The 54,171-nt window shown below is 61.6% G+C and carries 62 protein-coding genes, 1 tRNA gene and 2 pseudogenes (1 of these 65 only partly in view); 22 read left to right on the top strand and 43 right to left on the bottom strand.

The genetic code is table 11. From position 1 onward, the window contains the following. From HRUBRA_RS06545 to HRUBRA_RS06585, 9 genes are all read right to left on the bottom strand, one after another. Window positions 1-1,087, bottom strand: a 1,087-nt coding sequence (locus HRUBRA_RS06545; RefSeq protein ID WP_052094472.1) for a DUF2235 domain-containing protein, incomplete at its 3' end; no start/stop codon positions are given. 240 nt (window positions 1,088-1,327) lie between these two features. Next, the gene (locus tag HRUBRA_RS06550; protein WP_407681009.1) at window positions 1,328-1,795 is read right to left on the bottom strand and encodes an MBL fold metallo-hydrolase RNA specificity domain-containing protein; all 468 of its coding nucleotides are present in this window, start codon (window positions 1,793-1,795) and stop codon (window positions 1,328-1,330) included. Between the two features lie 301 nt (window positions 1,796-2,096). After that, window positions 2,097-2,408 carry a hypothetical protein gene (locus HRUBRA_RS06555; protein ID WP_035515651.1) on the bottom strand — a complete coding sequence of 104 codons (312 nt, stop codon included), beginning with the start codon at window positions 2,406-2,408 and terminating at the stop codon, window positions 2,097-2,099. Between the two features lie 296 nt (window positions 2,409-2,704). Further along, a complete protein-coding gene (locus HRUBRA_RS14665) occupies window positions 2,705-3,070 on the bottom strand; it encodes a hypothetical protein (RefSeq protein WP_052094474.1) in 366 nt (121 codons plus the stop codon). Window positions 3,071-3,197: 127 nt separating this feature from the next. After that, window positions 3,198-4,157: a GDP-L-fucose synthase gene (gene fcl / locus HRUBRA_RS06565; RefSeq protein ID WP_035515653.1), complete on the bottom strand. Its 960-nt coding sequence runs from the start codon at window positions 4,155-4,157 to the stop codon at window positions 3,198-3,200. Window positions 4,158-4,159: 2 nt separating this feature from the next. Then, the gene (gene gmd / locus HRUBRA_RS06570; RefSeq protein ID WP_035515655.1) at window positions 4,160-5,278 is read right to left on the bottom strand and encodes a GDP-mannose 4,6-dehydratase; all 1,119 of its coding nucleotides are present in this window, start codon (window positions 5,276-5,278) and stop codon (window positions 4,160-4,162) included. A 27-nt stretch (window positions 5,279-5,305) separates the two neighbouring features. Next, window positions 5,306-6,055, bottom strand: a complete 750-nt coding sequence (locus HRUBRA_RS06575; protein ID WP_035515656.1) for a glycosyltransferase family 2 protein — start codon at window positions 6,053-6,055, stop codon at window positions 5,306-5,308. A gap of 142 nt (window positions 6,056-6,197) precedes the next feature. After that, window positions 6,198-7,505, bottom strand: coding sequence for a type II toxin-antitoxin system HipA family toxin (locus HRUBRA_RS06580; protein WP_236629804.1), 1,308 nt, complete (start codon window positions 7,503-7,505; stop codon window positions 6,198-6,200). Further along, a complete protein-coding gene (locus HRUBRA_RS06585; protein ID WP_035515660.1) occupies window positions 7,492-7,824 on the bottom strand; it encodes a helix-turn-helix transcriptional regulator in 333 nt (110 codons plus the stop codon). The genes HRUBRA_RS06580 and HRUBRA_RS06585 overlap by 14 nt, the downstream gene beginning before the upstream one ends. A gap of 391 nt (window positions 7,825-8,215) precedes the next feature. Between HRUBRA_RS06585 and HRUBRA_RS06590 the strand changes: the two genes are divergently transcribed. The 5 genes from HRUBRA_RS06590 to HRUBRA_RS06610 all read left to right on the top strand — a co-directional run bounded on the left by HRUBRA_RS06590 (window position 8,216) and on the right by HRUBRA_RS06610 (window position 11,861). After that, on the top strand, window positions 8,216-9,079 hold the full coding sequence (locus tag HRUBRA_RS06590; RefSeq protein WP_035515663.1) for a tyrosine-type recombinase/integrase: 864 nt from the start codon (window positions 8,216-8,218) through the stop codon (window positions 9,077-9,079). Between the two features lie 114 nt (window positions 9,080-9,193). Next, window positions 9,194-9,553, top strand: a complete 360-nt coding sequence (locus HRUBRA_RS06595) for an MbcA/ParS/Xre antitoxin family protein (RefSeq protein WP_035515664.1) — start codon at window positions 9,194-9,196, stop codon at window positions 9,551-9,553. Window positions 9,554-9,556: 3 nt separating this feature from the next. Then, the gene (locus HRUBRA_RS06600) at window positions 9,557-10,315 is read left to right on the top strand and encodes an RES family NAD+ phosphorylase (protein ID WP_052094475.1); all 759 of its coding nucleotides are present in this window, start codon (window positions 9,557-9,559) and stop codon (window positions 10,313-10,315) included. A gap of 99 nt (window positions 10,316-10,414) precedes the next feature. Beyond that, the gene (locus HRUBRA_RS06605) at window positions 10,415-10,681 is read left to right on the top strand and encodes a helix-turn-helix transcriptional regulator (RefSeq protein ID WP_035515665.1); all 267 of its coding nucleotides are present in this window, start codon (window positions 10,415-10,417) and stop codon (window positions 10,679-10,681) included. Beyond that, window positions 10,674-11,861 carry a type II toxin-antitoxin system HipA family toxin gene (locus HRUBRA_RS06610; RefSeq protein WP_052094476.1) on the top strand — a complete coding sequence of 396 codons (1,188 nt, stop codon included), beginning with the start codon at window positions 10,674-10,676 and terminating at the stop codon, window positions 11,859-11,861. Before HRUBRA_RS06605 ends, HRUBRA_RS06610 begins: the two co-directional genes overlap by 8 nt. Before the next feature lie 84 nt (window positions 11,862-11,945). On the opposite strand, the gene HRUBRA_RS06615 is transcribed toward HRUBRA_RS06610, so the two are convergent. Continuing rightward, window positions 11,946-12,509, bottom strand: a complete 564-nt coding sequence (locus HRUBRA_RS06615; protein ID WP_035515671.1) for a hypothetical protein — start codon at window positions 12,507-12,509, stop codon at window positions 11,946-11,948. A gap of 317 nt (window positions 12,510-12,826) precedes the next feature. Continuing rightward, a complete protein-coding gene (galE, locus tag HRUBRA_RS06620) occupies window positions 12,827-13,828 on the bottom strand; it encodes a UDP-glucose 4-epimerase GalE (RefSeq protein ID WP_035515672.1) in 1,002 nt (333 codons plus the stop codon). Window positions 13,829-14,227: 399 nt separating this feature from the next. Between galE and HRUBRA_RS15785 the strand changes: the two are divergent. Continuing rightward, window positions 14,228-14,407 (top strand): annotated as a pseudogene (locus HRUBRA_RS15785) (tyrosine-type recombinase/integrase); the annotation flags it as partial. Here the strand turns inward: HRUBRA_RS15785 and HRUBRA_RS06625 are convergent. From HRUBRA_RS06625 to HRUBRA_RS15620, 6 genes and pseudogenes are all read right to left on the bottom strand, one after another. Beyond that, window positions 14,383-15,543, bottom strand: coding sequence for an IS4 family transposase (locus HRUBRA_RS06625; protein ID WP_035515674.1), 1,161 nt, complete (start codon window positions 15,541-15,543; stop codon window positions 14,383-14,385). The pseudogene HRUBRA_RS15785 and the gene HRUBRA_RS06625 sit on opposite strands and share 25 nt — an antisense overlap. 121 nt (window positions 15,544-15,664) lie before the next feature. Further along, a complete protein-coding gene (locus tag HRUBRA_RS06630; RefSeq protein ID WP_035515766.1) occupies window positions 15,665-16,615 on the bottom strand; it encodes a glycosyltransferase family 2 protein in 951 nt (316 codons plus the stop codon). Between the two features lie 95 nt (window positions 16,616-16,710). Continuing rightward, window positions 16,711-17,916 (bottom strand): hypothetical protein, encoded by a 1,206-nt coding sequence (locus HRUBRA_RS06635; protein WP_144244412.1) that lies wholly within the window; start codon window positions 17,914-17,916, stop codon window positions 16,711-16,713. A gap of 42 nt (window positions 17,917-17,958) precedes the next feature. Further along, on the bottom strand, window positions 17,959-18,792 hold the full coding sequence (locus HRUBRA_RS06640; protein ID WP_035515679.1) for a hypothetical protein: 834 nt from the start codon (window positions 18,790-18,792) through the stop codon (window positions 17,959-17,961). After that, window positions 18,792-19,586: a glycosyltransferase gene (locus tag HRUBRA_RS06645; RefSeq protein ID WP_052094477.1), complete on the bottom strand. Its 795-nt coding sequence runs from the start codon at window positions 19,584-19,586 to the stop codon at window positions 18,792-18,794. Before HRUBRA_RS06645 ends, HRUBRA_RS06640 begins: the two co-directional genes overlap by 1 nt. Window positions 19,587-19,988: 402 nt before the next feature. Next, window positions 19,989-20,870, bottom strand: a pseudogene (locus HRUBRA_RS15620) (integrase core domain-containing protein); the annotation flags it as partial. A 258-nt stretch (window positions 20,871-21,128) separates the two neighbouring features. Between HRUBRA_RS15620 and HRUBRA_RS06670 the strand changes: the two are divergent. After that, a complete protein-coding gene (locus HRUBRA_RS06670) occupies window positions 21,129-22,382 on the top strand; it encodes an IS110 family RNA-guided transposase (RefSeq protein ID WP_035515689.1) in 1,254 nt (417 codons plus the stop codon). A gap of 157 nt (window positions 22,383-22,539) precedes the next feature. On the opposite strand, the gene HRUBRA_RS06675 is transcribed toward HRUBRA_RS06670, so the two are convergent. The 17 genes from HRUBRA_RS06675 to HRUBRA_RS06750 form a co-directional block, all read right to left on the bottom strand. Beyond that, window positions 22,540-23,775 carry a glycosyltransferase family 4 protein gene (locus HRUBRA_RS06675; RefSeq protein ID WP_035515692.1) on the bottom strand — a complete coding sequence of 412 codons (1,236 nt, stop codon included), beginning with the start codon at window positions 23,773-23,775 and terminating at the stop codon, window positions 22,540-22,542. After that, window positions 23,775-24,695, bottom strand: a complete 921-nt coding sequence (locus tag HRUBRA_RS14940; protein WP_144244414.1) for a class I SAM-dependent methyltransferase — start codon at window positions 24,693-24,695, stop codon at window positions 23,775-23,777. Before HRUBRA_RS14940 ends, HRUBRA_RS06675 begins: the two co-directional genes overlap by 1 nt. Before the next feature lie 22 nt (window positions 24,696-24,717). After that, window positions 24,718-25,545, bottom strand: coding sequence for a class I SAM-dependent methyltransferase (locus HRUBRA_RS06680; RefSeq protein WP_052094479.1), 828 nt, complete (start codon window positions 25,543-25,545; stop codon window positions 24,718-24,720). Continuing rightward, on the bottom strand, window positions 25,542-26,435 hold the full coding sequence (locus tag HRUBRA_RS14945) for a class I SAM-dependent methyltransferase (RefSeq protein WP_084592508.1): 894 nt from the start codon (window positions 26,433-26,435) through the stop codon (window positions 25,542-25,544). The genes HRUBRA_RS06680 and HRUBRA_RS14945 overlap by 4 nt, the downstream gene beginning before the upstream one ends. Next, on the bottom strand, window positions 26,435-27,379 hold the full coding sequence (locus HRUBRA_RS06695) for a glycosyltransferase family 2 protein (protein ID WP_035515694.1): 945 nt from the start codon (window positions 27,377-27,379) through the stop codon (window positions 26,435-26,437). Before HRUBRA_RS06695 ends, HRUBRA_RS14945 begins: the two co-directional genes overlap by 1 nt. Window positions 27,380-27,387: 8 nt before the next feature. Continuing rightward, window positions 27,388-27,882 carry a hypothetical protein gene (locus HRUBRA_RS06700; protein ID WP_035515696.1) on the bottom strand — a complete coding sequence of 165 codons (495 nt, stop codon included), beginning with the start codon at window positions 27,880-27,882 and terminating at the stop codon, window positions 27,388-27,390. 35 nt (window positions 27,883-27,917) lie between these two features. Further along, window positions 27,918-28,631, bottom strand: a complete 714-nt coding sequence (locus HRUBRA_RS06705; protein WP_035515699.1) for an FkbM family methyltransferase — start codon at window positions 28,629-28,631, stop codon at window positions 27,918-27,920. Between the two features lie 2 nt (window positions 28,632-28,633). Further along, window positions 28,634-29,341 (bottom strand): SAM-dependent methyltransferase, encoded by a 708-nt coding sequence (locus tag HRUBRA_RS15155; protein ID WP_144244415.1) that lies wholly within the window; start codon window positions 29,339-29,341, stop codon window positions 28,634-28,636. Further along, entirely contained in the window at window positions 29,338-30,669 is a 1,332-nt protein-coding gene (locus tag HRUBRA_RS06710) for a flippase (RefSeq protein WP_035515700.1), read from the bottom strand. The genes HRUBRA_RS15155 and HRUBRA_RS06710 overlap by 4 nt, the downstream gene beginning before the upstream one ends. A gap of 161 nt (window positions 30,670-30,830) precedes the next feature. Beyond that, window positions 30,831-31,175 carry a MarR family EPS-associated transcriptional regulator gene (locus HRUBRA_RS06715; protein WP_268870534.1) on the bottom strand — a complete coding sequence of 115 codons (345 nt, stop codon included), beginning with the start codon at window positions 31,173-31,175 and terminating at the stop codon, window positions 30,831-30,833. Between the two features lie 254 nt (window positions 31,176-31,429). Further along, window positions 31,430-31,804 (bottom strand): helix-turn-helix domain-containing protein, encoded by a 375-nt coding sequence (locus HRUBRA_RS06720; RefSeq protein WP_035515704.1) that lies wholly within the window; start codon window positions 31,802-31,804, stop codon window positions 31,430-31,432. Window positions 31,805-31,952: 148 nt separating this feature from the next. Beyond that, on the bottom strand, window positions 31,953-32,228 hold the full coding sequence (locus tag HRUBRA_RS06725) for an antitoxin (RefSeq protein WP_035515707.1): 276 nt from the start codon (window positions 32,226-32,228) through the stop codon (window positions 31,953-31,955). A gap of 2 nt (window positions 32,229-32,230) precedes the next feature. Then, window positions 32,231-32,503, bottom strand: a complete 273-nt coding sequence (locus tag HRUBRA_RS06730) for a BrnT family toxin (protein WP_035515709.1) — start codon at window positions 32,501-32,503, stop codon at window positions 32,231-32,233. A gap of 88 nt (window positions 32,504-32,591) precedes the next feature. Then, entirely contained in the window at window positions 32,592-33,575 is a 984-nt protein-coding gene (locus HRUBRA_RS06735; protein WP_052094482.1) for a tyrosine-type recombinase/integrase, read from the bottom strand. Between the two features lie 230 nt (window positions 33,576-33,805). Then, on the bottom strand, window positions 33,806-34,183 hold the full coding sequence (locus HRUBRA_RS06740; protein ID WP_035515712.1) for a type II toxin-antitoxin system death-on-curing family toxin: 378 nt from the start codon (window positions 34,181-34,183) through the stop codon (window positions 33,806-33,808). Then, window positions 34,180-34,413: a hypothetical protein gene (locus HRUBRA_RS06745; RefSeq protein WP_035515713.1), complete on the bottom strand. Its 234-nt coding sequence runs from the start codon at window positions 34,411-34,413 to the stop codon at window positions 34,180-34,182. The genes HRUBRA_RS06740 and HRUBRA_RS06745 overlap by 4 nt, the downstream gene beginning before the upstream one ends. Before the next feature lie 127 nt (window positions 34,414-34,540). Next, window positions 34,541-34,708, bottom strand: a complete 168-nt coding sequence (locus tag HRUBRA_RS06750) for a hypothetical protein (RefSeq protein WP_456107045.1) — start codon at window positions 34,706-34,708, stop codon at window positions 34,541-34,543. A gap of 222 nt (window positions 34,709-34,930) precedes the next feature. Between HRUBRA_RS06750 and brnA the strand changes: the two genes are divergently transcribed. Then, the gene (gene brnA / locus HRUBRA_RS06755) at window positions 34,931-35,164 is read left to right on the top strand and encodes a type II toxin-antitoxin system BrnA family antitoxin (RefSeq protein WP_035515714.1); all 234 of its coding nucleotides are present in this window, start codon (window positions 34,931-34,933) and stop codon (window positions 35,162-35,164) included. An 82-nt stretch (window positions 35,165-35,246) separates the two neighbouring features. Here brnA and HRUBRA_RS06760 read toward each other — a convergent pair whose 3' ends face one another. The 3 genes from HRUBRA_RS06760 to HRUBRA_RS06770 all read right to left on the bottom strand — a co-directional run bounded on the left by HRUBRA_RS06760 (window position 35,247) and on the right by HRUBRA_RS06770 (window position 36,233). Further along, on the bottom strand, window positions 35,247-35,540 hold the full coding sequence (locus HRUBRA_RS06760) for a MarR family EPS-associated transcriptional regulator (protein ID WP_236629805.1): 294 nt from the start codon (window positions 35,538-35,540) through the stop codon (window positions 35,247-35,249). 166 nt (window positions 35,541-35,706) lie between these two features. Continuing rightward, window positions 35,707-35,991 carry a type II toxin-antitoxin system RelE/ParE family toxin gene (locus HRUBRA_RS15790; protein WP_035515716.1) on the bottom strand — a complete coding sequence of 95 codons (285 nt, stop codon included), beginning with the start codon at window positions 35,989-35,991 and terminating at the stop codon, window positions 35,707-35,709. Beyond that, window positions 35,988-36,233, bottom strand: coding sequence for a type II toxin-antitoxin system ParD family antitoxin (locus HRUBRA_RS06770; RefSeq protein WP_035515717.1), 246 nt, complete (start codon window positions 36,231-36,233; stop codon window positions 35,988-35,990). Before HRUBRA_RS06770 ends, HRUBRA_RS15790 begins: the two co-directional genes overlap by 4 nt. A gap of 276 nt (window positions 36,234-36,509) precedes the next feature. On the opposite strand from HRUBRA_RS06770, the gene HRUBRA_RS06775 reads away from it, so the two are divergent. Continuing rightward, window positions 36,510-37,574, top strand: a complete 1,065-nt coding sequence (locus HRUBRA_RS06775) for an undecaprenyl-phosphate alpha-N-acetylglucosaminyl 1-phosphate transferase (protein WP_035515720.1) — start codon at window positions 36,510-36,512, stop codon at window positions 37,572-37,574. A 6-nt stretch (window positions 37,575-37,580) separates the two neighbouring features. Next, a complete protein-coding gene (locus tag HRUBRA_RS06780) occupies window positions 37,581-38,741 on the top strand; it encodes a Wzz/FepE/Etk N-terminal domain-containing protein (RefSeq protein WP_035515722.1) in 1,161 nt (386 codons plus the stop codon). Window positions 38,742-38,744: 3 nt separating this feature from the next. Here the strand turns inward: HRUBRA_RS06780 and HRUBRA_RS06785 are convergent, their stop codons facing one another. Both HRUBRA_RS06785 and HRUBRA_RS06790 read right to left on the bottom strand, forming a co-directional pair. Continuing rightward, complete coding sequence (locus HRUBRA_RS06785; RefSeq protein ID WP_052094483.1) at window positions 38,745-39,470, bottom strand: ABC transporter ATP-binding protein; 726 nt, start codon at window positions 39,468-39,470, stop codon at window positions 38,745-38,747. Then, window positions 39,467-40,243: an ABC transporter permease gene (locus tag HRUBRA_RS06790; RefSeq protein WP_035515723.1), complete on the bottom strand. Its 777-nt coding sequence runs from the start codon at window positions 40,241-40,243 to the stop codon at window positions 39,467-39,469. The genes HRUBRA_RS06785 and HRUBRA_RS06790 overlap by 4 nt, the downstream gene beginning before the upstream one ends. Window positions 40,244-40,306: 63 nt before the next feature. On the opposite strand from HRUBRA_RS06790, the gene rsmA reads away from it, so the two are divergent. The 4 genes from rsmA to HRUBRA_RS06810 are packed head-to-tail and all read left to right on the top strand — an operon-like array spanning window position 40,307 to window position 43,559. Continuing rightward, window positions 40,307-41,140 (top strand): 16S rRNA (adenine(1518)-N(6)/adenine(1519)-N(6))-dimethyltransferase RsmA, encoded by an 834-nt coding sequence (rsmA, locus tag HRUBRA_RS06795; protein WP_035515725.1) that lies wholly within the window; start codon window positions 40,307-40,309, stop codon window positions 41,138-41,140. 4 nt (window positions 41,141-41,144) lie between these two features. After that, entirely contained in the window at window positions 41,145-41,552 is a 408-nt protein-coding gene (gene apaG / locus HRUBRA_RS06800) for a Co2+/Mg2+ efflux protein ApaG (RefSeq protein ID WP_035515727.1), read from the top strand. Window positions 41,553-41,608: 56 nt separating this feature from the next. Continuing rightward, the gene (locus tag HRUBRA_RS06805) at window positions 41,609-42,421 is read left to right on the top strand and encodes a symmetrical bis(5'-nucleosyl)-tetraphosphatase (protein ID WP_035515728.1); all 813 of its coding nucleotides are present in this window, start codon (window positions 41,609-41,611) and stop codon (window positions 42,419-42,421) included. 31 nt (window positions 42,422-42,452) lie between these two features. Further along, on the top strand, window positions 42,453-43,559 hold the full coding sequence (locus HRUBRA_RS06810; RefSeq protein WP_035515729.1) for a CCA tRNA nucleotidyltransferase: 1,107 nt from the start codon (window positions 42,453-42,455) through the stop codon (window positions 43,557-43,559). On the opposite strand, the gene folK is transcribed toward HRUBRA_RS06810, so the two are convergent. Genes folK through tsaD form a run of 3 tightly spaced genes read right to left on the bottom strand, consistent with a single transcriptional unit; the run spans window position 43,540 to window position 45,466 of the window. Then, window positions 43,540-44,058, bottom strand: coding sequence for a 2-amino-4-hydroxy-6-hydroxymethyldihydropteridine diphosphokinase (gene folK / locus HRUBRA_RS06815; protein ID WP_035515731.1), 519 nt, complete (start codon window positions 44,056-44,058; stop codon window positions 43,540-43,542). The genes HRUBRA_RS06810 and folK overlap by 20 nt on opposite strands. Then, window positions 44,058-44,417 (bottom strand): dihydroneopterin aldolase, encoded by a 360-nt coding sequence (folB, locus tag HRUBRA_RS06820; RefSeq protein WP_035515733.1) that lies wholly within the window; start codon window positions 44,415-44,417, stop codon window positions 44,058-44,060. The genes folK and folB overlap by 1 nt, the downstream gene beginning before the upstream one ends. Further along, entirely contained in the window at window positions 44,414-45,466 is a 1,053-nt protein-coding gene (gene tsaD, locus HRUBRA_RS06825) for a tRNA (adenosine(37)-N6)-threonylcarbamoyltransferase complex transferase subunit TsaD (protein ID WP_035515734.1), read from the bottom strand. The genes folB and tsaD overlap by 4 nt, the downstream gene beginning before the upstream one ends. 173 nt (window positions 45,467-45,639) lie before the next feature. Between tsaD and rpsU the strand changes: the two genes are divergently transcribed. From rpsU to HRUBRA_RS06850, 5 genes are all read left to right on the top strand, one after another. Beyond that, window positions 45,640-45,855 carry a 30S ribosomal protein S21 gene (gene rpsU / locus HRUBRA_RS06830; protein WP_035515737.1) on the top strand — a complete coding sequence of 72 codons (216 nt, stop codon included), beginning with the start codon at window positions 45,640-45,642 and terminating at the stop codon, window positions 45,853-45,855. A 25-nt stretch (window positions 45,856-45,880) separates the two neighbouring features. Then, entirely contained in the window at window positions 45,881-46,336 is a 456-nt protein-coding gene (locus HRUBRA_RS06835) for a GatB/YqeY domain-containing protein (protein ID WP_035515739.1), read from the top strand. Window positions 46,337-46,391: 55 nt separating this feature from the next. Then, complete coding sequence (gene dnaG, locus HRUBRA_RS06840; protein WP_035515740.1) at window positions 46,392-48,248, top strand: DNA primase; 1,857 nt, start codon at window positions 46,392-46,394, stop codon at window positions 48,246-48,248. A gap of 175 nt (window positions 48,249-48,423) precedes the next feature. Further along, entirely contained in the window at window positions 48,424-50,223 is a 1,800-nt protein-coding gene (rpoD, locus tag HRUBRA_RS06845; protein WP_035515741.1) for an RNA polymerase sigma factor RpoD, read from the top strand. A 61-nt stretch (window positions 50,224-50,284) separates the two neighbouring features. Beyond that, window positions 50,285-50,361 (top strand) — tRNA-Ile (locus tag HRUBRA_RS06850). 484 nt (window positions 50,362-50,845) lie between these two features. Here HRUBRA_RS06850 and HRUBRA_RS06855 read toward each other — a convergent pair. Then, window positions 50,846-51,370 carry a GAF domain-containing protein gene (locus HRUBRA_RS06855; protein ID WP_052094484.1) on the bottom strand — a complete coding sequence of 175 codons (525 nt, stop codon included), beginning with the start codon at window positions 51,368-51,370 and terminating at the stop codon, window positions 50,846-50,848. A gap of 379 nt (window positions 51,371-51,749) precedes the next feature. On the opposite strand from HRUBRA_RS06855, the gene HRUBRA_RS06860 reads away from it, so the two are divergent. The 3 genes from HRUBRA_RS06860 to HRUBRA_RS06870 form a co-directional block, all read left to right on the top strand. Continuing rightward, entirely contained in the window at window positions 51,750-52,634 is an 885-nt protein-coding gene (locus HRUBRA_RS06860; protein ID WP_035515742.1) for a glycosyltransferase family 2 protein, read from the top strand. Window positions 52,635-52,967: 333 nt separating this feature from the next. Beyond that, the gene (locus tag HRUBRA_RS06865; RefSeq protein WP_161787604.1) at window positions 52,968-53,912 is read left to right on the top strand and encodes a glycosyltransferase family 4 protein; all 945 of its coding nucleotides are present in this window, start codon (window positions 52,968-52,970) and stop codon (window positions 53,910-53,912) included. Window positions 53,913-54,043: 131 nt separating this feature from the next. Beyond that, window positions 54,044-54,171, top strand: the start of a protein-coding gene (locus tag HRUBRA_RS06870) for a CmcJ/NvfI family oxidoreductase (RefSeq protein ID WP_035515746.1). Its footprint extends 700 nt past the window's final position; the window shows 128 of its 828 coding nt (coding positions 1-128); its start codon is at window positions 54,044-54,046; its stop codon lies off the right edge, out of view.

A 54,171-nucleotide genomic window follows, 5' to 3' on the forward strand; every position in this document is an offset into this window, starting at 1 on the left:
GGGCAGGGGCAGCCGCGGTGGCGCCGGCCGTCGCGGGGCCGGGCGCGGTCTCCAGCTTGCGCAGGGCCTTGCCATGGGCGGCGCTCAGGTTCCGCGGGCGGTAGGTGGGCTCATCGCGCCAGCGGTCGCGAGCACTGGGGTGAATGGCGGCCCAGGGCACCTTGTGCTTCTTCAGGGAGCGGGCCTCGTCGGTGTAGAGCAAACCGTGGGCGGCGTTGAAGTACACCGTGTGGTCACTGCGGGCGCGGTCGTGCAGGCGCTCGAGGTCTGTCGCCAGGGGCGCGCCGAGCGCCGCGGCGCTGTGCAGCATCCAGGTGAGCGCCGCGTTCGAGAGGCCGCGCTTTTCCCAGGTGCCGCCGCCCACGGCGCCGTGGTCGCCGGGGAACCAGCACTCGCGCAGGCGGGTGCGGGCGCCCGGGGCGCAGTGCATCAGGGTGGGCGCAAATTCCTTGCGGCGCTCATCGATAGCCACCGCGTGGGCCGCGCGGCGGATGTGGCGGCCGAGGGTGGTGTCGTGGAACTGGTAGCGGGCGCGGGCCAGCCGGTCGAGGGTGAAGAGGGCGGTTTTGTCGGGGATGCCGAGGGCGCCCACCGTATCCCAGCAGCCGAGAAAATCGACGGTGGCGTTGAGCGGCTTCACCCGCTTGCGAAAGGCCTGCTGCAGCGCCGCCTCGCCACTGCGGGCGCGGTAAACGGCCATGGCCTCGGGGATGTCCTTCAGCCACGAGCGCGGCACCACCCCCACGGCACCGAGCAGGCCGGCAACGCTGCGGGCGGTGTAGGCGCCGCGGCTGAAGCCGAACAGGAAGAGCTCATCACCGGGCTGGTAGTTGAGGCAGATGAAGCGGTAAGCCTCGTACACGAGGTTGTCGAGCCCCTTGCCGATGCCACCCTCAAGCACGCGCCGGAAACCCTCGGCATCGGCGCCCACGCCATCATCGTAGTAGGCCACCTGCGGCAGCGGCACCGTACCCGTCTCATCCACCGGCAGCAGGCACTGCAGCAGCCGGCCAACGTTGGTGATGTACCGCATGCGCAGGTCGTTCCAGGTGCCGTCGCAGCAGACGATGATCCGTTTGTTGCTCATAGCGATGCTCGCGCTGGTTATGAACGTCTAACTTGCCCGGCCCGCACCGGGTTCACGTACTGGGAAAACGTTTTCCGGGCGATTGATACGCCCGCCCTGCCGCGCCACCCCATGCCGGAGCGCGGCTTAGCGGCATAGCCAGGCGCGATGACTCGGCGCCAGGCCGGGTATCCGTCCCGCCCGGGAACCGACTCACTCATCCAGCGGCACCGCCAGCAGACACGCCCCGGACAAGGATCACTAAGCCGGCACCACCACCTTACTCCCCGGTACCGCCCCACGCAGGGCCTCGGCCAGCGCCGCCTTGGCGCCGGCCTCGCCGTGCACCAGGCGGATCTCCCGCGGGGGCACGGGAATGCCGCGCACGAAGTCGACGAGGTTCTGCTCGTCGGCGTGGGCGGAGTAGCCGCCGAGGGTGTGAACCTGCGCGTGGATCGGGTAGCGCTCGCCGTCGAGCGCCACATAGCCGCCGCGGGGGCCGTAGCGCTGGATGGCGCGGCCGGGGGTGCCGGCGGCCTGGTAGCCCACAAAGAGCACATCGTGGCGCGGGTCACCGAGCATGGCTTTGAGGTAATTGACCACGCGGCCGCCGGCGCACATGCCGCTGGCGGCAATGACGATAGCCGGCTGGCGGCTCTCGGCCAGGTAGGTGACCATGCGCTGGTGGTCCTCATGGCTATCCACCGTCACCAGCTCCTCGAAGGCCAGCGGTCATCGCCCTGAAAGAGCCCGATATCCACCAGCGCCGCGCGCCCATCGGCCAGCGTAAGCCGGTGGCAAGAGCCGGTGACGCCGCTGGTGGCGCCGTGGTGGGTGATTACGGGAGGCTGCTCTGGCACGGCAACGGGAGAAGTAAGAAACCTGGCAACCGCCGGGAAGCGGTATGCGCCATACCCTGGTTGATCTTGTTAGCGGTGACTCCCATCAATGTCGCTCAACATCGCCGCGGAGACGTTTTTCGCTTATAAACAGCGCCGCAAAAGATAGGGCTTGGATATAAAACCCCCGCTCACGCCAGCCACGCCTGCAGCTGCGGTATCACCAGAACCACAACGAGGATTCCGAGCATCCAGGTGTGCAGAAGCATCGTTTTTTCCAGCTTGCCAAAGCGCCCCTCGAACTTCGCATCCTGGGCGGCGAAACGCGCGTCGAGCCTGGCTTCGAGCACCGCCTCGAAGTGATCCCGCGTCAGAATATTCTCCGCATAAAACCCAAACGCTTCCGCCATAAGCTCCGCCTGTGCATCAGCCTGCGGCTCCGGCACGCCAGCCTCCCGAAGACGACGGGCAAACCTGAGCGAATCAAATGCCACGGTGGTCATGATAGCTCTCCTGCGGCCAGCGGCAAGGGACGCCCCTTGCCGGCAATCACAGCATCGCAAAACCAGCGGAGCAGAGACACATCAAAACTGACCAACCTGCCAGGGTAGCTACGGGTACGCTGATTCTTTCGCCAACCGGCTCATTGGGGGCCACAGCGCTGGATGGCGCAGCCGGACAGCTCCGGGTGATAACGCCCCTCGACATTACCCATCAATGTCGCCCAACATCGCTGCGGAGACGCCTTTCGCTTATAAAAAGCGCCGCAATAGATAGGATTTGGATATAAAACCCCCGCTCACGCCAGCCAGGCCTGCAGCTGTGGTATCACCAGAACCACAACGAGGATCCCGAGCATCCAGGTGTGCAACAGCAGGGTACGGTCCAGCTTGGCAAAGCGGGCGTCGTGGGCGGCAAAGCGGGCTTCGAACTTCGCATCCTGAGCGGCAAAGCGAGCTTCGAACTTCGCATCCTGGGCGGCGAAACGCGCGTCGAGCCTGGCTTCGAGCACCGCCTCGAAGTGATCCCGCGTCAGAATATTCTCCGCATAAAACCCAAACGCTTCCGCCATAAGCTCCGCCTGTGCATCAGCCTGCGGCTCCGGCACGCCAGCCTCCCGAAGACGACGGGCAAACCTGAGCGAATCAAATGCCACGGTGGTCATGATAGCTCTCCTGCGGCCAGCGGCAAGGGAAGCCCCTTGCCGGCAATCACAGCATCGCAAAACCAGCGGAACAGGGGTACATCAAAACCGACCAACCTGCCGCCGAGGCAGCATGGAGGCGGCCGGCCTACAGCCGCACGCCGTCCGCTTGCTCCAGGAACCAGCGGTAAGTCCCCGCCAGTCCGTCCTCCAGCCCGATCGACGCCGCCCACCCCATGGCCGCGAGGCGCGACACATCGAGCAGCTTGCGCGGGGTGCCATCGGGCTTGCTGGTGTCAAAGGTGAGTTCGCCCTCAAAGCCGACCACGCGAGCGACCGTCTGCGCCAGTTCGGCAATGGTGCAATCCCGCCCGGTCCCCACATTGATGTGGCTGAGCATGGGCTGCGTGTTGGCGGCGTAGACGGCGTGGGCCAGCTCCATGACGAACACAGACGCCGCCGCCATATCGTCCACGTGCAGGAACTCCCGCATCGGCTTGCCCGTGCCCCACACCACCACCTCGCTACTGCCCCGCTCTTTAGCCTCGTGAAAGCGCCGCAACATCGCCGGTATCACGTGGCTGTTCTCGGGATGGAAGTTGTCCCCTGGCCCGTAAAGGTTGGTAGGCATCACCGAGCGGTAGTCGCGCCCGTGCTGCCGGTTGTAGCTCTCGCAGAGCTTGATGCCGGCGATCTTGGCGATGGCGTAGGGCTCATTAGTGGCCTCAAGAGGCCCCGTGAGGAGCGCGTCCTCGCGCATGGGCTGCTCGGCCAGCCGGGGGTAGATGCAGGAGGACCCAAGAAACAGGAGTTTCTGGATGCCCGTCGCGTGTGCGCCGTGAATGAGGTTCGCCTCGATCACTAGGTTCTCGTAGATGAAATCTGCCGGATAGGTGTTATTGGCGTGAATACCGCCGACCTTGGCCGCCGCCAGGTAGACCTGGTCGATGGCCTGATCAGCGAGAAAGGCATGCACCGCCCGCTGATCCAGCAGATCCAGCTCCGCCCGACCGGCGGTCACCAGCTCAACATCACCGCGCCCAGCCAGCTGCCGGCACAATGCCGAGCCCACCATGCCCCGATGCCCTGCCACAAAGACCCGCTGCATCTTCACAGATCCTGCGGCATCGCCACGTCATGCCCATGGGCCCGCAGCAGTGCATTCCGCTCTGCCGCCTTCAAATCCTCCGCTACCATCTCCGCACACATCGCCCGCGCGGTAATCTCCGGCTCCCACCCCAACTGGGTCTTGGCCTTGGCCGGGTCCCCCAGCAGCGTCTCCACCTCCGCTGGCCGGAAGTAGCGCGGGTCCACCCGCACCACCACGTCGCCCACGCTCACCGCCGGCGCCATCTCACCCTCAACCGCCGTAACCCGCGCCACCTCGCTCACCCCATCCCCCTCGAACTCAAGGGCAAGGCCCAGATCCGCCGCCGCCCAGCGGATGAACTCGCGGATCGAATACTGCTGCCCGGTCGCAATCACATAATCCTCAGCCGCCTCCTGCTGCAGCATCAACCACTGCATGCGCACATAGTCCTTCGCGTGCCCCCAGTCCCGCAGGGCATTCAGGTTGCCCATGTACAGGCAGTCCTCCAGGCCCTGGGCAATGTTGGCCAGCCCCCGGGTGATCTTGCGGGTCACAAACGTTTCGCCGCGGCGCGGCGACTCGTGGTTGAAGAGGATGCCGTTGCAGGCATACATCCCGTAGGACTCCCGGTAGTTCACGGTGATCCAGTAGGCATAGAGCTTGGCCACGCCGTAGGGCGAGCGCGGATAGAAGGGCGTGTTCTCCGTCTGCGGTGTCTCCTGCACCAGGCCGTAAAGCTCGGAGGTGGAAGCCTGGTAGAAGCGGGTCTTGTCCTGCAGGCCGAGGAGGCGGATGGCCTCTAAAAGCCGCAGGGAGCCGAGGGCGTCCACATCCGCCGTGTACTCCGGCGACTCAAAGCTCACTGCCACGTGCGACTGCGCGCCGAGGTTGTAGATCTCATCCGGCTGCACCTCCTGCACCACCCGGATAAGGTTGGAGGCATCGGTGAGGTCACCGTAGTGGAGGATGAGACGCTTATCCTCCTCGTGCGGATCCTGGTAGAGGTGATCGATGCGCTCGGTGTTGAACAGCGAGGCGCGGCGCTTGATGCCGTGGACTTCGTAGCCCTTCTCGAGGAGGAACTCCGCGAGATAGGAGCCGTCCTGGCCCGTGATGCCCGTAATCAGTGCTTTCTTCAAACCCCTGTCCTTTTTGTTGCCCACTTCTTATCCGGCGCGGCGGAAAAACTGCCCGACCTTGCCCAAGTTCTTGAGTGCCAACGTGCCGGCACCTCCCACGCCTGTCTCGCGGAGCGCCCGGTAATCCTCCCGGGACTTCCGCACGATATTACGCAAAGACCGATTGCTGGCACCGCCCACACGCATGTTTACCAGCACTTCGGGCAAGTAAACCACCCGGAACCCCGGCTCTGAGAACAACCGCAGGATGCTGTGATAATCCGCCGCGATGCGATACCCGATATCGAACCCACCGAGCCGCTCGTAGCAGGACCGGCGCAGGTACAGCGTTGGGTGCGGCGGCATCCAGCCGCGCGCCAGCTTTGCCCGGGAGAAGGCGCCCGCCTGCCAGTAGCGCACCACGCGAGACGTATCCTGTTGCTCGACGTAACACAGGTCGCCGTACACGCCCTGCACCGCCGGGTCTTCAAAGGCTTCGGCTACCCGCGCCAGCACGCGGTCGTGGGCGAACAGGTCATCGGCATGGAGGAACCCTACCACCTCGCCGCGGGCCCCGGCGATGCCGCGGTTGAGGGCATCGTAGATGCCGTCGTCGGGCTCGCTTGAGAAGGTGCCGAACTCGCCCGCCCTGGCCGCGAGCCACTCGCGGGTGCCGTCGGTGCTCGCGCCGTCGATCACCACGTGGTCCACGGCGACCTCCCGCTGCGCCTGCACCGAGGCGATGCAGTCCGCAATGGTGTGCCGGCAGTTCCAGGTGGCCGTCACCACGGAGATCATGGTCCTGTCCTCTGCTGCATGGTTTGCTACCCCGGACAACCGCCTGGCCGCTGTGGGCCTTGCCGCCACGCTGACTGAGCCGGTTGCTGCTTAAGGCGTGCGTCCAGCTGCAGGGTGCGGATGACCGGCATGCGTCGGAAAACTAAGGTGAACGTGCAGTATCGGCCATGACTTTCAACCCGGCTGCATCGCCATCGAGGTCGTCAAAGGCATAGGGGTTGAGGAACTGGCGGCCCCACAGATAGGCTCGGTCGGTCTCGCTGAGACCGGCTTCGGCACAAACGGCGTCCCACTGACCAATAATGCAGGCGAGCTGGCGTTCCAGGATGGCCACAGCCTCCTCGCGGGACAGAAGAAAATGTCCGGCAGCGTTCAGACAGGACGATAGCCGGCTCATGCGATCCCCACCGGCAATCAACATGGCTTGAGAGGCTTCACGCCCCGTCCGGTTCTGCGGGCAGATGTCGTAGGCCGGCGTCAGGCGAAGCGTTTGCCCGTCCCAGAAGGCCGCATGGTTGCGCGCATGGTCGTCGGTATTACCGCACAGGATATTGAAGACGAGCCGTGAGAACAGCTCCCTCAGCGTCGCCGAAGCATCGGCAAAACGATGCCGAATGATTTCTGCGAGCTCTTCATAGCTGGCATAACGGGCCATCATCTCATCGAGCGCCAGCATGGTGAGCGCTGACACCATAAGCTTGCGCTGCCACCCGGCACGGGAACGCACGCGGTCGAAGCGTTCGATCAGAAGCACATCTTTGTTCAGGGAGCTGGTGAGCGAGACACTCGCTACATTCAGCCCGCACAGGGAGGCGAGTCGCATGGCGATGAACTCGACCTTGACGACATTGTAGAGATCGGTAGTCGAAGAAAACTTGGCGATGTACTTTCTATCGCCACCATCGATCTGCGCTTTGGGGCGGGCACCCCCGAGCGAGGTCCCATGCTGTAAGGCCTGATCGAGCTCAGGGCTGAGCGGCATGCCCTGCTCGATGCGGTCAGCGGCTTGTACCAGCTGCTCGAGGGAAGCGGCCTCCGCCCCGCGCGGCACATACTCGGTGGCCGAGCGCTGAAAATCCAGCGCTCCAATCCGGTCCGAGCCGGACTCCAGCAGATAGGTCAGCTCGTCCAGCCGGGCCGGGTCAACCCTGGCCCCGCCAATGCCGAGTTTCCGGTTGATGATGACGCGCCGCCCCCACGCATCCGGCGAGCCATCGCGGATACAGGCCGGCATGCCCAGGCCGGGCAAGGGCGGAATAAGCCCGGATTGCAACGGCAGCTCCGGGGCGTAAAGCGGAATGGCACTGTCGCGCGCAAGATAGCTCTGGCCGTAGTTGAACACCAGTTGCTCGCCATCCGCGGTCAGCTTGCCAGCGACGACTGGCTCGACGGCACCGGGCAGCCAGACCCAGACGAAGGCCTCGCTGTAAGACGCTTCAGAACGCATCATCCACCGGCTTTTGGGGCTTGCGTACGGCACCCGGCAACAGGGCCAGCTTGTCGTCGGTGCGCGCGATCTGAGTCGCGAGCGAGCCGCGCTCCGCTTCGAAGAGGGCGACCCCGACAAGCGCCGCCACCTCGAACACGAGGCCGATGGCCACACGCAGGTCGCCCTTTTCGATCTTCTGGAGCGTAGCCCGCGAGATACCGGCGCGATCGGCCAGATCGTGCTCGGTCCACTTTCGCTGCTTTCGCCCGAGCTGGATCTGTTTCGCCAGCAGCGTCGCGGCGTCGCGCGTGTACCGGGAATAGACTCTCTCTTTCGCCATCCAACGCGCCCAAATTGACCAGCATAGTAGTCACAAAAACACTTTATGACTATCTTAACACCCAAAATCAACGCGAAGTCAAGAAAGTTTGAACGCTGAAACCGTCACGAAAGCCTTTAATGACGATGTCCAGAGATCAGCAGCCACCGGTTTTCCGCTAGGCCTGCCCGATAAAGCCCCGCGACAGCGCCGGCAAGCGGCCTGCGGCCGCGTCGCGGCGAGACGCCGCTCCCACAGCGTCGTCCCTGTGGGAGGCGCGCCCGTGCGCCGACATGCACGCGCTTGTTCCACCGATTGCGGGCAACCGCTTCAACCCGATCGCCATTCTGTTATTTGCTGTTGCACAGGATCCCTGAGCCGGTACCGGAGGCCGCCGACCTGCGCATTCACCATGAGCGACGACCTCTTCCGCGACCTTGACGGGGCGCTGGCCCCCAATACCCTGCGCGCCTACCGCTCGGACTTCCGGCGCTTTGAGCGCTGGTGCCTGCGCGCCGCTATCGACCCGCTCGCGGCCAGCGGCGACCAGGTTGCGGCCTTCATCGAGGACAGCATCGATCACCGCTCCGCCGCCACCATCCGCCGCGGGGTGGCCAGCCTGTCCACCCTGTTCACCCTGAACGGCTACCCCGACCCGACCCGCACCCCGCCGGTGAAGCTGGCGCTCAAGCGCATGTACCGCCGCCTGGGGCGCGCGCAAAAACAGGCCTATCCGCTGACCCGGGACCTGCTCGAGCAGCTGCTCGCTGCCTGCCGGGACGATGTGCTCGGCGAGCGGGACCGGGTATTGCTCCTGCTCGGCTACGAGACCATGCGCCGGCGCGCCGAGCTGTGCGCCCTGCGCTTTGAAGATCTGGAGCAGCTGCCGAAAGGCAAGCGCGCCCTGCGCCTGCGCTTTTCCAAAACCGACCAGTACGGCAAGGGCCGCCTCCTGCCCGTGAGTGACCGGCTCTACCGGGCCCTGGCCACCTGGGGCGAACGGGTGGGTCACGCAGGCACCATCCTGCGCAGCGTAGACCGCTACGGCCATGTCCGCGGGCCGCTGCCGCCCTCGGCGATCAACCGCCGCCTGCGGGCGCTGCAGGCCACAGCGAAGCTCGACATCGACGGGCAGCTCAGCGGCCACTCCTTTCGCGTGGGTGCGGCGCTGGACCTGCTGGAAGCCGGCGAGCCGCTGGTCAAGATCATGCTGCGTGGCGGCTGGTCGAGCGAGACAACGGCCATCAAGTACCTGCGCGAATGGCAGGAAGTGTAAGCACGGGCGCGCTCCCGTCCCACCTCGGGCCCCGATCGTTGCATACGCACTTATTGAGATCTATATTGTGCACGCGCAACTCATATTTTTTACGTCTTGATGAGAGAACGCCAAATGGCCACAGCCACCGCATCAACAACCGACAAAGCGCAGGTGCTTGCGAAGGCGGTGATCAATGCGGGCAAAGCACTTGGTATCAACCAGGCTGAGCTGGGCCGCATCATCGGCCGGGACCGCTCTACCCTGCTGCGCTCCGGGGTTGACCCGGCGAGCCAGAGCGGAGAGCTCGCGCTCATCCTTGTACGCTGCTACCGAAGCCTGTACGCCCTGATGGGGGGTGACAGCGAGCACATGCACCACTGGCTGCATACCCACAACCGGCATACGGGCGGTGTGCCCGCAGAGCAACTGCATTCGATCACGGGCCTCGTGCATGTGTGCGATTACCTCGACGCCATCCGCGGCAAGGCCTGATGCATGGCAGACGAGGGCAGCTGGCGCGGGATAGCGATCGCTCAATGGCTCACGCCCATCCAGGGCATCGCCTACCGCATCGTTGAGAGCCAGGAGCAGGTTGCCACCCTCGACATCGTCGACACGCTGGCTGAGCAGAGCCTGCTGGAAGAGCTCCTTGAGCACAGCAAGCCGGCCATGCGGCCGGGCACCGGCGGCCTTCACTATCTTCTGATGACGCCCTTCCGGTACCCGCCACTCAGGCACGGATCGCGCTTTGGCAGGCGCCATGAGCCCTCGATCTTTTACGGGTCGCACTGCCCGAGTACCGCCCTGGCGGAGGCGGCTTATTACCGCCTGGTGTTCCGGGAGGGGATGGCCGCGCCACCGACGCGGCCCGTGCGCTCCGAGCACACGCTCTTCGGCGCGGCCTACGCAACACACCCTGGCTTGCAGCTGCAGCGTCCACCGTTTGATGCTGAGCAGGCCGCCCTGACGGACCCGCAGCGCTACACAGAAACGCAGACGCTGGGTGCGGCCATGCGCAGCGAGGGGGTGCTCGCCTTTGAATTCACGTCAGCCCGTGATCCCGCTCGAGGAACCAACGCAGGCCTGTTCGAACCGACCGCCTTCGCATCCCCCGGGGTGCAGGACCAGCAGCAGTGGCTGTGCGAGGTGGATGGCGGCGGCGTCCGCTTCCTCAGCTTTGCGAGCCATGAGGTGGTGGACTACCCGCGCGATGGGTTCCTGGTCGACGGCCAGCTGCCCATGCCGGCCTTGTAGGGCGAGACAACCCTTGCCCAGCGCATGTCGCCATATTTTGACATTTCTCAACTCGACGCCTATTTTGTCAAAATATAGCGACACTTTAGGCGAAAGACGATGTACCAGGATCCGTTGGCGCGAATCGGCAGCGCCTTGAAGGCCTTCAGGCGCAGCAGGGGCCTGACTCAGGCACAGGTTGGCGCCCTCACCGAAATAGACCGCCAAACCGTCTCTGACATTGAACGGGGGCAGTTCACCGGTTCGCTACGCACGCTCATGAGGTACCTGCGTTATGCGAACCTGGAATTGACCGCGACGCCCGCGCCGAGCCGCTTCCCGACCCTGGAGGAACTGGCGGACCGCTATGGACCCGACGATGATTGAACTGCCGACGCGCATCGACCGCGTCGACATCGACTGTTTCGGCTCACCTGCCGGCACCCTGACTCAGCCGGCCCACTACGAATTCGCCTATCGCCAGGACGCCGCCTTTCCCTGCTCACTGACCATGCCCCTGCGCGCGGAGGCCTATCGCCACGGGGCTATGCACCCCGTTTTTGCCCAGAACCTGCCCGAGGGTTTTATCCGGCGATACATCAGCCAGCGCCTCGAGCGCTATGCCACGGTCAACGACATGTACCTGCTCGCCCTGCAGCAGGATTCAGCCATCGGTCACATCCGCGCGAACTCGTCCCTGGCGCCACGTAGCTACGATCAGGTGTCTCTGGAAGACATCCTGCGCTGGCAGGGCCCGGAGCCGATTTTCGGCGAGTTGCTGGAGCGCTTCTACCTCCGCGGCATGTTGTCCGGCGTACAGCCCAAGACGCTGGTGCCGATTGCCACACGCTCGACCATTCCTCAGGAGGACCTGATCGTCAAAACCTTCGACCCGGAATTCGATCTGCTGACGGTCAACGAGTTTGTGTGCATGTCGGCTGCCGCGGCTTGCAACCTGGGCCCACCGACCTTCTGGCTGTCAGATGACCTACGGAGCTTCGTCATCGAACGTTTTGACCGTAAAGACGGCGAGCAACTGGCTTTCGAAGACTTCACGGTGCTGACGGGCCGCGAGAAGTACCGGGGCTCCTACGAGACACTGCTCCGGGCCGTTGGCGATTATACGCAGCAGCCCAGCGAGGTGGCCCGTGCCTACCGCCTCACAGTCTTTAATTGTCTTATCGGCAATGGCGATGCCCATCTGAAAAACTATGCCGTGCTCTACAACAAGTCCATGACGGTACCGCTGCTGGCACCCCCCTATGACATTACTCACACCCTGATCTATCCCACCATCGACAATCGCATGGCGCTGAAAATCGACGGCGCGAGAGGCTTTCCGGATCGACGCGCCCTGGTGAAGCTCGGCCATGACGCCGGCATCAAGCGGCCAGAAGCCATTGTTGATGAGCTGGCGGACCTGTTGGGGGCCTTTCTTGCAGCGTGCCCCCAGCTTGCTTTAATCCCGGGGTTCAGACAGTCGCTGACCGCCTCACTGGACCATGGCGCCCGGCGTGAACGGAAAGGGTTCCGTCGCGACAAGAACAGGAAGTATCCAACCCCGTAACCCAGGAGAACTCTGCTCCGGAAGAGGCTCGGTGCATCCGGCTCCCGGAGGCAATGTCAAACCGATCGAACCTGGCTATGCCCTTCAGGCAACCCAGGCCTGAAGCTGGGGTACCACCAGCACCAGCGTGATCAGGCCCAGCATCCAGGTGTGAAGCAACAACGTGCGGTCCAGTTTCACGAAGCGGGCATCGTGATCGGCGAGGCGTGCCTCGATAGCATCAAAACGTGACGCAGCTTTCTCATCGCTGCCCGCCAGGCGCGCAGTGAACTTTTCGTCCATCTCGGCAAAGCACCGGGTGAACTTCTCGTCCATCGCGGCACAGCGGGCATCAAACTTCTTGTCCTGCTCGGCAAAGCGAGCATCAAACTTCTCGTCCTGCTCGGCAAAGCGAGCATCAAACTTCTCATCCTGCTCGACAAAGCGCAGGTTCATCTTCTCAACGATGCGCTGTTCCAGTTCGGCCGATTGCTGATTGAGGCGCGCCTCAAGAACCTCACTGAAGTAGTCCTTGGTCACCAGTTTATCTGCAAAGGCGCTGAACGCTTCCGCCATGAGCTCCGCCTGCCTGTCAGCCTGCTGCTCCGGCACGCCCACCTCCCGCAGACCGCGCGAGAAGCGCAAGGTGTCGAAGACTGCTGTGCTCATGGTAGCCCCTCCCACCCACGGTGCAATAGAAAGCTTTTACCGGAGCGAGTATCGGCGGCATCACGCTAGCGGACAACGATCAAATCCGATAGCCCGGTGCCAGCGGGCGATAAATACCTTTATATAGTTCCAACTTTTTCGGCTAGGGGAACGATAAACGAACCGATACTGGCCAGGTCCTTGAGTGCCTGCATAGCCTTCTTAAGGCTAAGCTGTTTTAACCGACGCACTGTTCGGTGTTTCGTCATTTCCCGTGCCGGCAATCACAGCATCGCAAAACCACCCAAACACCGGCACATCAAAACTGCCTAACGCGTTCAGGCCCGCCGAGTTAATCCCCCTGCCGCCGGCCGACCCTTCTGCTCCCACGCCCAGGCGCTCTCGACGATCGCCCGCAGTGAAGCACGACGAGGGGTCCAGCCCAGGCAATCCTGCGCCAACTCGGTGGCGGCGACGAGGACCGGCGGATCACCGGCTCTACGAGCACCGATGCTGTGCGGGATTGGGCGCCCGACCACCTGCTCGCACACATCAAGGACCTGGCGCACCGAATAGCCGGCCCCACTGCCCAGGTTATAGGCCGCAAAGCCGCCACCAGCCGCGAGGTGGTCCATGGCGAGGAGGTGCGCATCGGCGAGGTCCTCAACATGAATGTAATCACGCAGACATGTGCCGTCCGGGGTGTCGTAATCGTCACCGAAGACCGTGAGCGCCGGCGCGTTGCCGGAGGCCGCCCGCAGCGCATTCGGAATCAGGTGGGTTTCGGGCTCGTGCGCCTCTCCCAGGCTGGCATCATCGGCCGCCCCTGCGGCATTGAAGTAGCGCAGGCTGCAAGCGGCTACCTTACCGGCACCGCTGACATCGCGAAGCAGGCGCTCCACAGCGAGCTTCGTCTCGCCGTAAACGTTGATAGGCTGCGTAGGGTGAGCCTCGGTGATGCGCGGTGTCTCAGGGTTACCGTAAACCGCTGCGGTGGAGGAGAAAACAACCCGTCCCCAGCCATTATCGTTCGCGACCTGCAGCAGATTGGCCGTGCCGGCCACGTTGTTCTGCCAGTACAGCAATGGCTGAGCCTGCGACTCGCCCACGAGCGATTTGGCCGCGAAGTGAAACACCCCATCAAAATGCCGCCCCGCAAGCGTCCGGCGCAGGCCGGCAAGGTCCCGCAAGTCCACCTCGATGACCTCGCGGCCCTGGATGGCCCAGCGGTGACCGGTGGAAAAGTCATCGACAATCGTAGCCTCGTCCTCACGGGCGAGGAGTGCCCGCACAAGGTGTGAGCCGATGTAGCCAGCGCCGCCGGTCACTAGGAAATGCATTGAGTAATCTCTCCAGCGTGCCACCAGCGCGAGAATAAGTTGCACAACAAGTAGGAGCAAGCGGAGTGGGAGCGGCCCCCTCTATAGGAACGGCGTTTAGCCACGACCGCTATAAAAATACAACGATTCTCAGTCGGCGCGAGGGCGAACGTGCCACAGTGACTGCCTCCCCAAACGCGCCGTGTTGGGCTTGGTAGTGGCCGTACCACTGCATGCAATCGGGGACGAGTGTGGGCGATTGAATTTATCAGGCTTGATCAGATCGGTAACGATGAGACCCTCATAGCCTGCAACTCGCGCACTAATTTCGCCAGTTCCAGGATGGTGATACCCTCGTCGGTGCCCCCTCCAGGGTACCTATTGAACGGGCAAATATCTTGACGCAGAGGGAAAGCGCGGAAGTTTGCCGGGCACTCGATGCGGGTGGGAGCCGCGCAGGATCTCCTGCGGCGCGGATTCGACACCGCAGCCATCATGCGCGCAGGCGGCTGGAGTTCGATCAATGTGCTGTCGCGATACCTTGCCCATGCGGAGCCATTGCTGTCCCACAGTTTTCATGAGAATCGAAGCTCCGCTTGAGGCGATGCCTCTGGCGGGCCCGGCGGCTCTCCTTTTAATAGCGGAAGCAGCTCCCGTCGTTCAAACAGGTTGAGCTGTAGCAGACGGATCATTTGCTGAAGACTCTGGTCAATCCGGCTGTTGAACTTGATCCAGGCCAGCAGCAGGTAGGCGCACATTGCGATCCAGATTTGCGTCAGTACGGCGTTCCTTGACGTGCCAACAAACGTCTTGATCTTGAGGTTCTGCTTGATGCATTTGAAGAATAACTCGATCTGCCAGCGGGCCTTGTAAATGTCAGCAATCGTCCGGGCGGCCAGTCGAAAGTTGTTGGTCAGGAACACGTAATGCTTTCCCGTCTCGGGATCGCGATAGCCGATACGGCGCAGAGCAACAGGGCATTTGCCGGCGTTGCTGCCGGTGATAACGATGGTCTGATCCGAGGTCAGCCCCTTGTCTTTCAAAACGTGGTGGCGTTCGACAACCCGATAAAGGGCATTGCGCTTTTGCCGGGTAACGAAAAATATTCCCTTGTCATTCAAGGCGTTAAACCAACTGTAGTCGTTGTAGGCACGATCCATGACGACGATGCTCTCGGCGGGCAGATCCAACGTCCGGCCGACAGTGACATCGTGGGTCTTGCCGTCGGTGACGGTGACAAAGCTGGGGAGAAAACCGTCATGATCGAGGCCGACGTGTACTTTCACCGCGCCCTTGGTGCTGCCGAACCGGGCCCAGGGAAAAACCGACAGGCACAGGTCAATGGTGGTGGCATCAAGGGAGTAGAGTTTGTTCTTGAATCGAAAGCCGTGCCGTGGCGCAAGTCCCTGGCAGCGTGATAACAGTTTATGGAACAGCGCCTCGTAAAGCGTGTAGGGCTGGCTCTCGTTGACCCGGGCGAGCGTGGTGCTCGTCACACTGGCGCTGCCCAGATGATACAGCTTCGCGGTCTGTGCCGAGAGATTGCTGACGATATCCCGCAGGCTGGCGCGTCCGGCGAGTTGTCCCAGACTCAGTGCCACGAATTGCGACCAGCGTGAAACCTTACGCAATTTCTGGCCCCGGTGGTGCTGGTTCGCGAGGGTCTCGAACTCATGTCTCGGGATAAATTTTAGCAATTGAGCGAAGACCGTATTACGATGAGCTAAGGCCTGAATCCTCCGAGTTTTACAGTGTTTTGTCGCAAATCCATTGTATCAACTCGTTGGGATTCAGGCCTTTTTGAATGCAAATTTATGGGACAGCAGTGATGCGGAGCATAACGTCTGGGAGTGACACTCAGCTGTGCTGCGCCTCTTGGCGGCTGTTCTGTTCGTTGGTGTTGGCTGAGCTCTCCACATCGATCCCGAGCACATCGCGGATTGCTCTGCCCGCATCGACGTCGTTGCGCTGCATGTAAAGCCGCACTTCGTGAAGCTTGGCATCGACAAGGTAACGATACCAAAACCCCTGCAGAACATGAAAGGCGGTGCCCTCTTTCCCATCGAGAAACCCCAACCGGACCACGTACCGGTAGATGAAATACACGAACGCACGGAAACCACCTGGCAGCCGCGCATAGATCCGCTCCTTGAGCCAGCGCTTCACGCCTGCTTGCTGGCCACCGCTCAAATCTGCGACAGTTTCATGCGCCATGAAGCCATATTCCAGATTGAGCAGATCGACCACTTCTCGGGACGCGTAAGAATTATGCTTCTCGGTCCACCAGGTCAGTGAGTTCAGGTTGTCGTCGATGATTTCGCCCGAGAGATCAGCCGTGGCACCGTCGACAAGGATATGCTCGTCCATCCATCGATCCTCGCAGCGCCCTGCCCCATGTCGGAAGAGCCGCAAAACCCGGATCGGAAAGACGCCGCCCCGGCGAATCCGCCGCCCCAGGAAATGCATCCGTCTCGAGACGTAGACACCCTTTGCCTCTGGACCGAGCTTGTGCAGCGTCGCTTCGATTTCTCGTGCCAAGTCCGGGGTGACGATCTCGTCGGCATCGAGCCGGAGCACCCAATCGGTCTCCTCGGGCAGGTGGTCGAGGGCAAAGTTGAACTGGGTGGCGTAATTACGCCACGGATTGTGGATAACATCAGCGCCCAGGCGCTCAGAAATGGCGATAGTATCGTCGGTAGAGCCGGAATCAATCACGAGAATGCTGTCGGCTACCGTCGCGACACTATCGATCGCACGCTGGATATGGCGCGCCTCGTTCTTGGTTAATATGATGACAGTCAGTGTCACGCCTATCGTGAAAAAAAACCAATTGATTGCCACTGGGACAAAAAGGGGGCAACGCGATCCACCATGCTCAAACTAGGGAGTGTGGACATTCAGGATTATGTCCCGTTGACCGTTTGCTTCACGTGCACCGCTGCGTTCTGCTGAATTTGTGCCGAGCGGTATTCTTTGCCCAAGACTACAATGAGAAGGCCTAGAATTAGCGCAAATCCGAGATGCTTGTGCGCAGCTTGCCCCAAGCCAATATACAACAATGTCAACAGTTCGGGTAGATGAGCGGCGACCAGCACTGGTTTTCGCAGAAAGTACTTCCCAATTTTTCGCCAAATCAGCACGAGGAACAGTGCTAATCCGAGCAGACCGTACTTCATGTAGAAGTAGGAGAAGACATTGTGAGTGTAACCAACCTCTACTCCAGAGAAAATTGGGGACGGGAATTTTCCGCCGAAGCCCACGCCAAATAGCGATTCGAATAGCGTTCGATCGAGACCGATGACGTGGAGCATCTCATCCAGTTTCCCGTTTGTCCCGACCTGTGCAGTCTTGTTTATAATCTTCTGGGAGACTTGTTCAAAAAACCCGAGCCGGACCACGACATAGGCCGATCCGCCGGCCAGAAGCAATGCAAAAGCGCGGGCCCAGAGCCCCCCGCGCACGGCGCTATGCGCCGCGAAGAAAACGAACATCAAGGCCCAGACGACAATCGGGCCACGGTAGCCTGCGGCGAGCAAACCGGATGCAGCGAATGCCGACATCGTAAGAGCACCGAAACGCACCCAAACGCGCTCCTGTGAAAATGCCAATTGCAGAAAAAACAGGAGGCCAAACATGACCATGGGTTCTGAGGAAAGGTATTCTTGGTTTAAACGAAAACTGCTCGAAATGATCGACTCCAGGCCCCTTGGCGCGTCTGCGGCATAGCGCAGGCTGAACAACACCCCGGCAAAGGCAATCGCAAGCTTCAGCCTGGCGACCCGTGACAGATTGCCCAGCACAAAGCTCAAGACAATGATTGAAAACGGCAGGAAAACGAAGCTGATGATATCCCGGACAAGCTGGACGGGAGACGAGTTTTGGGGAAGCGAACCCAAAATGCCGACAAGGAGAATACCAACACAGATCGCCAGCTCCTCGCGCGCCGCCACAATTGCCCTTGCGCAGACCACGATAATTATCGATGCCAGTGCTACAAATACAAACAGCGCCGGTTTTGCACTGTCCGGTGTCGGCTCGAAAGCGGATCCATATATCAGCAGAAAACTACTCAATAAAAAAAAGGCGAAACCTCTGCGGCTGAGTATCATCGGATTATACGACCCATACCAGGCGCCCTTTCTATGTACGTGCTATAGATCATACGAGTTACAAAGTTGGACAGGGTGGTCCGCCAAGTCAGTCTTAGCTCGCAACAGCAGAGACTGGTAATACGCCTCCTCCTTTGCTAGCGACGTTCTCACTGCGGCGAGTTCACTTGCGGGAATAGAAAGTGCCGGTTTCGTAGGACTATAGAGAAGCTTTTCGTAGACCCAGCTACCGCGAACACGCTCCGCGACGGTTCTTACCAACGCAATTCCTTTTAGCGCCCGCGCCTGTTTCACGACTCGACCGATTGCCGAGACCTGTTTCTGCGAACTGTTCAGCTGCATCAGGGGAAGGGCCGACTCGCTAGCGCAGGGAACTCCGGCCGCGGTAAATAAAACCCGCAAGTCAGTGACGAGTGCGTCATGAGGGAGCCAGACGATCGAAACCCCAGCGTCATGGGCAACTGCTGCGACCCTGCTGTAGGCGTAATACCCCGAAGCTTTCTGGAAAAAGGCCTCGAACCCGTCGTATGTCATGCCGTTACGAGTATTATAGCCGTAGGCGCTTTTGTACAGGTCGAGCGGTGGCCGGAGAATCCCGACGAAGCGGTCGATGCCGGGCGTGGCGAAAGCCTCGCGCAGCTGGTCGTCGGAGTGAAAGATCGATGGCTCAAAATCGACCCGAATGTCGCGCGCAAAGTGTTTCGACAAGTAGTCGTCGTAGGACTGGTTGGACTTTCCGGCAAGTCGCCTGCCGAAGAAATAGTTCTCCTTGGTGCGGGCGACGCTGACTGTTTCGACACCTTTCAGCCCTTGCCACAACGCGGTCGTCGCCGTTCTGGTAGGGCCGATGACTAGGACCGTGATTTTCTTTTTCATCAGAACATCTTTCCAGCGACGGCGCGGAGTCGCCAATATAGTTTTGGTGAGAATGCCCGCATGTATTGGCCAAAAACCTGCATCAGATATACGCGCACCGCAAATCCGGTGTTCCCGAAGTGCCGTCTTCGCACCACAAATTGCTCCCGGCGGCCGACGTGGTGTTTGACCTGTGAGACACCCCCGGCAGAGAAATTGGCGATCACGCCGGGAAGGCGCACGATCCGGTTTGCCTGTTCCAGAAACCGAAGCGTGAAGTCGTAGTCAGCGGCAATGGGATACGCGAGATCGTAGCGCAGCCCCGTATCCGACACGATCGCCCTGCGGAAGATCATAGATTGGTGGTGTGTGAACATCCGGGCCGGTGCGCTTTTGTGGCTGTGTGCGATCTTGAACACTTCCTCTCCATCAAGCTGACGTTCAAGGCTGTCGCCGTAGAGGAAGTCGGGCTGTTCGCTGGTGAGCACGGCGCCCAACTCAGACAGGACTTCCGGCCCGGCCAGCGTGTCACCGCTGTTGAGGTAGATTACATAGACACCGCGAGTGAGCCCGGTGCCGGTGTTCATCGCGTCGTAGAGTCCCTTGTCGCGGCCCTGGTGCAGCCGGGCGTTCGAGCCAAGTGCTTCTAGCAGGCCGGCGACGTCATAGTCGGAGACGCCATCGACGATGATATGCTCGTAGCTCGGTGCATCTGTTTGCGATTGCAGGCTTTGGACGGTGCGCTGGAGCCCGTCGCGGTCGTTGAGCGTGATCGAGATCACCGAAATCAGCGGTGTGGCGGTCGCGCTAGTCATCGGTGTACCCCCATTTTTGACGGATTGGCCCGAGCGCGGCGTCGACCAAGGACAAGGTCTCGGGGTCAAGCTCCTCGGCCGCCGAGCCGATGCGCCCTTTTCGGAAAGTGTGCGACTGCCCGTAAAGCCTGGCCTCCATCAGGTCTGGGTCAAAGGAGCGACCGGTCAACTTAAACAGCGTCTTAAGCACAGTCTATTCGCTTTCCAGGCTGCCGCCGTCCGCAGGACCGACGGTATCCTCGGACCGAATCACCTCGACCCCGGGGCGGCCGATCCAACGGTCAATTCGCTCCAGCATGGTCGCGAACGGGGCGACATCGCGCCAGTCGAAACGTCTGCCGTCGGGGGTAAGGCGGGGCCGCGCGGCCAGGTCGGAGTCTCTCAAGGTAGTTGACCGATGATTCATGCGGAATGTCGTTCCATGACTTCAGTCGGCGCTGTCGAGAAGACAGCGTCCCTTTCGGGGTTCAGCGTAACCTGCTCATGACGGTCCCGGTTTCCAATGCCACGCCCGTTCCAGCGGCTCGGGCAGCGAGCCATGGCTAGCGTGTAAACGGCTTTCCTGGCCTCAAGCACCGCGCGATCTCGACCACTGTGTCGCTCTGCCGGCGTGACGTAGTGGATGCCGCTGTGGCGATGTTCATGGTTGTACCAGTGGACGAAGTCCGCCGCCCAGCGGCGCGCTTCCTCGAGATCGGCAAAGCCGCGCTTCGGGTATTCCGGGCGATACTTCGCTGTCTTGAACAAGGCCTCGGCGAAGGCATTGTCATCGCTCACGCGGGGGCGCGAGTACGATGGCTTGATGCCCAGCCAGTTGAGCATGCCGCACACCGTTCGCCCATGCCTCCGCCACCGAAGCCAGGATCACCTTGCGATCTTCCAGGGGAGTCATTCGTCCCCGCTCTCGTGGAAGATCGCCTCGAGCTTTTTTGAGAGCACCAGCAATGCGGCCGTCTCAGCCAGCGCCTTGTCCTTGCGCGCCAGATCCCGCTGCAGCTTGCGGATTTCCTGGCGGGACTGCCGCTCTGCCTTGCTCGATCCCGAGGCCGGTGACGGATCAGCCAACGACTCACTGGCCTGCGCCCGCCACCGGTCCAGCTCTGCCAGGTACACACCGTTTTCACGGCACCAGGCGCTGCGAGCTTCCTCATCCAGGCTGGCGGTATGGATCACCGCCTCCAGGCGGGCAGGACCTGTCCACAGACGATCCTGGGAGTCGCTCAGCGCTTCCGCGCGCCAACGCGAGAGCGTGTCTGCGCGGACACCCATCTCCGCGGATATAGTCACTCAGTCCCGCCTTTTTGGTCTTTACTAGATTAACTGGCAGGTAGCTGCCAGGAAAGGCGGGACATGCACCCGCAGGCTACGAATGTCTCCGCGGAATCGCTAGACGATCAACGTTTCATTTTCGAACCAGCGGGTGCGCTTGAGCTCAGTAACGAATACTCAGGGATTGCCGTCACACCGGCCCCTATATCACTTTCGCAGACTCAAGCATGCATGTCCCGATATTCACTTTAGCAGGTTGGGAGGATATTGCCGATGAACGCGATCACCCAAGACTACTTCAAGGCCTATGTTGGTCTGGACTGGGCCGACAACAAGCACGATATCTGCATTCAGGCCGCTGACAGTTCACACCGTGAGTTCGACTGCATCCCGCACAGGGTCGATAAGATCGAGGAGTGGGCGCTGTCCCTCCACAGTCGTTTTGGTGGACCCATTGCCGTCACCCTGGAACTGACACGGGGGCCTGTTGTTTACGCGCTCCAGAAGTACGATTTTTTGGAGCTGGTGCCGGTGAATCCGAGTACATTGGCCCGGTATCGGAAGCTGCTGCACCCGAGCGGCGCCAAGGATGATCCTTCAGATGCTGAACTTGCCCTGGACCTGGTATTGCGCCATCCCGACAAGTTCCAGACGCTCGCCGCCCAGAGCGCAAGACTCAGGCAGCTCCAGTTGCTGGTGGAGCATCGCCGCCAATTAGTGGCAGATAAAGTCCGCCTGACCAACCGCCTGTGCGCGGCATTGAAGCAGTATTACCCCCAGTCGCTGGAGTGGTTCGAGAAGCTCGACACCATTCTGTTCTGTGAATTCATAAAACAGTGGCCAACATTGAGAAAGGCCCAGAGCGCTCGCTCCAGCACCTTGGTGAGGTTTTTTAACAAAAATCACATGTACAGGCAGAGTGTCCAACAGCGTCGCCTGGAAGGGATCCGCAAAGCGACGCCGTTGACGTTGGATGAGGCGTTGATAGCGCCATTTTCTCTCAAGGCACGGCTCATCGCTGAGCAATTACGGCTGGTGCTGGCCGCCATACAGCAATATGAGCAGAAAATATTGGAGTTGGCATCTGAACACCCGGACTACGAGTTATTTGTAAGCCTGCCGGGAGCCGGGGCTTCACTTGCACCACGCTTGCTCGTGGCATTCGGGGAGGAGCGAGAGCGGTTCCAGAGTGCGGGTGAGCTGCAGATGTATACCGGAATTGCGCCAGTCACAGAGCGCAGCGGCCAGAAATGCTGGGTGCACTGGCGAACCCAGTGCCCTCGCCTCCTCAGACAGACGATTGTCGAGTGGGCTGGTCACAGTATCCGCTATTCCTTCTGGGCGGAGGCGTTTTACCGGCAGCAGCGAAACAAGGGAAGCAACCATCAAGCCGCAGTACGTGCGCTGGCATTCAAATGGCTACGAATACTCTACCGGTGCTGGCAAACCAGGACGCTGTATGACGAGTCGAAGTACCTTAAGGCCCTTCAACAGCGTGGCTCGCCATTGGTGGCTGCTGCGGCATAAAACCATTGACTGAACACCTCAGGGAATGAAAGGTCTTCCAGCGTTGCGCTCAAGTCGATCCCGCTATCTTCGTCGCACATTCCGTGGCAATCTTCACAGTCCGTTTTGACAGAGTGTCGCTCTTCGGCGCGGCAAGAATAAACGCTCGGCACCAAACTCACCCGATGACAGCCGAGTAAACATCCAGATACCCCCTCGCCACCACGTCATAGCTAAACCGCTCCACCGCACCCGCCCGCGCCTGGTTACGCAGTTGCACCTCACCGCGCTGCCCTATGACCCACACAATACCCCTGGCGAGGTCTCCCGTATCAAAGGGCTGAGCGAGGTACCCGGTCTGCTCGTGCTCGACGATGTCTGGCAGGCCGCCGGTGTTGAAGGCGACCACCGGGGTAGCGCAGGCGTGGGCTTCGACGCCGGTGTTGGGCAGATTGTCCTGGCGCGAGGGGATCACCATGGCATCGGCGGCGCAGTAGAGCGCGCGCAGGCTGAGGTCATCATGCAGGTGGCCAGTGTAGTGGATGGGAAAGCCGAGGCTTGGCGGCGATTGCGGGGCGCGTTGGCCGAAGATGATCAGTTCCAAGCCCTGGGCGCGCGGGTTGTCGCGCAGCTGTTCGAGCGCCTGCAGCAGCAGGTCGAAGCCCTTGCGCGGATCGCGCCCGCCGCCCATGGCGCCAAAGAGCAGCAGCGGCACCTCGGCGGGCAGGCCGAGCAGCTCGCGCGCAAGCCCCTGTGGGAGTGGCTGCCAACGCTCAGTGTCGATCGGATTGGCGACCACGGAGACTGGCCAATCGCGCATCAGCGCACTGTCGCGCGCGCAGTCGGCGAGCCATTGGCTGGGGGTGACGATGTGCATCGGCCGCTGCCAGTGCTTGCGCTTGCGCCGCCAGGTCCAGCGGTTGAGATCGGAGCGGGCTTCGTGCGCCGGGCGATTATCGCGGTGATAGCCGTCACGGTAGCGGTGATCGTCGGTGTAATGCTCGGCGCCGCAGAAGGCCCACATGTCGTGCAAGGTCCAGACGATTGGCTTTTCGATGCGGCCGATGTCGGCGATGGAGAGCATCTCGCCCTGCACCCAATGCAGATGCACGATGTCGGCGTCGCTGGCGTTGAGGCGCTTTACCCACTGCGATGGCACTACCGCTGGGGAGTGGATGATGGGGTTGCCGGTCTTGAGCAGATGTCGCAGTTGTCCGTCGACATGGCCACGCAGGGCGGCGGTTAGCTTTTCCCATTTGCTCGACGGGCCTTGCACCGTCCAGTCACCTGCGCTTGCCTTGTTCACCCACATGCGGGAGTCGACACCGGCCTCGCGCAGACAATGATGGATACGGTAGGCCGCACGGGCGGCACCGCCGTTGATGTCAGAGTGGTTGATGTGGATGACACGCATCAGCTTGTCTGATATTCAAGCTCAACAAGCAGTGTGTGCCCTGGGACATATTTTCTTAATTTGGTGCGCATTAGCCACTGTAGAGGCAAAGTGGAATAACGATTGACCAGTAAACGCGGCATCGTTTTTCCTAGTGGCGACAATAGATTCCTTAGATACCCATTGACAAACCAAGCAACATGGTGGTCGGCAAGCGGTTCAAGATGGACAGATTTAACTTTCACGGGCAATAACCCTTCAATGGAACGAAAAACCGCTTCATCCCAATGCCCCATGTGATGTGGCGGCTGGTTGAGCAAGCCCTTATTCTGGGGATCGATCTTTCGCATCACTGCGGCATTGGGCACAGATAGAATCATCTTCCCATTGGACTTTAGCAAACCGATCATGCCCTCAAGAAATTCTCGGGGTTTAGGAACATGCTCCAAGACCTGAAATGAACAAATCGCATCGTAGCGCTGATCAATCTCATGTTCCAGTTGGTCAAGCGTTTTCTCATAGATTTGGAAGCCGAGCAGGCGTGCACGTTCAGCTCCTCTCGGGTTTAGCTCAACCCCCTGAACAGAATGACCACGCTCAGACGCTCTCTGCAAAAAGTGGCCTTCGCCGACACCAACCTCAAGAACCGAACTACTGGTTTTAAGCAATTCGAACGCTTTGGTGAATTCCCATTTGTCTTCCATGTAATACCAGTCGAACTTCTCGAGTTGAGCATACAGCCCCCCTCCGCCCGCTGCTGCTTCTGGGGTATACCAGCGAAACTTTGTTTTAGGACACTCCCAATATTCAAGTGATCTCAGCTTCCGGAATTCATCACCGACATCGATCGACATCGATGTGAGCCATTGTTCTGCAACCTCCCTAGGATTCATCGTCGCAAGGAGGACAGCGTCATCTTTTCCAGTCAGCGAAGAAATCAATTTTTTCTCCAATATTGATATATCAGGCGAACATTCGCATCAATCGTTTTGCAACAGAAGACGGAATAGGTTTTAAGAAAAGCCATAACTTGACAGACTTACGTTCGACAATTCGCGCTGCATCAAGATGTAGCTCTGAAGGTTTATCAAAAACCTGACCATAAAGAACAGAACCCGAGAAATTAAGGCCCATGGCCTCCATTGCTTGGTCCCATGAATAACGAAAATGGAATGTACTTGGCAGATGGCATAGAACTGCCGGATAAAAGCAATTAGCGATCAGATAACGCCCGCCCGGTTTCAACGCTGCTGCCGTTTCTGCCGCCAGCCCGAGTGGGTCCGGTACATGCTCAAAGACGTCAGTTGCGATCAGGATGTCGTACTCCCCATCCAGCGCAGGCCGATAGCGCACATTCAGCGAGCGTCGCGCGCGTTCGATGGCCAGCGGATGCGGGTGCGGCTCGATCACCTCCACCTCTGCTGTCGGGCAGGCCGCGCCGATCATCCGCGCCAGTCCGCCAAAGCCGCCGCCGTAATCCGCGACCCGTCGCGGTGACTGCGCCGCCACCCAATCGGTGAAGCCGCGACGATTGTCCAGGCTTTGTGCATGCTGCTCGATGAACAGGCCGTTGAGCAGCCAGACCGGGTGGGCATAGAAGGTTCCGATACGCGCATCCATCACCTCAGGGTCGCAGTTTAGCTCACGCCAGGGCTCGTCCATCACCGCCCAGAGCTCCTCCAGACTGGGGTAGCCGCCAAAACGCTCGAAGATCCCGGCGAGCCAGCGCTGCTCGTCTGGGGTAATCAGTGCCAGGTCGTCAGCGGGGAGCCAGTGTGTCAGGTCAGTCATTGCGCCCTCCCCATGTGGGCGCAACGACGAAGGCCGCTAGTCGGGCTTGCGCGCCTCCACATACATCGACTCGGTGCCCTTGCGTGGGCGACCATCGGCGTCGAGGTCGAGCGGATGGAAGGGGAAATCCGCGATTGCGCTGCTGTCGGCCGCACGGCGTTGAACCAGCCGGAAGCCCGCCGCTTCGAGCGCTCGTTGCAGCTGGTGGAAGTCCCAGAGCCAGTGATGACGCTCGCCGACACCGGCCAGACTGACGTTCTGCGCGCGGAAGGCGGCTGGCAATGCCGCCAACCAGGCGCGTATCCAGAGCCGCTGGAGCCGGTTGTGCAGCCGCCCAGGCAGTCGACCCAGGCGCGCGAGGGCTGAGGAATCCCCCCCCCCCCCGGATTTTTAGTCTGGCCGTTCATGCTGGTGATCAACGCCTCACCGGTCCGTTCGCGAACAAAGGCGATCAGCTCGGCCTGATCGGGATGCGGCTCGTTGCGCAGGCGACGATAAATGCGCCCAAGCTCGCCGCCGGACTCGCGGCGCACACATTGGTCGATGATCTCCAGCACCAGAAAATCCGCCCGCTCATGGTCGCCCGCTTCGCGATAGTGGAGATAGCTCGTCGCCATTTCCTGCAGATCTGGCAGCACCAAGCGCAGCACCCCGCCGGGCTGCAGCACGCGATGACACTCGCGCAGAAAGGCGTCGATCTCGGACTTAGGGATGTGTTCGAGGAAGTGTGACGCGTAGACCAACCGCGCTTCGTCTGAAGGCAACGGCAGGCGCGCAAGCAGATTGGCGCGCCGCACACGGGGTGTGGCGGGCGTGAAATCCAGGTTGATCCAGTCGGGGCTGTCGACGAAGACGGGGCCGCAGCCGAGGTTGATGTTGGTCGCGGCCATCAGGCAAAACTCCGTTTTAGGTGTCGATACAGATAGCCGCCGGTGCGGCGCGGCAGACGCAGCAATGACCAAGGGAGGCGTTGCCACCGGCCGCCAAAGGTGTGGTCGAAGACATAGCGATCGGCGGCTTGATCCTGAGCGATGGCCTTTGGATGGATGAGATCGCCCAGTGCACCGGTTGCCATCGCAGCGTGAGGGCTATCAGCGGCTGCGGTGTGCATCGAATCCAGGCCGAAGCCGATGTTGCTGACCAGATTCACATTCGGCGTTGCAGTGAGGCCGCCGTGGTACCAGACACTTCCGGTCCAGGCGTAAGCCCAAGAGTCGATCTGGCCCGCCCGCACGCGCTTGAAGATCCCCTCCCAGTAACGTCGCTCAACCTTGTCTGGTGTGTACTGCGGCCAGGCATCAGACGCGCTCCATGCCGGCCAAAACGGCAGCTCGCCCTGATAATGCTTCCAAGCACGTCGCCAAGTCGCCCAGCCCCAGCAGTGGTTGTACTTGGAAAAGTAATAAGACGCCTCACCGCGCCGGCGACCGTTCTGGAAGTTATTCCCGGTCACCACCGCGACCCGCTCATCCTCGGCATAGCGCTCGAGCAGGGTTTCGCAGAAACGGAAGAAATCCACATGCGCGACGCAGTCGTCCTCCAGCACGATGGCCCGCTCCACCTGCTCGAATACCCAATCTAGGCCGCTGCTGACGCGCTGCTTCAGCCCCAGGTTGGATTCGGCATAGTTACGCTGCACTTCACAGGGCCAATCGACCTGCTCGACGATGGCGCGCACTGCGGCGCAGCGCTCGGCGTCAGTGGGATGCCCCGGGCGCGGTCCGTCGGCGATGATGAAAAGCTGCGACGGGCGTTGCTCTCGCAGCACCTGGAAGGTCTGCTCGGTGTGCTGCGGGCGGTTGAAGACGATGTAGGCAATCGGGGTCGGGGTCATACTGTGGCCTATTGCGTTGCGGGATGTGACGTAAGCCTCATTTCCAGCGCGCGATGCAGGTGCATCAAGTGGTCGAGATTGCCGAGACTGCCATCGAGATCTTGCCGGCACTGCAACACGCGGAGTCGGTGCCAGATCCGCTCGACCAAGATCACCTCATTGGTGATGCCCGCCGCCCATTGCTTGAACCGAGTATCTAAGCGCTCGCCCTCCGGGCCGGCCTCGAGCAGGTCCTTGGCCTCTGCTGCAAGCTCGTTCACGTCTAGGATCGAGCGTAGCGGAAGGTTGAGCGTACAGACGGCATCAAAGGCGTCGCTACTGACCATGGCGGCGAAGGCGTGCGGACGCGGTTTCGACGCAGGTAGCTTCCAGAGTGCGAGGTTGAGTCTGACTTCACGCGCTGAGCGCTCGCGCAGGGTATCGCGTAACAAGGCGCTTTCACTCGACTTGGCTTTGCCGTCGAGTCCTTTTTCGATGAGGACGGCGATGATGGTGTCGAGCATGGACGAGGTACCTTGTGCGATAAGCCGCGAGCGTCCTAAATGTCGATGGTTGTGTCTTTGAAAAAAACCGTGTTGACTTGTTTGGCGTAGAGCACGTAACTCTTGCTCTTCATAAATGCCGTAATCGGATGTGCATCAAGTTCATGAAGGCTGCTTTTTAGAACCTCCGCCAACACGACCTTTGGGCGATATTTCGTCCAGTCGTTGGATTTGAGCACCTCAAGATCCAGACCTTCGACATCGATACTCATGAAGTCGATGTTTTTTCCGCCTAGGTGATGATTCAAAATTTCACTAAGCGGTGAAACCGCCACCTTGATCACTTCCTTTACAAAATAAGGATTGCTTGCCTTCTCTCGCTCGTCAGCGAGGTCCGCGGAAAAGCCGTTGAGGGCTGGTTCGTTGAACGCATAATAGTCAAGCTCACCCGATGATTGCGCGACCCCCATTTCAATGTTGATATCTCGCGGGCGTGTTTTTTTGAAACTCGACATGCTACCAGGCATTGCATCGATATTGATTCCCGACCAGCCTCGCCGATAGAAGTGGTAGGTATTAGAGAAACGTTTTGGATGATGTGCTCCGACATCGACATAAAAACCGTCTTTTTGTCTTTCAAAGATTCTACGCAGAACCATATCCTCGCCTTCTTGCGACCAAGAGCGCTGAGCCCATTGATCCCAAGGTAAACAATCTAGCGCTCTTCTGAGCAAAGTCTTAACTGAGCGAGGGATATGGTTCTTGATCATTATCAGTAGTCGCCATCTGCAACCTGAGCCAGTCCGCATTGTGACTTCAATGGCTGTTTATACGTCAATTCTTTATGTCGTTCTGGATTGATAAAGACAGACGTTGTCCAAGTGTAATTGTTAATCGGGCCAAAACCATGGAAGTCGATTTGTGTCCATCCAAGATTTTGTTGAATAAAGTCTACTGTTTTTGGGTACCAGTCTGAATTATCAAGAATAAGCATTACCCCCCCCCTGCCACAATTTGCAACATGCTCGGCACATTCTCTTCTGTGCTTTCCGTCTATAATGAAAATATCAAAATCCTTGGTCGCTATTTTAGTGTACTTTTCCTTTTCTAATTCACAAATGTATGCAACATTCTTGAAACTATTAGCGATTTTCGTTTTAATTTTCTTATACCAGTCGCCGTCATCTTCAACGGAGTTGACTTGCTTGGCTCGAGCGGCCCACCATAAAGTTGAATTACCGCTGCCATACTCAAAGACATTGAATTGGGCTAATTCAAGATGCGATAAGAACTCCGTTGTTGGATAAGTGTACCAAGGAGTCGGTTTTTTATCTTTATCGACTGAATCCCAATCTCTTATCGTGACCCATTGCCCATAATCTTTAGCTAGAGAAATGAAATTTCTTGCTTGCTTTTTGCCTCTTTGAAACTGTTCTAGCACTATTTTAGGTAACAATATACGCACAATTTTTTTAATCATCTATTTCTTTCCAGTACCGCGATAATATTTAGGGCGCTTAGCTTCATCAGAAACATTTTTCTTGTCACACTTTGGAAAAGGTCTGCAAAAAGTGCAGCAACTGTATAAGAAATCACAGTAGCGATTGCAGCTCCGACTGGTCCGTAAAGAGGGATCAGCCAGAGATTTAAGCCGACATTTGTGATTGCGCCAAGCACTGTCCTCTGCAAACGCAGCATCTGCCGATTCTCAGTGAGGAACCATTTACTACTGGCGACACCCAGAAAGACAAACACCGAGGCCCAGATGTGGATCGCCAGTACGGGGCCTGATTCACTATAGGACTCCCCGAATAGGAGCGTGACGATCGGGGTCGCGAGAAACGTCATCGGCACGGCAACGGAGACGCTGATGATGACCATCAAGTCATAGAGTCTCTGCAAGCGAGCGTAGTACTGCGTTTCGCTGCGCTTCTTGGCTTCCAGGATGGCGGGAAACACGGAGGCGACGATGGCCATCGGGATGAAGTACCAGACCTCGCTGATCCTGACCGCGGCGCTGTAGATGCCCACCGCCTCATCGCCGATCATCTGGCCGAGCATGAGTTGGTCGATCTTCATGTACACCGTCACCGCGATCGCTGAGAGGATCAGCGGCCAACTGTCGCGCAGCAGGGTAACGCCGCGCTCGACGCTAACGCGCAAGCTGCGCAGCGGCGGTCCGCGCCATCCCATGACGATGAGCAGGATCAGCGCTACCACAACCGCTTCGGCGAGCATCGCCCAGATGAAGGCGATCAGCGATGCCTGTTCCAGGATGAGGCCGACCTTGATCCCGGCGAAGACCAAGAAAACGCTGTTCTGCACCCAGACGGTGTATTTTGACTGCACCTGTGACTCGAACCAGTACACGGCGATCTCGCAGGCTTTCAACAGCATCATCGCGCCGAGGATGGCGACGATGCTGCGCGCCAGAGCGTCGGCCGGGCGAAGGTAAGCGATTGCGCCGAGGATCAGCAGGTAAGACAGCAGTCCGCCGATGAGCTGCAGTGCGGCCGCGGTGCCAAGGGTGAGGCGGGCGGACTCGGGATCGCGCACGATGTCGCGCACCACGATGCCTGGCAGGCCGAGCGTAGCGATGGCGCCAAAGAGGCCGGTGAAAGCGAGGGCGAAGTTCAACAGGCCAAACTGTTCCGGACCGAGATAACGGGCCACCCAAACGCCAATGAACAGCCCAACGCCCATGCGCAGGAGCTTGTCGATGAACAGCCAACCGATGTTATCGGCGATCTTGACCAGACCAGGCCGATGCGCGATGCGGCGGTGCAGGAAGGCGGGGAGCAGAGACATTACACGGTGGTTCTAGTCGGTTACGGCGAGCCGGTGACGGCTTCGGACCTCAGATTCAAGTTTCATCCAGCCCGAGTCAAATGAATACTGTAGTCGCTGGGCGGCGCAGACAGTCTTCAATCCCGGTCCTGGGCTGCGCCGTCACAAGCCCACCCGAGCACTCATTGCGACCCAGTGTCCGCACCCGCCGCCTCAGCTCGCAACCGCTCGATCTCTTCCTTGAGCGCTTCGTACTCCGCCAGCTTGCGGCGCAGGAAGTGATTGGTGAGCCGCGCCTTGCCGGCCATGCCTTTGGGCGTGAGCAGATAGGCGTAGCGGAGCTTGCGGTCTGACTTGGAGAAGTTCTCCATCTTGATCCAGCCCTTCTCCACCAGGGCCTTCAAGCAGTAGTTCAGGCCGCCCAGGCTGATGCCCAGCTCCCGGGCCAGGTCGCGCTGCGTCATGCGCGGGTTGGCCTCGAGCAGGCGCATGACCTTTAAGTGGTTTTCTGCTTGTGGATCAGGCACTTGGAGTAGTTTTTTGGGGGGATCGGGCAGGCTACCGCAGGGTTTGCATGGCTGTCGGCAGCGCATGGAAACCCTTGTTCATTAGGCGAACATGCTAGCAGGTGGGTTGTGGTCAGGGCAAGCGCCCAGGCATGGATGGCGGGCAGTGTGAGACGCGAAGGAGGGTTTTGTGCGAAAGGCGGCGCGATCATCCAACACGGATGAGCTCCCGCTCGATGTAGGGGCGCAGTCTACGAAGCGGCGGGGTCAGGATCCTATGCTTCAGCATGCACTGTCGTTGGTTTAATCAGTGACTCAGCGGGTATGCCCAGACCTTCATGCAGCTTCCAGATCATTTTGAGTGTCAGGGAGCGCCGGCGGTTGAGGATTTCATAAACGCGGTTGCTCTTACCAATCAAGGGCTCGAGGTCTTTTACCGTCAGGCCACGGCGCTCCATCTCGAACTTGATAGCCTCGACCGGGTCAGGCAAGTCAAGAGGAAAGTGCTTTGCTTCATAGGCTTCCAGCAGCGTAACCAGCACATCAAGCTTCTCACCCTCGGGCGTGTCAGCACCCGCCATCATGAGGCTCTCGATTTCCTTAAGTGCCGCCCGATAGTCGGCGTCAGTTTTGATCGGTTTGATATCCATCTGCTGTATCTCTCGTCGCTACCTGCCCTAATGCGGGAATTAAAGGGCGCAGCGCGGGCCGAAAGCTCCGCGCTGCTGCGCACCTGTCAAGCGAGGGCCGCCAGCTGCGGGTAATCGGCCAGACGCACAGCGCAGGGGACACAATCATCTAGCTCTTCACCTCCTTCAGGCGCCCCTCAACGTATTTGTGCAGAATGCTCGCCACCAGCGTCTGGTACGGAATGCCCTCCGCCAGTGCCAGGCTTTGCAGCCCCTGGAGGTCCCGGCTGGATAGCCGGATATTGATACGCGCATCTTTGCGCAGCAGCGCCTCGGCATACGCCCTGTGCGTGGCAACACGCGCCTGAAAGTCTCCCGATGGCTCCAACTGCCCTGCTTGAAAAGCCTCCAGAATCTCTTGCTCTTCCTGGTCCAGCTTTCCCATCGCTACCTCCCGAGGTAATCCCTGGTGGCCTTGCGGCTGGGGATAACCGTCTTCAAAAAAATGCCGGATTCTGTTTCAACAAACGGCACGAGATAGACATAGCCCTTGATATCCAGCAAATGAATCTTCTGGCCAGGATACTTTTCCTGATTTGGGTGGTCTACGGTATCCAGCACCGCTGCTTGAGCCAACCGGATGACAACATCTTCAAAACAGACACCACGCTCTTCACGCAGCAGCCTGTTTTTCTCTCTGTCCCAGTCGACGATCTTCACTGGCTAATAGTATGCCAACGTATGCCTTATGTCATCAGCGGTACCAGAGAAGAAGGAATTAAGCTGGCCGACAAGCGCCAGCCATCGGTTACCAATCCGGGGCGCGGCGAAATCTCCGGGCCTTGGGCGCCGTCAGCTCCTCCTCCGTCGCCACCTCCACGGTGTGCGTCTCGAAGTCCTGCGCGAGCTGCCACTGCTTCAAGTAGAGCATGGCGCTGGAACTGGAGCGCCAGCCGCCGCGGAGCATGATCTGCTCGAGGGGTACGCCGTCGTTCAGGAGGTCAATGGCCGCGCCGATGCGGAAGGAGTGGGACGTGAGCAGCCGCGGCAGCTGGATGCCGGCGCGGGCCTGCAGGTGCTGGAGCACACGGCCCACGGCCTGGGCCGTCATCGGCGCGTTGCCGATGCGCCCGTTGCGCACCGGCCGCAGGATCCAGCGCTCGTCGCCGACGGTCTCCTGCCAGCGGCAGAGCGCCCGGTAAACGCTCTCCGGCAGGGGCACCCGGCGCCCGTGGCCTTCCTGGTCCGTCTTGGAGAATGCGAGGTGAATCGCGTAGCGCCCGCCGGGCAGGGGCTCCAGGTCTGCAAAGGTAAAGCGGCAAAGCTCGGTGCCCCGGCACAGGCTGTAATAGCCGAGAAGGAGCAGCGCCCGGTCCCGCTGCCCGCGCACATCGTTGCCGCAGGTCGCAAGCAGCGCGCGCAGCACGACCCGCGTCAGGGGCACGGCCTGCTGGGCGGCCAGCCCTTTGGCGCGCGCGAGGCGGCGCCAGGCGAGCTTCACCTCCGGCCCGTCCGTAAAGTCCTCAGCGCCGCCGAGGCGCAGCACCGCCCCGATGCCCGTCAGCGCCAGCTTCACGGTCTTGGGCGCTACCGCCTCGCCGTACTCGGTGATGTAACGGGCGAGGTCCTCGTCGGCAAGCGAAAGCGCCGGCAGCCCCTCCCGCTCACACCAGTTAACCAGTCGCAGGAAGGCCGCCTCGTAGCCGTTGATGGTGGAGGTGGCGTAGGCGCCCTCCATCAGCGTGCGCACCCGCTTTACAAACGCCCGGGGCGCCTCTTCGTTGCGCGCCATCGCGTGCTCCCCTCTGCCATGGGGCACTACTTTGCGCGCGATCATGGGGGCAGGGAACATCATCGGCAGTAAATGGCTGAAAAACGGTCCCCTGAGCACGGCAAGGCTGCTCAGGAACACGTGAGCAGCGTCTGTCGCCCCTGCCAGCACTCGATGAAGCCGTCGTCCTGGGTGGCAGGCACCAGCAGCGTATGAACACAAGGCAGGATGTTGTGCGAGAGGCGGTGCACTCATCCCCGCGCCGTATTTTCCCGCAGCCACGCCTCGAGGTTCTCGAAAGTGAAAGCCCCTGCGTCGTACAGGTTGAGAATAAAGCGCTCTGCTTCGGCATTGGTGGCCGTTAGCGCCGCCCCATTGATCTCCAGGAAGACATAGCAGGCGGCAAAGGCGGCCCGCTTGTTACCGTCACCAAAAGGGTGAGTCTGAGAAAGACTCTCCCAGAGGGCGGCGGCTTCGGCGATTACATCCGGGTAATATCCTGTCTGCGGCCGAAAGATTGCCGCCTCCAGCAACCCTGGATCGCGCACACCCTTAGAGCCGCCAAAGCGTTCTATCAGGTCACTGTGCATGAACAGGATGTCTTCGAGCGTCAGATAGTCCGAGCTCATTTCGATAACTTGTCATACAGGCCCGCGTAGCGGTTTGTGCTCTTGAGATAGGCAGCCATCACATGCTCTCTGCCCTGTGGGCCCGTACGATCTCTGCCGGCCAAGTGCGCCTTCAGTGCCTCCTCAACAATCGCCTGGATCTGCCGCCCCTCGGCTTTAGCGACTGACCGGAGCGTGGCCAGGAGTTCTGCGTCAATCTGCGTTGCGAACTTTTCTTTGTCGGCTCCCATGGGGCACCTCCATATCATGATGCGCCTAGTTTTTTTATGATACATCAAGCTCAGAGGGTGGCAAAAGCATGGAACGCGTGTAGGCTCAGGCCTGTGCATCAGCATGCACTGTCGTTGGTTTAATCAGTCAGGCAAAGTCAAGATAAAAGTGCTTCGCTTCGTAGGCTTCCAGCAGCGTAACCAGCACATCAAGTTTTTCACCCTCGGGCGTGTAAGCACCCGCCATCATGAGGCTGTCGATTTCCTTCAGTGCCGCCCGATAGTCGGCATCAGTTTTGATCGGTTTGATATCCATCTGCTGTATCTCTCGTCGCTACCTGCCCTAATGCGGGAATTAGATGGTTTGCGCGTTTATCCTGTCGTATTGAGCATGAGTGCCAATGCATCGAATATAGACGACGCGGTAGGCGTGTGATCCAGACGAACAACCGGTACTTGTTACCCGCCATTGCTTGGCAAGGCAACGAAACCGGAATCATATCGGTCAGGCGCTCTCGTAAACGCGAGGTACAACTGTATGAAAGCTAAAGACTTTGGCGAAAAGTTCGACGAGGGCAAGGAAGACATCATCGATGATCTGGATCTTTCCGGCCTCAAGCGGCCCAATCAGACACCCCGGCGGGTCAATGTAGACTTCCCGGAGTGGATGGTGGCGTCCCTGGACCGGGAGGCCGCCCGGCTTGGCATTACTCGCCAGTCGATTATCAAGGTGTGGCTGGCGGAGCGGCTTGAGCAAAGCTCTCACAAATAGAGCACTGCGAGCGCCTATCGCGCCTCGTTTTCCTGAAAGCTTGAGAGGGGCCTGACCCGGCCTTGAAGTCTCAGGCGGCCACTCACCGTGCACAGTCATCCACACCCGCCGCCTCAGCCCGCAACCGCTCGATCTCTTCCTTGAGCGCCTCGTACTCCGCCAGCTTGCGGCGCAGGAAGTGGTTGGTCAGCCGCGCCTTGCCGGCCATGCCTTTGGGTGTGAGCAGGTAGGCGTAGCGGAGCTTGCGGTCAGACTTCGAGAAGTTCTCCATCTTGATCCAGCCCTTCTCGACCAGGGCCTTGAGGCAGTAGTTCAGGCCGCCCAGGCTGATGCCCAACTCCCGGGCCAGGTCGCGCTGGGTCAGGCTTACCTGCAAAGGCGCAGGACTCGAGAGATTCGGCCCCTCCAGCGCTTACAACCGGCCGTTTTGTCTATAGAGAAGCAGTAGCCGGGGGCGTACTGCAGGCTCCTACTGTCGTAACATGACATATTCTCACCGCAGCAGGAAGTTCAAGCACAGACGCGGTGGTAGCTGCCATTTTCTATTGGCTTAACCAGTCCTCCCGATTATGCCGCACGCGAAGAATCAAAACGTCATCGGCGCGAATCGTATAAAGCACGATGTGCGACCCGGCCGGGTGGACGCGAACCGCTGGGCGCAGTTCCGGCCGCAGCGGAGCGGCGTATGGATTCGCCGCAAGAAATTCAAAAGTGTGCTGCAGGTTTTGGTGGTAACGCCGCGCTTTGCCAACCCCGAAATTCTGGGCGCCGGCAACAAAGAGGTCTATGAGATCCTGCTCAGCCAGGGCAGTAAGGACATACCTCACTTGTCCCGCGCAAGCCTCGCAGTAGCTTCTGCCTGCAGCGAATCCATCGTTCTGACACCGTCTCCGCCAGCAAGCGCCTCGTCAATCAGCCCCTGAAGTTCAGCGATCCTGCCAGCGCGCTCCTGATCTCTTCGGATCAGGTCGCGAACATAGTCGCTGGCATTGCTATACCGGCCAGAACGGGAACATTCGTCGACCCAGGCTTTCATCGCATCCGGCAGGGAAACGTTCATAGTTGCCATCTGAGCACCTCCGCCCACAATCTTGGCAAGGTTTGCCAAAAACTGTCAACCGGCAACTCTTAGTTCGCCTGCTGCGCCGCCGCCTCCGTCTGCAATACGAGGAGCGCCACGCACTCTCACCATATCCGTCGATATGTCCATCCCACTCCCGGGCCAACAGATCAGCACGCGCGTGAAGATGGCGCTTGAGGCATAATGCGACTAATGCGCCGAGCCGCGCGCCTCATCGGCCGCCGACAGGGCGACCGAAACGAGTAATGAGACAAACGGATCCTGATGTCGTTTAAACTCCTGCAGCTTCTGGTCGCTTTCGGCGTCACCCTGGCCTTGCTTAGGCTGTTCGCCTCTATTGCCCCGCGCCTCAGCATCGTCGACCCGCCGAACCATCGAAAGCTGCATCAAGGCGAGGTACCTCTCGTTGGCGGGCTGGCTGTTTTCGGCGCCTTGCTGCTGGGTGCGCTGCTATGGGGAGATACCGAGGGCAATAGCCTCTCGGGCTATGGCAAGCCTCTCGCGGTGTTCTTCCTCGCTGGCGGCATACTGATTGTCGCCGGGCTCATCGACGACATGCGCCCGGTCAGCGTTTTCTCGCGGATACTGGTCGAGGTAGCTGTGGCCCTGCTGCTCATCGAAGGCCTCGAGCTGAGGCCCACAAACCTCGGTGATCTGTTTGGCACCGGCGATGTCCGCCTGACACCCTGGGTGGCCTACCCGTTTACGGTGATCTGCGTCTTCGGCGTCATTAATGCCTACAACATGCTCGACGGCATGGACGGCGTGGTGGCCGTCATAACGCTGATAACCCTCGCGGGCTTTCATCTGTTTTGTAATACACATCCGGGACTGATTACCATCTTCCTCAGCGGCGCGCTGTTCGCGTTCCTGGTCTCCAACCTGGACCTCTCGCCCCGGATACCCAAGACCTTCCTCGGTGACGCGGGCAGCAAACTCATGGGGCTGATTGTCGTGACGCTGCTATTGGCAGCCGCCGACGCCAACGTGACCGGCGTCAAATATATCGAGCCGGTCACGGCGCTATACCTGGTGGGCCTGCCCCTCTACGACATGACCTTTGTAACCCTGCGCCGCGTCGCCCGTGGCCGATCCCCAATCGCGCCGGATCGCACCCATATTCACCACCTCATGCAGACGGCAGGCATCAATGACCGTCGGGCGCTGATTCTGATCGCCACGCTTGGAGCCACCTTCCCCACCCTTGGCTTCGCCCTCGCCAGTGCAGGGGCTGCTACTCACTACCAATTCTGGATTTTTCTTGGCTTTTTTATCCTCTATTGCCTGTTCATGCGCGAGGCATGGCGCGGGGTAAGCCGCTCGGAGTAACAAACCATGAACGAACCGAAAGTCCCTCAACCCACTGCGGCGCCACCCGGCTACTACCCGGTAACTTTTGCCGAGGATGAGATAGACCTGTTTGAACTTGCCCTCACGCTCTGGCGGCAACGGTTGCTGGTGCTGGCAATCACCTTGGCAGCACCGCTACTGGCGGCGGGCTACCTCCTCCTCATCGCGGAACCCGTCTATGAAAGCGAGGCTCGCCTGCTGCCGCCGGCCGCGGGCAGTCTGGAGAAAATCGTCATCCCTCGGGATTCCTTGAACAGTTCCCCTGCAGGTGAAACCCGGCTGACGGTCACCGCTGAAGAGCCCGACGATGGGCTCACCATTGACTACCTCTCGGCACCGCCGATAGACGACATTTTCCAGCGTGTTGCTGAACAGCTGTTTGCTCAGGAGACCCGTCGGGCGGCCCTCCTGGCAATCAGCCCCCCCGAGGGCACGGGCCCCGGCCAGCATGCGGCTGGGTCATTCACCGTAGCCATGGAAAAGCCGGACCGCGGGAGTGAGCTCGGTGAAAGCTTGAGCGTGCGTTTCCGCGCGCCGGACCCGCAATTGGCCGCAGCAGCCGTAGCGGCGCTGGTGGCAGAAGCTCAAACGCGGGCAACGCAAGAACTCCTCGCCGGGCGCAGCGCGGTACTTGAGCGTCGCATCGAAATGCTCCAAGGCATGCTCGCCGCCAGCGTGGAGACCGCCCGACTCGCAGCTTCTCATCGCGCCACCCGGCTGCGAGCGGCAATCGAAACGGCCTCCTCCCTGGGCCTCGAGGACCCGGCACCTCTGGCCTCGCTATCCCTGCAGCCGGGCACCGACGATGCACTCTATCTGCGCGGCGCTCGCCTGCTGCGCGCCGAACTGAATGCCCTTGAAGCCCGGTCCGGCGACAGTAAAGGGGACGCTTTCCTGCCCTTCGCGCCGGATGCGGCCACTCTCGAAGCACAGATCGCCCATCTCCAGACCATCGTCACACAGCCCGTCGACGGCATTGAAGTGGCGCGGTTGGACCAGCCAGCAACGGTGCCGGCAGCCGCCGCTTCGCCCCGTCCTCGCATGGTGCTGGCCCTCGCCGCGGTCCTGGGGCTATTCGCCGGCATCGGCACGGCCCTTGTGCGCTCGGCCATCGGCAAGCGCCTGGAGCAGGAACGCCAGGGCTAGCGACTAATCGGTCGCACCCGCGCCGTAGGCACCCAGCACGTCGCCCGCCGCACCGTGAGCGCGGATCCGCCCCCCGTCAATCCACGCAGCCGTATCACACAACGCCGCCACCTGGTCCTCCTGGTGGGAAACGAGAACGACAGTCTGATCGCCGGTCAGCCGATCCTCCATCACGGCCCGGGCCTTTTTGCGGAAAGCCGCATCGCCCACACTGAGCACCTCGTCGATGAGCAGGATATCCACCCGCGTCATGATCGCCGTACTGAAGCCGAGGCGCGAGCGCATGCCGGCGGAGTAGGTGGCGACCGGCTCCTCAAAGGAGGGGCCCAGCTCGGAGAAGTCGCGGATCTCCCCGAGGAAGGCCTGCGCCTGGCGCCGCGTCGCGCCCTGGAGCATGGCGGAGAGCAGCGCGTTGTCGCGCCCGGAAAGCTGGGGCTGGAAGCCGAGGCCGAGGGTCAGCAGGCTGCAGCTGGCGCCGGGACGGCGCCACACAGTACCGGCGCGGGGCGCCAGCACCCCGGCGAGGAGCCGGAGCAGCGTGGTCTTGCCGGCGCCGTTGCGGCCGAGGATGCCCAGGGTCTCGCCGCGGTGGATACGCAGGGAAACATCGTCGAGCACCCGGTGCAGGCCGCGCTCGAAGTTGGCGCGGCGGGCGTGATAGCTGTGCGACACGCCCTGGAGTTCGAGCATCGGCTCAGCCGCCGCGCCAGCAAAGGCCGGGCGGCTCATGCGGTGATCGCCTTCAGGGCCAAAAACCGGCTCGTGCGCCGCAGGAGCAGCACCCCCGCCGCAACGAGAGCGGCAGCCCCGGCAGCTACCGCCGCAAGGTGAGCGAGGTCCGGCGCGGCGCCTTCCATGAGGACCTGCCGGTAGGCATCAATGATGAAGGCCACCGGGTTCAGCACCAGCACCGCCTCGGTCATGGCCGGGTCCGCCAGGCCGCGCACGTCCCAGAAGATGCCCGAGGTAAAGAGCAGAAAGATCATGCCCAGGGAGATAAGCATGCTGAAGTCGAAGGCGAGGCAGACGAGAAAGGCGCCGAAGAGCGAGAGCCCGACGATCATCAGGTAATTCACAAGCACCACCGGGATCAACCAGGCCCAGCCGGGGCTGACCCCGTACCCCTTGAACCAGAGGACAATGAACAGCAGCAGGAACACCGACGCCTGCTTGTAGAGCCCCTCCTGGATCGTCGCCAGGGGAAACAGGCTCTTCGGTACGTCGACCTTGCCAATCAGCCCCTTGCTGGCGACGATGCTGCGCGAAGCCTGGTTCACGGATTTGGAGAACCAGATGAAGGTGAGCTTGCCGCACATAAGGAAGACCAGGAAATCAGGGCGCTTGTTGCCCAGCACCACCTCGAAAACCACATAGAACACCGCAACGTAGAGCAGGGGCTCCAGTACCCACCACAGGTAGCCGAAAAAGAAGCGGGCAGCGTCGGCCTTCAGCGCCATGCGCGCCATGGTATCGACGAGGGTGAAATAGTGCCTGAAGGTCATCGGTGGGCCGGTCTCTCGCGAGGGCGCTATGTTACCAACTTGCCACGCGCTAACATACGGCCCATGCCCCCACGTACTCCCAGCCCATCGCCGGCGCGCAAGCGCTTCGGCCAGAACTTCCTCCAGGACGATATGGTCATCCACCGTATCGAGAGCGCCGTCGCACCCCGGGAGAACAACCACCTGGTGGAAATCGGCCCCGGGCGCGGAGCGCTCACGGAGGCCCTGGTGAGCACCGGCTGCCGCTTCGATGCCATCGAGCTGGACCGGGACCTCGCCGCGGGGCTGCTGGCGGCCTTCAGCATCTATCCACGCTTTCGGCTGCACAAGGCCGATGCGCTCAAGTTCGACTTCGCCGCGCTGCGCGAAGGCCCCGGGGCGCCGCGGCTGCGGGTGGTGGGCAACCTGCCCTATAACATCTCCACGCCGTTGATCTTCCGGCTTCTGGACCAGGCAGAGCTGGTGGAGGACATGCACTTCATGCTCCAGCGCGAAGTGGTGGAGCGCCTGGCAGCGAGCCCAGGCAGCGGGCAGTGGGGGCGCCTCGGCATCATGGCCCAGTACCGCTGCCAGGTAGAGGCGCTTTTCGACGTGCCGCCGGAGGCCTTCCACCCGCAACCGAAGGTGCAATCCGCGGTGGTGCGGCTGGTGCCCTGGCGGGAATCGCCCTGGCCCGCCTGCGATGTCGCGGCGCTGCGGGCGACGGTGCAGGCAGCTTTTGCCCAGCGCCGCAAGACCTTGCGCAATAACCTCAAAGCCCTTACAACGGACGACGTTCTCGCTGACCTCGGCATCGACCCCGGGGCCCGCGCGGAAACCCTCGAACTCCCGGATTTCATCAGGCTGACGAACGCCCTCTCGGGCAGTGACACCGGCAACGAGACAGGCGACGACTAAGGCAATGAGCGAATCAGGCCCGGACCAGGTCCACATCGACGTACAGACCACCTACCTCCCCTCCCATTCCAACCCGGAGGAGGCGCAGTACACCTTTGCCTACACCATCTCGATCAGCAATCTCGGTGACGGGCCGGTGCAGCTGCTGTCCCGGCACTGGCAGATCACCGATGGCAATGGCGAGGTGCAGGAGGTGCGGGGTGCCGGCGTGGTCGGCGAGCAGCCGGTGATCGAGCCCGGGCGCTACTTCCGCTACACCAGCGGGGCAACGCTGCCCACCCCCGTGGGCTATATGCAGGGGGAGTACACCATGGTGCCGGCGGGCGAAACGGCCGTCGATCCGGCGGCGCAGCCTGCCTTCGAGGTGCCGATCCCGGCCTTCACCCTGCACACCCCCACCGCGCTCAACTGACGCCCGTACCCGCGACGGTGGCTGATTCTCATGGCGAACCTGCATGACTGACCTGCATGACTGATTACGTCGTCGGGGATATCCAGGGCTGCCTGCCGCCCCTCGAGCGCCTGCTGGCCCGGGTGCACTTCTCGCCGGACCGGGACCTACTCTGGTCCGTGGGCGACATCGTCAACCGTGGCCCCGCCTGCCTCGACACCCTGCGCTTTCTCTACGAGCGCCGCGACAACCTGCGCCTCGTGCTCGGCAACCACGACCTGCATCTCCTCGCGGCCCGCACCGGCGCGCGCAAGCTGTCGCCGTCGGACACGCTCGAGCCGATTCTCCGCGCCCGGGACAGCGACCGGCTCCTGGACTGGCTGCAGGAGCAGCCGCTGCTGCGCCGGGCGGGGGATGACCTGTTTGTTCACGCCGGTATTCCGCCGCAGTGGGACAGCACCACGGCCGAAGACCGGGCCCGGGAAGTGGCAGCGGCACTCACGGGGCCCGATTGCGATCGCTTCTTCGGCCACATGTACGGTAACAGGCCCGCGACCTGGGCCGACGACCTCACCGACTGGCCGCGGCTGCGCCTGATCACCAACTTTTTAACCCGCATGCGCTACTGCGCCGCCGACGGCACCCTGGACCTCGAGAACAAGGGCCCGCCGGACGCTGACAGCGAGGACGCGCCCTTCCGGCCCTGGTTCCGCCACCCGCACCGCCTCGCCGCCGGCGAGCGGGTGATCTTCGGGCACTGGGCGGCCCTTGGCGGCGACACCGGCGACGAACGCTTTGTCGGCCTCGATACCGGTTGCGTCTGGGGCGGCGAGCTCACCTTCTTCAACCTCGACAGCGGCGAGCGCCTCGGCGAACGCTGCGGCGACTGACCGCGGCTCCTCTGCGGGCTACACTGGCCCTATGGAAACTTACCTGGTCGGCGGCGCCGTGCGCGACGAACTCCTCGGGCACCCCTTCACGGAGAAGGACTGGGTGGTGGTCGGTGCCCGCCCCGAGGATCTGCTCGAGCAAGGCTATACCCCCGTGGGCAAGGATTTCCCGGTGTTCCTGCACCCGGAGTCGAAGGAGGAGTTCGCCCTGGCCCGCACGGAACGCAAGCAGGGCCACGGCTACACCGGCTTCGCGGTGCACGCGGCCCCCGAGGTCTCCCTGGAAGAGGACCTGCGTCGCCGGGACCTGACCGTCAACGCCATGGCACGGGATCCGGATGGGCACCTCATCGACCCCTACGGCGGGCAGCGGGATCTCGAAGCCCGGGTGCTCCGCCATGTCTCGCCGGCCTTCGTCGAGGACCCGCTGCGGGTGCTGCGCACGGCCCGCTTCGCCGCCCGCTATCACCACCTGGGCTTCCACATTGCCCCGGAAACGCTGGCGCTCATGGGCGAGATCGTCACCCAGGGGGAGCTCGAACACCTGCCCGCGGAGCGGGTCTGGACGGAGACGGAGAAGGCCCTGCACGAGGCCGATCCGGCGGTCTACATCGCGGTGCTGAAGGCCTGCGGCGCCCTCGCGGCGCTGGCCCCGGAACTGGACCGGCGCAGCGACGCGGCCCTGGCGCAGCTGACAGCGGCGGCAGCGCACAGCGACGACAGCGCGCTGCGCTTCGCGGCCCTGGTTCACGGCCTGGAACCCCCGGCTCTCGAGCGGCTCTGCGAGCGGCTGAAGGTGCCGCGGCGGCACCGGGAGCTGGCCCTGCTGCTGGCGGCCCAGGCCGGGCGAGCCGCCCGGGCGAGGACCCTCAGCAGCGAGGAGCTGCTGGTGCTGCTGGAGGCCGCGGGGGCGCTGCGCGACAACGGCCGCTTCGAGGCATTCATCGAGGGCGCCGCAGCCCTGGCCGGCGACGACTTCCCGGCGGACTACCTGCGCCGGGCCCGCGACCTGGCGCGTGACGTCTCCGCCGCATCCTTTGTCGCCGAAGGCCTCACAGGCAAGGCCATCGGCCAGGCCATGGAGGCCGAGCGCATCCGCCGGCTCAACGCTCTCGCCGTCAGTCCAGCCGGGGAGTGAGCTCGACGCCGCGCCAGGAGAAAGCGACGGCGCGGATCGGCTGCGCGGCCTGGTCGAAACGCGCCCAGAGCTCCGCATAGGTCTCGCCGCAGGCCGGATGTCGCTCCTCGGGAGCAAGCGCCGCCAGCGGGCGCAGGACGAAAGCGCTGGTGAGAATCTCCCCCCGCGGCAGCTCGACGCCCTCCCCGGTGCCCACCCGGTCACCGTAGGTCAGGATATCGATATCCAGGCGCCGCGGACTGTTGCGGGTCGCCTGCGGCGGACGCCCGTGCGCACGCTCGAGGGCCCGCAGCTCGTCGGCCAGGGCGCGCAGCGGCAGGTCGCCGTCGACGCCGACAACGAGATTGAGGAAAGGATCGCCTGCAAAGCCCAGGGCCGGCGCCTCATAGACCGGCGAGATGGCCAGCTGGCCGAAGCGCGCCGCCAGGGCGTCTAGGGCGATAGCCACGTGACGCTCGCGCTCGATATTACTGCCAATGCCCAGGTAAATACGGGGCATCAGGGGCGGGCACCGCGCTCGATGAGGACCCCCACATCCTCCACCTCCGCGACAGCGCCGGGTTTGGCGAGGCGCAGGCGCAGCCAGGGCACGGCGAACTCCTCCCGCAGGAGCGTGGCTACACCCTCGGCAAAAGTCTCCACCAGCTGCCACTGGTTCTCGGCGCCGTAGCGGCGCAGGCGCTGGCACACAGCATCGTAGTCGAGGGCACCGGCCACGTCGTCCGTCGCCGCCGGGCCGGCGATATCCGCCGCCAGCTCGAGATCCAGCACGAGCGTCTGGCGCACCGTGCGCTCCCAGCCATAGACGCCGATGACCGTATCCACGCGCAGGCCGCGGATGAAGACGCGATCACTCATGGGGCCGCAGCCCCTGCCGGAGCGGCAATGGCGGTGAGCTCGTCCATGGGCCAGCGCGGCCGGACGCGGGCGTCCGGGCCGTCCACCTCGCCGGCGGCGAGGCGACAGGCACCGGCATAGGCGATCATCGCGCCGTTGTCGGTGCAGAACGCCGGCGCCGGGTAGAAAACCTGTGCCTCCCGGGCGCTCAGGCTGTCTGCCAGCCGCGCCCGCAGGCGCCGGTTGGCACTCACGCCACCGGCCATGACCAGGGTGGACAGCCCCTCCTGCTCCAGGGCCCGCCGGCACTTGATGACCAGCGTATCCACTACGGCCTCCTCGAAGGCCCGGGCGATATCGGCCTTATCCCGCTGCGAGAGTTCCTCGTCACCGGCGCATTCACGCAGGGTGACCAGCGTATGCGTTTTCAAACCGCTGAAGCTGAAATCGAGGCCCGGCCGGTTGACCATGGGCCGGGGGAAGGTGAAGCGCTGCGGATCGCCGTCCGCCGCCAGGGCGGCCACCTGCGGCCCCCCGGGGTAGGGCAGGCCGAGCATCTTGGCCACCTTGTCGAAGGCCTCGCCTGCGGCATCATCCACCGATTCGCCGAGGAGCCGGTAGGCGCCGATGCTATCGACCCGGACCAGCTGCGTGTGCCCGCCGGAAACCAGCAGCGCCACAAAGGGGAACCCGGGGGCCACGTCCTCCAGCATGGGAGCCAGCAGATGGCCTTCCATGTGATGTACGCCGAGGGCCGGCACGCCCCAGCCGGCGGCAAGGCCGCGGGCCAGGGTCGCTCCCACGAGCAGAGCGCCGACCAGCCCGGGCCCGCCGGTATAGGCCACCGCATCGATGTCTGCCGGCACGCTGCGGGCATCCGCCAGCACCTGCTTAAGCAGCGGGACGACGCGCCGCACGTGGTCCCGGGAGGCAAGCTCCGGCACCACGCCGCCATAACGCGCGTGCATGGCTACCTGGCTGTGCAGAGCATGCGCCAGCAGACCGCTGTCTGTATCGTAGACCGCGACGCCGGTTTCGTCGCAGGATGTCTCCAGGCCCAGAACCCGCATGTGCCTTCCCCGGGTCGAAAAGAGGGCGCATGATACCGCCCGCGGGCCGAGAACACACCGTCGCAGGCTTTGCATTACACACACCTTCTGTATAAAATGCGCGCCCTTTACTGTACTGCAGGTGCAGGGCCACCCGGGGTCTGCACGAACGATGAACAAACAGGTGAGGTTATATGCCGCACATCAAGGTTAAAGAAAACGAGCCCTTTGACGTGGCCCTGCGCCGCTTCAAGCGCTCCTGTGAAAAGGCCGGTGTACTGTCCGAAGTGCGTCGCCGCGAGCACTACGAAAAGCCCACCACGGTGCGCAAGCGCGCCCAGGCGGCTGCCGTCAAGCGCCACCTGAAGAAGCTCTCCCGCGAAAACCGCAAGCGCACCCGCCTCTATTGAGGCGGCGTCCGACAGGACCGACACGGTGAGCGACGGCAGCATTCCCGAGCAGGTCAGGGCCGCCATGAAGGCGGCAATGAAGGCCCGCGAGAAGGAGCGCCTCGCCGCCATCCGCCTGATTCAGGCGGAATTCAAGCGCATAGAAGTCGATGAGCGCATCGACATCGATGACGCCCGGGCGCTATCCATCCTCGACAAAATGGTCAAGCAGCGCCGCGATTCCCAGGCCCAGTACGAAGAGGCCGGACGTGCCGAACTGGCTGCGCAGGAAGCAGCGGAGATTGATGTCATCGCCGAGTTCCTGCCCACGCCCCTGACGGACGCGGAGCTCGAACAGCTGGTGGACGCGGCCATCGCGGCCCAGGGCGCCGCCGGCATGCAGGCCATGGGCGCCGTCATGGGTGAACTCAAGCCGAAGCTCGCCGGCCGTGCCGACATGGGCGCCGTGAGCAAGCTGGTCAAGGCTCGCCTCTCCGGCTAGCGGCAGTGCAATCTTACCCGGCCCGGCCCTGCGCCGATTCCCAGGAGCGCTGACCATGGCCGGCCGCATCCCGCAGAACTTCCTCGACGACCTCCTTGAGCGGGTCGATATCGTCGATGTTGTCGACCGGCGCGTAAAGCTGCGCAAGACCGGCAAGAACTACAGCGCCCGCTGTCCCTTTCACGACGAAAAGACCCCCTCCTTCACCGTGAACCCGGAGAAGCAGTTCTACTACTGCTTCGGCTGCGGCGCCGGCGGCAATGCCCTCGGCTTTCTCATGGACTACGACAACGTCGACTTCCCGCAGGCCGTGGAGAACCTCGCCGGCACCGTCGGCCTCGAGGTGCCCCGGGAGGCCGGGACCCGCGGCAGCAGCGGCGGGGGCAGCGAAGACCGGCACAAGCCCCTGTTCAGTCTCCTTGAGGAGGCCGCCACCTTTTATCAGAGAGCCCTGCGGACTGACCCGGCCGCCGAACGCGCCGTGGGCTATCTGCGCGGCCGCGGCCTGACCGGGGAAATCGCCCGGGACTTCGGCCTCGGCTTCGCACCGCCGGGCTGGGATAACCTGCTCGAGGCCCTGGGCACAGACGAGGCCCGGCGGGACCGGCTGCTGGTTACCGGCATGCTCGTGCGCAACGATAGCGGACGGATTTACGACCGCTTCCGCGATCGGGTGGTGTTCCCGATCCGCGACCAGCGTGGCCGGGTGGTGGCCTTCGGCGGCCGGGTGCTGGGGGACGACAAACCGAAATACCTGAACTCACCGGAAACACCGGTATTCCACAAGGGCCGGGAGCTCTACGGCCTTTACGAAGCCCGCCAGCACAACCGCAAACTGGAACGGCTGCTCGTCGTGGAGGGCTACATGGATGTAATCGCCCTGGCACAGCACGGCATCCGCAACGCTGTGGCCACCCTGGGCACGGCCACCAGCCAGACTCACCTCGAGCGCATCTTCCGCCTCTGCCCGGAGGTCGTGTTCTGCTTCGACGGCGACGAGGCGGGGCGCAAGGCCGCCTTTCGTGCGCTGGAGGCCACGCTACCGGCCATGACTGACGGCCGCCAGGCGCGTTTCCTGTTCCTGTCGGAGGGCGAGGATCCGGACACGCTGGTGCGCGCCCGGGGGTCGGAGCACCTCCGCGGGCTCACCGACAGCGCCGCTCCCCTGGAGACGTTCCTTTTCGAGGCCTGCGCCGAAGGCATCGATCGCGACACCCTCGAGGGACGAGCGCGCTATGCGCGGGCGGTCCTGCCGCACCTGCGCACGCTCCCCCAGGGGGTCTACCGGGAGCTCATGTTCCGCGAACTCGCCGAGCGCACGGGGCTCGAGCTTGCCAGCCTCATGGCCCTGGAGGCACCGCCGCCGCCCCGGGAAACGGCGCCAGCGGGGCCAGGGAAGGACGCCGCGGAGGCCGCCCGGCCGACCCCGGCGCCGCGACGGCGCTCACCGCTCACAGTGCGGCGCAGCGGCCACGCCAACCTGCTGCAAAGTGCCATCGCCCTGCTCCTGCACCAGCCTGCGGCCGCGCGCCATGCAGACCCCACGGCGCTGGCGGGCCTCCAGGGCGAGGAAGCGGCCCTGCTCCATGCCATGGTGACGCTGCTCCAGCGCCACCCTGAATCCAGTACCGCCATGCTTCTCGGGCACTGGCATGGCACCCCGGAAGGGGAGCTCCTGGGCCACCTGGCGGGCCAGGAGCGGTTGATTCCCGCCGATGGCATCGAGGCCCAGTTCCGCGCCACCATCCACCGCCTGCTCGCCCAGCCGGAGCGAGAGCGCATCGTGGCCCGGGTCGACAAATTAAGAAGCACCGACTACGCTCAGATGGGCGCAGAGCAAAAACAAGAATTGAGGGAGCTGCTACATCAGCTGCAGCAACTGGACAGGCAGTCTCGCAACGACCGCCGCTAGCGCGATTATCAACCGCCTCGCCCAGGACAAGCGGCCGCCACAAGCGGCCCGGATAACGGCCAGATATATTAGACGACATTTTCCCGGACATTTTGTGGGCAAATACCCGCAACACCCGCTATAATGGCCGGCTCTATTTCTTCTCTTTATCGCTGATTTGCAAAGGTTTTCCTGAATGACGAGCGTCGTGAAGCAGCAGTCTCGGCTGAAGTCCCTGATTGCCAAGGGCAAGGAGCAGGGCTACCTCACTTACGCGGAGGTCAATGATCACCTCCCCGACGACATCTCCGATCCGGACCAGGTCGAAGACATCATCCAGATGATCAACGACATGGGGATCCATGTCTACGAACAGGCGCCGGATGCGGACGAGCTGCTCATGACCGAGGGCGACAGCTCCGCCGATGACATCGCCGCCGCCGAGGCCGCTGCGGCCCTGGCGGCGGTGGAGACGGAGGCGGGCCGCACCACGGACCCGGTGCGCATGTACATGCGCGAGATGGGTACCGTCGAGCTGCTCACCCGCGAGGGCGAGATTGTCATTGCCAAACGCATCGAGGAAGGCATCCGCGAGCTCATGGCTGCCCTCGCCTTCTACCCGGGCGCGGTGAAGTCCATACTCGACGAATATGCCGCGGTCACCCGCGAGGAGCGCAAGCTCAGCGATGTGCTCGTAGGTTACCTCGACCCGGCCGAGCACGTGCCCTCCGCCGCCCAGATCGCCGAGGCGGCCGCCAAGGACGACAGCGACGACGACAACGACGGCGGGCCGGACCCCGTCGAGGCCAAGAAGCGCTTTACCGCCCTCAAGCGGCAATACAACAAGGCGGAAAAGGCCATCGCAGCCAAGGGCCGCCAGCATGGCGAGACTGCTGAAGAGCTGGAAAAGCTCGGCGAGCTGTTCAAGTTCTTCAAGCTGACGCCGCGGGTCTTCGAGCCGCTGAATGAGATGGCGCGCACCGCCCTCGGACAGGTCCGGGAGCAGGAGCGCGAGATCATGCGCATCGCCGTGCGGGAATCCGCCATGCCGCGGAAGGAATTCATCTCCTCCTTCCAGGGCGCCGAAGCGGATCTCAAGTGGGTCAGCCGCCACGCCCGCAAAAAGGACTATGGCAGCAAGCTAACGGCACGCAAGGACGACATCCAGCGCGCCCAGCGGCGCATCCAGCAGATCGAGGAAGACACCGGCCTCACGGTCTCCGAGATCAAGGAGATCAACCGCCGCATGAGCATGGGCGAGGCCCGTGCCCGCCGCGCCAAGAAGGAAATGGTCGAGGCCAACCTGCGCCTGGTGATCTCCATCGCCAAGAAGTACACCAACCGGGGCCTGCAGTTCCTGGACCTCATCCAGGAAGGCAACATCGGTCTCATGAAGGCCGTCGACAAGTTTGAATACCGCCGCGGCTACAAGTTCTCGACCTACGCCACCTGGTGGATCCGGCAGGCCATTACCCGCTCCATTGCGGATCAGGCCCGGACCATCCGCATCCCGGTGCACATGATCGAGACCATCAACAAGCTGAACCGTATCTCCCGGCAGATGCTCCAGGAAATGGGCCGTGAGCCCACCCCGGAAGAGCTCGGCGAGCGCATGGAGATGCCCGAGGACAAGGTGCGCAAGGTGCTCAAGATCGCCAAGGAGCCCATCTCCATGGAGACGCCCATCGGCGACGATGAAGATTCCCATCTCGGCGACTTCATCGAGGACACGACGATCCATTCCCCGGTGGACTCCGCAACGGGGCAGGGCCTGATGGAGGCGACGAAGGACGTGCTTTCCGGCCTCACCGCCCGCGAGGCGAAGGTGCTGCGCATGCGCTTCGGCATCGACATGAACACGGACCACACGCTCGAGGAAGTCGGCAAACAGTTCGACGTGACCCGCGAGCGCATCCGCCAGATCGAAGCCAAGGCCCTGCGCAAGCTGCGCCACCCGACCCGCTCGGATTACCTGCGCAGCTTCCTCGACGAGTGACGCCCGGTGGCGCCCGCCGCTGGGCCGGGCGGGCGCCATGGCCTATACTCCGCGCCTGTACGGGCCCATAGCTCAGTTGGTTAGAGCAGTCGACTCATAATCGATTGGTCGCAGGTTCGAGCCCTGCTGGGCCCACCATGTCCTTCCGGTCCTTTCCGGGCACATAGGTGACACTTTATTCCGAGCACATAGGCGAGACTTCCGGAGCGAAGCCAGCCGTTGTCGGACCTGGCGCCCGAAATGGCGAACTTCATAGCAAGTAGTTGGAAGTCGGCTTTACGCTCGGAGGGATACACCTCTGATGAGCTGCAAGACTACGCGCACGCGTTTCAGCACGAGGAGAGCAACCGCGCCTTGGCAATTTGACTATGCTGGCAGGCAGCGGCTTGTAATCAGAAAACCTGCGGTTCTGCTCCAGGCCGCGGCCGGACCCGTATCCCTGACGAGACCGTCCCTGCCGGCAATGCAGCGCTTCCGGCGACACCCCGGGGCCCGGCTGCGTCAGTACCTAGCCTTGCTCGACAGCGTGAGTGCCGCGCACTGGAGTGATCTCGGCGGCACCCTGGGCGGCTCGACACTGCGTCGGGCGGGGACGTGTTCGTGGCCGGGCACGGGCAGGAAATCAGTCCTGCAGTGACTGATAGATTTCGTGCTCTACCATTCTCGCCATCGATACGAGCGCATTCCGGTCTCGTAGCGTCATTGACCTGGGCTGCGGGTCAAAGATACACAGCGTGCCCAGGGGCAGACCTGTGGGATCGCGGAGAACAGCACCGGCATAAAAACGGATGTAAGGGTCCGAGGTGACAAGGGGATTGTCCTTGAATCTGGGATCCTCGCTGGCATCTTCGACGACCAGGTACTGGTCTTCATGGATTGAATGAGCACAGAAGGCGATGTCCCTCGACGTCTCGTCAGCGTCGAGACCGCACTTGGAGAGAAACCATTGCCGATCGGCATCAACCAGAGAAATGACAGCCGTGGCAACGTCAAAGACGGTCTGCGCAAGCTCCGTGAACCGATCGAAGCGTGCTTCCGGTTGGGCATCCAGGAGCCCCGTCGCCCGCAGAGACGCAAGCCTCTCGGATTCCCGATCGTGCGGCAAGGGACGGGAACCGACCCGCTTCGCACTGCCATACTCCGTCATGAGCTAGCACCTGTTACCACCATGCTCTACAGACTAAGGTTTTTCATTTTGCAACACAACCCGGCTCGACCCATGGAGACTCAACCCGCCCCCGCGCAGGTATCATAGGCTTCTAAGGCGTATAGAGCTCATCAGTAGCCCGCCGCGAGCGTCCGCCGGTGATCGCTGACCGCAGCCGACTGGCGGAGCTGTCACAACGGCTGGTCTGCGCGATCCGGCAAAAGGCGACGGCAATAAGAGCTGTGAGTTGAGCGGCATCTATAGCTATCATGGGCGTGAAAGGCTCCTGCGAAACGCCGCAAGAGATCAGCTGGCCTAAGGACGCGCAAGAGCCGGCTGCCGCTGCATATCACTTATCTGCTGCCAGGAAGTTCGCACCATGAAGAAAAAATTCTTCGCAATGGCAAGCATCAAAAGCTCCGCGGCCTACACTTACGCGGCACTGGAGAGCTTCTTCAAGAATACACAGCTGGCACCGCGTGACAGCTTCATGCTGATCGATAATGACGGCAGCCTGGATCGTCAAAAACTGCAACCCTATGAAGGCATTGAGTATCGGCGGAATAACTGGCCACGAAGTTTCGCGGCCAACCTCAACCAAGCGATGGAGAGCGCCTCGGAGAAAGGCGCCGATCTCTACTTCCTGAACAATGACCTCATTTTCAGTCAGGAATGGCTAACAGCCGTCGAGCACGCTGGCGACACCGTAGCAATACCTGCCTCTAACGCCCAATTTACTTACCGGGCCGGACCGTTTCAGCTACATCCGTTCATGGATCTGGACGACTATCTGGGAAAGGAATCATATTTTGAAGCGATTGCCGCCGCACACCGCAGAGAGAACCGCGGCTTTCGGCCCTGTTATCGGGCGCCTTATTTCTGCGTCAAAATACCGCAGGCGGTCTACGATCGCGTCGGGCAACTGGATGAGCGCTTCGGAGCCGGAGGCGGCGAAGACATGGATTACTCAATCAGGCTGCTTCAACACGGTTTTCAACTGGGGCACGTGCTTGATTCGTTCGTACTGCACTTCCAAGGGAAATCAACCTGGCGTGGCAATGAGACTCTGCAGGAAACAAGGCACCGGAACGCAGCTTATCTGGCAGCCTTCGAGCACAAGTGGGGACACGTCCTGACAGGGCTGTTCCTCCTTGGCGACAAAACCGCGCTCACCGCCCATCCAGAGGCTGCATTTGACCTTTCAAAAGGCGCATATCGCCAAGCGATCGAGCGCCTAATGCCCAAACATCAACAGGCAACCTGAACTCGCACCATGAAAATAGCCTTGCTCCTCAACTCCACTTTCGACGGCGACGCCCTGGAGCAAAGGCCGCTTGGCGGAACAGAAACCGCCGCGCTTGGTATGTCCAGGGCCCTGGCAGCACTGCATGACGTCGAGGTGACACTATTCTCCAGGACAGAGCGCCCAGGGCGCTACAGTGGCGTAGAGCACCTCCCGTCACATCAACTGGCCGCATGGTCCACACGGAACCAGCCTGACATCTTTCTTGTAATCCGCAGCTGGCTCCCCCTCTGGCTCCCCATATATGCACGCTGCCGAGTATTTCTTTCACCGGACGCCCACGATCAACCGAGCATGCAATCTGCGCTGACAGCGACCATCAGGGTTGGCGGAGAGGTCAAGGACGTCACGGTGCTTGATCCGAAGTTGATCTACCCTGACATCGACCAGTTCTTCTGCGTCAGCGAATGGCAGGCACGCACGTTCATACAAGCTCATTCCATACCCAGAGAACGGATCTTTATAACGGGGAACGGAATATTCCCCGATAACTTTGCGGATATGCCGCTGCCTGAGAGAGCCCCGCGGCTTGTTTACAGCGCCACACCATTCCGCGGGCTGGAATACATGCCCGAATACTTCAGTGCTCTTAGGCGAGAGCATCCGGAGCTGGGCTTCGATGTCTGCAGCGGGATGGCCTTGTACGGTCACACGCGGGAGGAAGACGAGAAAGCTTACGGGGCCCTCTACAAGGAATTACAGGCGTCAGGAGCAGAGGTGCACGGGCCGCTAAAGCAGAAAAAACTGGCTGAAATCATGTGTAAGGCACGCATTTACACCTACCCCAACATCTTCGAGGAAACATTCTGCATATCGGTACTTGAAGCACAAGCCGCCGGCTTGGCGGTTGTGACGAGCAAGAAGGCAGCGTTGGCCGAGCGTATCGAACACGGTGTCGATGGCTTCCTGATCGAGGGCCACCCGTCAGAACGATCATACCGGGACGCATTTCTATCGACGGTAGATAGGCTGCTGACAGATCAGGACCTCTGGGCGACGGTCAGCGCACGGGCCCGGGATACAGCGATGCGTCAGAGCTATCGCCAACTGGCCGAGTCGTGGATGGGCTGCTTCAACGAGCTTCTCAAACTGCAGAAAAAACCACGCCTGCCCGATATTCCACGCATTCCGGCGGTGGACATCGGAGAGGCCAGGTCTGGTAAAGCTGCGTTAACGATTCCGGGAGATAAGATTGCAGACTATCTGCCGCAGACTTTCCGCGAATATGGCTTCGAATAGCCCCCCGGCGAAGCCGGGCGACGATTTGTCTTAAAAACGCGACCTCGCGGAGACGCGTCGAGATGCACGGTGCATCAAGCCTGCGCCGCGCAGTTAAATACAGGCGTATACGATGCAATAAGGAGCGCGCAATGGAATCAGTTTGCGGCACTTCGACTGAAGCCTGCCTGAAGTTCCTGGCCGACCTGTCACAACCATTAGTTTACGTCCCGTCAAAAGGCGGTGGCGATCAAACAGAACACCAGGGGAATTTCCGCAC

Source organism: Pseudohaliea rubra DSM 19751, assembly GCF_000764025.1.
GTDB classification, from domain to species: domain Bacteria; phylum Pseudomonadota; class Gammaproteobacteria; order Pseudomonadales; family Halieaceae; genus Pseudohaliea; species Pseudohaliea rubra.

Bases quoted from the DNA above. Each gene is read 5' to 3' on its own strand.
- HRUBRA_RS06585 (WP_035515660.1), bottom strand. From the start codon at position 7,824: ATGGCGAAAGAGAGAGTCTATTCCCGGTACACGCGCGACGCCGCGACG.
- HRUBRA_RS06645 (WP_052094477.1), bottom strand. From the start codon at position 19,586: ATGACTAGCGCGACCGCCACACCGCTGATTTCGGTGATCTCGATCACG.
- brnA (WP_035515714.1), top strand. From the start codon at position 34,931: ATGAAAGCTAAAGACTTTGGCGAAAAGTTCGACGAGGGCAAGGAAGAC.
- HRUBRA_RS06805 (WP_035515728.1), top strand. From the start codon at position 41,609: ATGACTGATTACGTCGTCGGGGATATCCAGGGCTGCCTGCCGCCCCTC.
- HRUBRA_RS06605 (WP_035515665.1), top strand. From the start codon at position 10,415: ATGTACCAGGATCCGTTGGCGCGAATCGGCAGCGCCTTGAAGGCCTTC.
- folB (WP_035515733.1), bottom strand. From the start codon at position 44,417: ATGAGTGATCGCGTCTTCATCCGCGGCCTGCGCGTGGATACGGTCATC.
- HRUBRA_RS06855 (WP_052094484.1), bottom strand. From the start codon at position 51,370: ATGACGGAGTATGGCAGTGCGAAGCGGGTCGGTTCCCGTCCCTTGCCG.
- HRUBRA_RS06735 (WP_052094482.1), bottom strand. From the start codon at position 33,575: ATGGCGCGCAACGAAGAGGCGCCCCGGGCGTTTGTAAAGCGGGTGCGC.
- HRUBRA_RS06710 (WP_035515700.1), bottom strand. From the start codon at position 30,669: ATGTCTCTGCTCCCCGCCTTCCTGCACCGCCGCATCGCGCATCGGCCT.
- dnaG (WP_035515740.1), top strand. From the start codon at position 46,392: ATGGCCGGCCGCATCCCGCAGAACTTCCTCGACGACCTCCTTGAGCGG.
- HRUBRA_RS06615 (WP_035515671.1), bottom strand. From the start codon at position 12,509: ATGAGCACAGCAGTCTTCGACACCTTGCGCTTCTCGCGCGGTCTGCGG.
- HRUBRA_RS06790 (WP_035515723.1), bottom strand. From the start codon at position 40,243: ATGACCTTCAGGCACTATTTCACCCTCGTCGATACCATGGCGCGCATG.
- HRUBRA_RS06610 (WP_052094476.1), top strand. From the start codon at position 10,674: ATGATTGAACTGCCGACGCGCATCGACCGCGTCGACATCGACTGTTTC.
- HRUBRA_RS06700 (WP_035515696.1), bottom strand. From the start codon at position 27,882: ATGCTCGACACCATCATCGCCGTCCTCATCGAAAAAGGACTCGACGGC.
- HRUBRA_RS06580 (WP_236629804.1), bottom strand. From the start codon at position 7,505: ATGATGCGTTCTGAAGCGTCTTACAGCGAGGCCTTCGTCTGGGTCTGG.
- fcl (WP_035515653.1), bottom strand. From the start codon at position 4,157: ATGCAGCGGGTCTTTGTGGCAGGGCATCGGGGCATGGTGGGCTCGGCA.
- HRUBRA_RS06590 (WP_035515663.1), top strand. From the start codon at position 8,216: ATGAGCGACGACCTCTTCCGCGACCTTGACGGGGCGCTGGCCCCCAAT.
- rsmA (WP_035515725.1), top strand. From the start codon at position 40,307: ATGCCCCCACGTACTCCCAGCCCATCGCCGGCGCGCAAGCGCTTCGGC.
- rpsU (WP_035515737.1), top strand. From the start codon at position 45,640: ATGCCGCACATCAAGGTTAAAGAAAACGAGCCCTTTGACGTGGCCCTG.
- HRUBRA_RS06780 (WP_035515722.1), top strand. From the start codon at position 37,581: ATGAACGAACCGAAAGTCCCTCAACCCACTGCGGCGCCACCCGGCTAC.
- HRUBRA_RS06705 (WP_035515699.1), bottom strand. From the start codon at position 28,631: ATGATCAAGAACCATATCCCTCGCTCAGTTAAGACTTTGCTCAGAAGA.
- galE (WP_035515672.1), bottom strand. From the start codon at position 13,828: ATGCATTTCCTAGTGACCGGCGGCGCTGGCTACATCGGCTCACACCTT.
- HRUBRA_RS06600 (WP_052094475.1), top strand. From the start codon at position 9,557: ATGGCAGACGAGGGCAGCTGGCGCGGGATAGCGATCGCTCAATGGCTC.
- HRUBRA_RS06640 (WP_035515679.1), bottom strand. From the start codon at position 18,792: ATGAAAAAGAAAATCACGGTCCTAGTCATCGGCCCTACCAGAACGGCG.
- HRUBRA_RS06575 (WP_035515656.1), bottom strand. From the start codon at position 6,055: ATGATCTCCGTGGTGACGGCCACCTGGAACTGCCGGCACACCATTGCG.
- HRUBRA_RS06775 (WP_035515720.1), top strand. From the start codon at position 36,510: ATGTCGTTTAAACTCCTGCAGCTTCTGGTCGCTTTCGGCGTCACCCTG.
- HRUBRA_RS06745 (WP_035515713.1), bottom strand. From the start codon at position 34,413: ATGGGAGCCGACAAAGAAAAGTTCGCAACGCAGATTGACGCAGAACTC.
- HRUBRA_RS06750 (WP_456107045.1), bottom strand. From the start codon at position 34,708: ATGGATATCAAACCGATCAAAACTGATGCCGACTATCGGGCGGCACTG.
- HRUBRA_RS06720 (WP_035515704.1), bottom strand. From the start codon at position 31,804: ATGGATATCAAACCGATCAAAACTGACGCCGACTATCGGGCGGCACTT.
- HRUBRA_RS06785 (WP_052094483.1), bottom strand. From the start codon at position 39,470: ATGAGCCGCCCGGCCTTTGCTGGCGCGGCGGCTGAGCCGATGCTCGAA.
- HRUBRA_RS06635 (WP_144244412.1), bottom strand. From the start codon at position 17,916: ATGATACTCAGCCGCAGAGGTTTCGCCTTTTTTTTATTGAGTAGTTTT.
- HRUBRA_RS06670 (WP_035515689.1), top strand. From the start codon at position 21,129: ATGAACGCGATCACCCAAGACTACTTCAAGGCCTATGTTGGTCTGGAC.
- HRUBRA_RS15155 (WP_144244415.1), bottom strand. From the start codon at position 29,341: ATGATTAAAAAAATTGTGCGTATATTGTTACCTAAAATAGTGCTAGAA.
- HRUBRA_RS06770 (WP_035515717.1), bottom strand. From the start codon at position 36,233: ATGGCAACTATGAACGTTTCCCTGCCGGATGCGATGAAAGCCTGGGTC.
- folK (WP_035515731.1), bottom strand. From the start codon at position 44,058: ATGCCCCGTATTTACCTGGGCATTGGCAGTAATATCGAGCGCGAGCGT.
- HRUBRA_RS06740 (WP_035515712.1), bottom strand. From the start codon at position 34,183: ATGAGCTCGGACTATCTGACGCTCGAAGACATCCTGTTCATGCACAGT.
- HRUBRA_RS06595 (WP_035515664.1), top strand. From the start codon at position 9,194: ATGGCCACAGCCACCGCATCAACAACCGACAAAGCGCAGGTGCTTGCG.
- HRUBRA_RS06725 (WP_035515707.1), bottom strand. From the start codon at position 32,228: ATGGGAAAGCTGGACCAGGAAGAGCAAGAGATTCTGGAGGCTTTTCAA.
- rpoD (WP_035515741.1), top strand. From the start codon at position 48,424: ATGACGAGCGTCGTGAAGCAGCAGTCTCGGCTGAAGTCCCTGATTGCC.
- tsaD (WP_035515734.1), bottom strand. From the start codon at position 45,466: ATGCGGGTTCTGGGCCTGGAGACATCCTGCGACGAAACCGGCGTCGCG.
- apaG (WP_035515727.1), top strand. From the start codon at position 41,145: ATGAGCGAATCAGGCCCGGACCAGGTCCACATCGACGTACAGACCACC.
- HRUBRA_RS14945 (WP_084592508.1), bottom strand. From the start codon at position 26,435: ATGGCCGCGACCAACATCAACCTCGGCTGCGGCCCCGTCTTCGTCGAC.
- HRUBRA_RS06555 (WP_035515651.1), bottom strand. From the start codon at position 2,408: ATGACCACCGTGGCATTTGATTCGCTCAGGTTTGCCCGTCGTCTTCGG.
- HRUBRA_RS06860 (WP_035515742.1), top strand. From the start codon at position 51,750: ATGAAGAAAAAATTCTTCGCAATGGCAAGCATCAAAAGCTCCGCGGCC.
- HRUBRA_RS14665 (WP_052094474.1), bottom strand. From the start codon at position 3,070: ATGACCACCGTGGCATTTGATTCGCTCAGGTTTGCCCGTCGTCTTCGG.
- HRUBRA_RS06695 (WP_035515694.1), bottom strand. From the start codon at position 27,379: ATGACCCCGACCCCGATTGCCTACATCGTCTTCAACCGCCCGCAGCAC.
- HRUBRA_RS06810 (WP_035515729.1), top strand. From the start codon at position 42,453: ATGGAAACTTACCTGGTCGGCGGCGCCGTGCGCGACGAACTCCTCGGG.
- HRUBRA_RS06680 (WP_052094479.1), bottom strand. From the start codon at position 25,545: ATGACTGACCTGACACACTGGCTCCCCGCTGACGACCTGGCACTGATT.
- HRUBRA_RS06675 (WP_035515692.1), bottom strand. From the start codon at position 23,775: ATGCGTGTCATCCACATCAACCACTCTGACATCAACGGCGGTGCCGCC.
- HRUBRA_RS06865 (WP_161787604.1), top strand. From the start codon at position 52,968: ATGCAATCTGCGCTGACAGCGACCATCAGGGTTGGCGGAGAGGTCAAG.